Raw genomic sequence first — 57,671 nt, 5'->3', positions numbered from 1 at the left:
TGCGAGAAATGCTGATTATTTTCCTAATTTTAGCAATGACCTCAAACTTCATCTGTTGCAATTTGCTGATAAAACAACCCAAGAAATAATAAATAAGTCGGATAAAATTGAGCCCATTATAAATAATTGGGCAATTGCTGATCTATTTGGAAGTAAAAGAGTCTTTGGTGGGGGCATATCTACTAACTCAGCAGCATCAATAGGAATGTCAAGAAATTATGCGTTGACCGATAAAGTCACTAAAGACGCGAACACAGGTGGAAAGTTCAGACTTTCAGCTAGAGAAATAACCAGGTTAAAGGAGTTAATGAGAGTAAGAGCTAAGAATTACGGTGAGACATCCGTAACGATAACAGACCTAGAATTACAAGATGAAAACTAAAATTTACAATATATGAACAGTAGCTCATTATGGTGAGCAAAAAATAAACAAAATAAACTAGGCACCCATCCTAAATTTCATGAAAAACACTAATAGATTGAACCAAAATAGGAAGTCAGCTATGGTTTTTTATCAACAAAAACAAATAAAAAACGAGTTAATCTATAGGCTTGTTAGGTATACAAGGAAGTATTGAGTTTGGTGTTGATCCTTAAAGAAAAATTCAAAACTATTTTTGAGTCTACTTTCTTAATCGTTGTATTCTTACTTTGTGGGTTGGCAATTAGTGAGATCCTAATTCAGCCGTTTGCAAAACTCGTATTAATATCTATATTCTTTTTAGCATGGTTTATATTGCTAATTTATGGCTTAATTTACAAAGAGTCTTATATGTTTAAGTGTTCTGTAAAAAGTAGATTATTAATATACTTAGCTGAGCAGTTTATATATTGTTCTTTGATCATAATTACAGGTATTGTTCTCTTTCGAGCAGTGTATACCTAACAACACCTCTGAGGTGGACAGCAAGCTCTAAAGCTCACTTCCCACCGCAAGTTTTAACAGTGGTGATCTCTTACTTTTCAATGCCGCTAGGTAAGTTGATTCATCTTAGGGCGTATGTAGATTTAAACCCTATTTTACTTATTTAGTTCTTTTCTTATAATTTCAGCTCCAGCGCTCAAGGCATTTAATTTGCCGTTAGCTATATGGTGAGGTAGTGGAGCCATACCGCAGTTTGTACACGGGTAGAGTTTGTCGGCATCTACAAATTGCAGTGCTTTACGCAGCGTATTAGCTACTTCCTCTGGCGTTTCGATAGTGTGATTTGCTACATCAATTGCGCCTACCATTACTTTTTTACCGCGAATGAGTTCTAGTAAATCCATTGGTACATGCGAGTTATGGCACTCTAGTGAGATAATATCGATATTAGATTGCTGAAGCTTAGGAAATGCTTCTTCGTACTGTCGCCATTCAGATCCTAGTGTTTTTTTCCAATCTGTATTTGCTTTAATGCCGTAGCCATAGCAAATATGCACGGCGGTTTCGCATTTAAGCCCTTCAATTGCGCGCTCTAAACAGGCAATTCCCCAGTCGTTTACTTCATCAAAAAATACGTTAAACGCGGGCTCATCAAATTGGATGATATCAACGCCTGCAGCTTCTAACTCTTTTGCTTCTTGATTGAGAATTATGGCAAATTCCCACGCTAGTTTTTCGCGGCTTTTATAATGATCGTCGTAAAGCGTGTCAATCATGGTCATTGGGCCTGGTAATGCCCATTTTATTGGTTGCTTGGTTTGCTTGCGTAAAAATTTAGCGTCTTCAACAAACACTGACTTTTGGCGGCTCACAGGGCCAACAACAGTGGGTACGCTTGCATCGTATCGGTCACGAATTTTTACTGTTTTACGTTTTTCAAAGTCAACGCCATTTAGGTGCTCTATAAATGTAGTTACAAAGTGTTGCCTTGTTTGCTCACCATCGCTAACAATATCAATGCCTGCTTGTTGTTGGTCGAATAATGACAAGCGTAGGGCGTCGTGTTTGCCTTGAGTTAATTCATCACCTTGTAATTTCCAAGGTGACCAAAGTGTTTCTGGCTCTGCAAGCCATAAAGGCTTAGGTAAACTGCCAGCGGTAGATGTAGGTAGTAAGTTTTTCATAATAAATAATGCCGTATATTTTAGTTAATTATTAAACGTAGCGTTAAGCGCGTTATTACTGGTTGTTACTATTAGTTGTTATGACAGATAGCGAGTAGAGAATTGCTCAAGGACCGTTTGGTACGGCTTGATAAAATGCTCTTGCGCAAACTTGCCTTGCTCACTGGCTAACTTGCCGCGCTCTTCTCGGTCATACACAATTTGCGTTAGTGAGTGATCCAAGTTTTTTAAGTTTGGTTTATATGATTTACCCGCTGTTGCGTTGGCATTATAAATCTCTGGTCTGTAGATTTTTTGAAACGTTTCCATCGTACTAATGGTGCTTATAAGCTCAAGATTGCTGTAATCATTAAGTAAATCACCAAAGAAAAACAATGCTAAAGGCGCGGCACTATTTGGTGGCATAAAATAACGTACCTGTAAGCCCATTTTTTTGAAGTATTGCTCAGTTAAAGACGATTCATTTGGTTCGTATTCAACGCCAAGTACCGGGTGTTGGTTTTCAGTGCGGTTGTAGGTTTTGTTATCTGACACACTTAGGCATATAACAGGTGGTTTTTTAAAGTTTTGTTTGTATGTATCCGAATTTACGAATGACTGAAATAGTTTGCCATGTAAAACCCCAAAGTCATCAGGAATACTAAATTGAGGCTTGCCTTTATTGTGCTCTTGTAGGAGTACGCTAAAGTCGTAGTCACGCACATACGATGAAAAGTTGTTTCCTACAATGCCTTCAATGCGCTTATTAGTTTTATGATCAACAATATTTGTTTTTAATATTTCGATTGATGGGAAGCTTTCGCCGCCGTCTTCAATACCTATCTCAACAGAGACAATTTCAAGCTCTACAGCATAACGCTCACCTTTGGTGTTATCCCAGTGGGCTAGGGCATTAAAACGGTTGTTAATCATGTTTAAGGCGTTACGCAAGTTTGCTTTGCGGTATTCACCTCTGGCTAAATTAGCAAAGTTGGTTGTGATACGCGTATTAGTTGATGGATGATAATTTTCGTCGAGTGAAACGCTCTTAATATTAAATGTAAAATCTTTTTTCATCGTGTTTATATCCAATTTTATAATTTAAACCTAATTGATGCTCTGCGCTTTATTAGCCTTGCAACTTACTTAGCTGGTTTTGTTCAGCGGCTTTAAGTTGTTAGTAATAGTGTTTAGCACTAAGGGATGAGTAATTTATACGTGGATTGGCATATGAAGAAAAACGGTTTAATTTCACATAAAACATGAGTCATATTCATTACACATTATTGTTAGATGCGATTACGTAGTAATTGACGAAAAAAAGGCATATATCGATAAAAATAAAGTATGGATGTTTAGCCGTTTAGACTTCTTTGGTGTTGGTGTGTACTTTATTCATGTTGAACATGAGGAATATTCAAAGAGTTTTTTTGTAGCTATATCAGTATATTAGTTTGTTTTTAGCGTATTGCGTCGCTGTTTATAATAAATGTCATCACGGGTAAGTTCCAGCTAGCTATATAAGTAGATACCTTAGCTAATCTAATCTCAAAAGATAAAAAGACTTTTCTGAGTACGTATATAAATGCCTGTAAATTAATAAAAGGCTATAAATCATATTAATAGCCATGGCAGTACGTTAAGTAAGTTATACTCGTTTTTCATCACCTCACCTATTGAGTATTCGTGGATATCAAAGGCACTTGTATTGCATCAACTATTGATGAGCATGGCCCTGTTTATGTATATCAAACAAAAAAGAGTCTTATTCTCAGCTTTGACGGAAAAATTTATCAAAGCTGTATTAAATTAAATAATATTAATGGGTTAAGCTTAGCTTATACGCAAGCTATGATGGCTGCGCTTTTTTTTATTCCGCATTTAAAAACCGCGATGATAATGGGACTTGGGGCGGGCTCTATCGCAAAAAGTCTTTATCATGCGTTTCCCGCGCTGACTATACATACCGTTGAATATCGTAAAGCCGTTGCTGATATGGCTATAAAATATTTTGAAGTTCCCGTGTCAGAACGTTTGTTTATTCATATTGATGATGCGGCAAACTACATGAAAAACACGCAGATAAAAACGGATGTTATTTTTTCTGATTTATATAGCTCAGATGGGATGGAGTCAGATCAGGTGCAATCATCCTACTTACGCGATTGTAAAAATGCGCTCACTTTTGATGGTGTTTTAGTACTTAATATTTGCCATACCAAAATTGGGCAGAGGGAAGCGTTTGATCAACTACTTGAGAAAGAATTTGCAGGAAAGATTCTTAGTTTTATTATTGAAGGCGGTAATAAAATTGTGCTCGCTTTTAACAATAGAATGCCTGCACTTAGTGAGGATGAATTACTTGCTAAGGCTCACGCGTTACAAAAATTAATAAACGTACCAATGACGCGCTATGCCGGGCTTTTATTTAATTAAAATGGTTAGTTTGATGTACTGTTAAATGGGGCGTTTAAATCCATTCATCTATCTGTTGTTCATTTAAACTTGGTTAAACTAATCATACTCTGAATAAAAATAATAAAGTACGTACTCGTACGGAAACACTCATACATGGATTACTGTAAAAATATAATCGCTAAATTTATAAGCGCGATGCAAAAGCGGCCTGGATTATTGGCTGTGTTGGCGTTTTTGTCGGGCGTTGCTAGCTTTGTACTTGTAGATAGAAAAGAGTCTTTTTCGCAATTTATTGCAATATTTTTACTTATTAGTTGGTTGTGGCTAATTATTGATAATTGGCTGCGTGATAAAGTAGAAGAAAAGTTTGGTGTGGCTGTATCTCCTAATGTAATGCGTTTTGCGCTACAAATGGTGCAGCAAGAAAGCCTATTTTTTGCGTTGCCATTTTTTTTAGCTGTTACGCAGTGGGATCATCCTCAAGCAATTTTTACTTCCCTTATTGCTTTGTGTGCAGTTATATCGGTTATCGATCCCTTTTATTATAAAAAACTTGCTAGAAACCGCACGCTATTTAGCGTGTTTCATAACTTTGCTTTATTTGTTGTTTTGCTTGTTACGTTACCTATTTTGTTAAACCTTACAACGAGCCAAAGTTTAGGTGCCGCACTTGTAACTGCTGTAGTGGTTACTCTTCCGAGTTTAAACAATTTAATGCCTAATGCTCGCTGGTGGCGTTTTCCTATTCTTGTATTGATTTTATGCGCTTTAAGCACAGCAGTGTGGCAATTAAGAAGCTATGTGCCTCCTGCAGCGCTGCGATTAACCGATATTACATTAGCTCATGAAGTTGATTTACAGCATAAAAAGCCAGTAGGGAGTATTAAACAGTTAGATTCTTATACGCTGCACCATCAAGGTTTATATAGTTGGACTGCTGTTAAAGCACCGAGAGGCTTAAACGAAAAAATATTTCATGTGTGGCTTCATAATAAAAAAGAAGTTGATCGGATCACGTTAAATATAAACGGTGGGAGAGAACTAGGTTATAGAGCGTGGACACACAAAGTAAACTTTCCTAAAGACTCTGTTGGTAAGTGGCAAGTAAAAGTAGTCACCGAATCAGGTCAGTTAATAGGTTTAACGAAATTTACTGTTACACCTTAATGATAGTAATAAGTTTGTAATCGAATAAATATTTGATAGGCTATTTTTACAGTGTTTATTGGATGAACGTTATGAGTTTTGCATTTGATCTGTTTATTTGGTTAATGGTAGAGACTATTTTAGGTTTTTTAATTTACTCAACAGGTTGTACTATTTTAAAAATAGTTACCTTTGGTAAGTTTAAAAGCGATATTACCGATTACGTATCGTTTAAGGCGAATAAAACTAAAAATGTTTATTTAATTTGTGTGCTCGGGTTTAGCTTTTACGTGCTATTAATTGGCTTTGTTGCCTACATGAGTCATTAAATTATAATTACATGAATAACAATACGTTATTTACAGCAGGCATTTTAAGCTTTATAGCATCACTTTTACATGTAGCCTGTGTTTTTGGAGGGCCTGATTGGTATCGCCTTTTGGGTGCTGGTGAGCAAATGGCTCAAATGGCAGAGCAGGGCAGTATGTATCCTACTTATGTAACTTTAGCTATTTCAGTTATTATTGCTATTTGGGGCTTTTATGCGCTCTCTGGTGCAGGCGCCATTTTAAAACTGCCATTTTTAAAAACTGCACTCGTATTAATAACCGCAGTGTATTTAATACGAGGTATTGCGGGTTTAATCATTCCTTTTTTAACTTCAAGCCAAATCGTTCATCAGAATTCTATTCAATTTTGGATTATAAGCTCGATAATCTGCTGCATTTATGGGTCATTTTACTTATTTGGTACCCTTAAATTGTGGCGAATAAAAAATGTATGAATGCTAGATTTCCTGATCTTTTAAATTCAAATTATTAAATACTGATAGCTTATTTTTATATTGCGAAATACTATGTGCGACTATTTTTTACGCGCATATATTTTGGCTTTAGGTATCTATAAATGAATAAAACGTTATTGAGTACTTTGCTTGCAGCTCTTATTTGTGCATCTCTTTTAGCTAAAGTGCAGGCCCAAGACGTTCATGCACTTGAGCCTGAATTAGGTGTTGGCGGAAATATTAAGCTAGATGAGGCAAGTACAGCTTATGTTGATGACGGTTTTGATTTTCATGTGCATCCACTTTGGGAAAGCCGATATGTAAGTGAGGGCCGTGACAACTTAGCGGGTATAAGGTATTGCCTCAATCGCAACTGAATTCAATTATAATGAAATAGCTATTATTCCGTGGGTTGCAACGGGTGTTGATAGCGATTATACCGAGTTTAACTTAAATGCTATTTACGCAACTCAGTTATTTAATACCGTTGATATGTTTATTGGTTACAACCATTTAAGATCGCGTGAAAACACCTCTAATGCTCACGACAATGAGGTTAGCTTAGATTTTTCGTATTTTTACGATAATAAATTTCAGCTCACTAGCAGCGCATATTATTCGTTTGATTCTCAAGGCACATTTATAGAGCTTGCGATAAACAAAGGCTACGAGATAAATGAAGCTGTTAATATCGATTTTCAAACGGGGCTAGGGTTTAATGCAGGTTATGTAAGTGATGGCCATAATGGTATTAACAACCTTAAGCTTACAGCTAACGTGTCGTATCAAGTTATTAAGCAACTTGAAGTATACGCATATACTAGCTACACCATGGCAATTAATAAAAACGCTGAGCGTTTTGTGGGTGATCAAACCTTAAAAAACGTGTTTTGGAGTGGTATTGGTCTGAGCTATCTATATCGTTAAAAGTTAGCAGCACAATAAAATGGTTGTGCTGCTTATTAAGAGTTTATCAATAAAAATTAGCCCTAAATTTACATAGCTTTATTAAAGTTGGTTTTTAAATCACTCTTTTCTTTTTCGTGAGTGTGGCTTTTTATAGGGGCGGAAATTCCATTATCAATTTTTTGAATCGGCTGGCTTCGTACACACATTAAATCATCAGCCATATACTGGCAGCTGCCAATATATAAATCGTTATGGCCGCCTTCGTATTTACATGATTGAGATTTTACTTTATCTGCGCAAGCTTTAACTGCAACACCATTTAACGGCCCTGCATGAGCATTTAAAAATGTGGGTGCTGCAAGTAAAGCCATACCAAACACGCTTAAACAACTACTTTTTATAAACATAACAACTCCTTTTTAATGTTTTTCAAGATCATGGCCTGGCGGTGGACCGTTGTGATCACCTGGTGGCCCACCTGCAGGCCTAACTGATTCTCCATGTAGGCACCCTATAAACATATTTTCACTAGGACTGGCTGCGTGGTAGTGATAACCCCTTACTTCATCTGTATTACCTCGGCATTCATCAAGTGACTCTTCTTTACCGCTTGTATCACGCATTGCATAAATACCATAACCGTCTATTGCATAACCTATAAGAGGTGCATGTCCACCTTCTGTAGCAGCTGAGTCAGTACAACCAGTGGTAGAGTGATAGTGATAACCTTGGTGTAAATTTATATGGCCACCACAATCATCAAATGCCGCAATGGTATAGCTCTCTAAAATTGCATTAATTGGAGCAGGCCCTGATAGCTCAGTACCGTCTAGTGCTATACCTACTGTTCTTAATCGGCCAGTATCAGATGCTGGAATAGGTGTAACAGGAATTAAATACGTTAATGAAAAATTATCTTCTAAATACGAAAGTTCACACTCAATACAATTTTGTTTATATTGCTCTTCAACATCAGGGCGAGCTGCACCAGCGCAAGACTTTTTTGTAGCTGTATATCTAATTTCATTTGTTTTAGTGTCATAAAGTACCCACTTTTCATCGCCGTAGTATTCATCAAGCTTTAGGACAAATTGGCCTGTTAAATCAACTAAATCACCAGTACCTTCTTTACTAAACCAACTGCCAGTTACATCAGCGCCATCGGTCGATGTGCGCGGGCAAAATGGACCCGGCTCTCTACCTGCAGGTGCGCCTGATGTAATTAACTCATGACACTTAGTTTTAGTTCCTTGCGCCGTTTCGCAATCAACAATGTTAGGCTCAGATAAAAAGGCCCCTTTTTTAAACATAGATAAATTTATTGTTTGATTCGTTTTTTGTACTTCACTAAGAGAGCTACTGACTTGCTTAGTATTTTTATTAGTTGGTGAGTCGTCGCAGCCACTTAGAGTTAAAACTGTTGCGGTAACAATGATTGCAAACGCGCTGTAATTATTTGAGCCCATTACTTGTATCCTTTTCAGTATAGGTTTTGGTGTACTTATACTGTGGCATATTACTGGCTAAATGTGCAAAAAGTATGGAGAACGACAAAATAAGCACATGATAAAAAACCTTTAACAGTGTGTGGTTGCTAAAGCGCAGTTTTAAATTTAATTATTAGTGTTTTAAATTAATAAAAAACGGATATGTGTAATACACAATAGCTAAAAGTGTTAGTGTTTAGCTGTTATTCAATACATATGAGGGTTACATATGAAGTTTTTAGTGTTTTTAGGGACAGTGCGCAACAGCACGCCACCAAAACCTGCTCGCTTAGGTGAGAGAGTGTCTAAAGCCTGCATGGAGTGCTTAAACGAGCAATTCTCCGAACATGAGTTTGAGCTTATAGATGCACTTGATTACCCAAGTGAGCAAGTTTTTAAACCACATTTTGCCTATGCTCAAGGTAAGGCGCCTTCAATGCTAAATACTTTAGCTGATAAAATTAAAGCGGCTGATGGATATGTAATGGTTAGCCCTGAATATAATCACAGTATGAGCCCAGCTCTCGCTGACTTACTTAATCACTTTGGTAGCTCACTCTTTTCGTACAAACCCAGTGCTATTGTTACTTATTCTGCTGGGCAGTGGGGTGGACTCAGAGCGGCAATAAGTATGCGCTCGTTTTTATCAGAGCTTGGCTGCTTACCTGTATCAGCAATGATCCACGTACCAAAAGCACAAGAAGTATTTAATGATAATGGATCTGTGCAAGTTGGTGAAGAGCAGTCATCGTGGTTTAATTATTTTCACCGTACTTTTGGGCAATTGGTTTGGTGGGCGCAAGCGGCTAAAAATCAGAGTGGCGTTGAAGATCCTGAGCAGATGCTAAAAAGCTTTAAATCAAATCCATCGCAGCGAAATGCCCCATAACGAATACTTTTAAAATATAACTAATTTAGCCCTTAATTGGGCTAAATTTGTTTCTTTTATAGAAACTTAAAATATATAAATGTTACTATTAACATCTACTTATAAAAAAGGATGTTATATCTTAAAATACCTTACTCTTTTAAGTGTATTAACACTTAGTGCTTGCAGCTCTGTACAACACTTACCGGCGCTTGGCGAAGGCACTATTGCTAATATGAATTTAATAGCTCTTTCGGAGCAGAGCGCGCCAAAAGGTGTTAGCGGTACATTTCAGTTTTATATTAAAACTGCAGGCTCTCAGTACGGTGACGTATTTTTAAATACCGAAGCTGACTATCGTGATCGACGTGCTATTACAATTTCAATTGATTCAAAAGTAGCTGCTAAACTCACCGAAAAATACGGACAATCAGCCAACACATTTTTTAGAGGTAAAACAATTGAAGTAACAGGTGAAGCGAAGCGGGTAACTATCGATTTTTTAAGTAAAGGCAGAAAAACCAATAAATATTACTATCAAACACATGTTGCTGTTAACTCAATAAATCAACTTCGCATTGTTGAGTAACATCAGCCAGCTTGTTGAGGCATCGGATTAATTACTAAGATACTTATTGGCTAAGGGTATGTTTTACAGTGGCACTGTTTTTATATACAGTGCCACTGTAAATCTCAATGAATACTAAAATAATAAACTTACACTTAATCGAGCTGTTCGTGGCTCTATTGGATGAAAGTGGTTATCTTCAACGCCTTGTGCTGATTCGCCAGGTAAACGCGATGCATAATAGTAATCTATATCGTGGTCGGTGCTATTAAATAAGTTAAGAAATTCAAAGTTTACTTTCCAGTGAGTCTGCTCATAGCTAATTGCGCTATTTACTACTGTTAAAGGCTCCGAACGCTCGTCACCATCGCTAGTTAATGTACGTTTGCCAATATGGCGAACTCTAACTGATGACTGCCATTGCTCACTTAAGTGCCAATTTAAACCTGTACTTGCAACAACAGGAACAGCACCTTCTATATAATGATTATTGTCATTAATATCTAAACGTGAATGCGTGAACGAGGTTTCTGCGTCGATACTAAAGCTGTCGTTAATCCAATAATAAGCGCTTATTTCTAATCCGTAACGTTTAGATGCATCACTTGGTTCTGTGTTACCCGCATCGCCAACAAATAAAAGCTCTGAGTCGAGTGTTAGCCACCAAAGTGCAGCTGATAGATTAAACTTTTGCTCATCAGCAAATCGGACGCCTATTTCAGCGCCTTCACTTTTAACTAATAAGTCAACTTGCTCTGCTTGCTCACCGGTAACAGGGTCAATATTAATAGTAGATCCGCGCGCATCATTTGAATGAAAAGATTGTCCCCAATTAGCATATGCAGCTACTAAATTTGTAAAACGGTAATTTAAACTCCCTTTAAAACTTACTAAATCATCCTTTGCTTTTCCTGAATTTACGGCGGTAATACTAGTCACGTTTGTATCAAAATAGTCGTACCTAACGCCAACGGTTGCTTCAAGTTTTGGAGTAAGTAAAAGTTTAGACTCCCAAAAGCTTGAGTAGCTAGTTTGCTTTAGTTCATCTTGCCTAACCGTACTAAGTCGCTCTCTTGCTTGTGTGTTATAAAGCCCTACGTTATCTATGTCGTCGTGGCGAAGCTCAATACCTGCGGTATGTTGTATGTTTATATCTGATGTTTTGGTTTCAAACTGGTAGCTTATATCTGTTCCATAGATATTTCGACTATCTTGCTGATTAAACTGATCGCCATTAATAGGATCATTTAAAAAATAACTAAAGTTTGAATACAGGTTTAAATCGTAATTAATTACATAAGCGCTGGCTTTTATATGCTCGCCCTGCCAGTTACTCGATAAGCTATAACGGCTAGAGCTACCGCCAAGTGTGGTGTCAAGAGAGCCTAATTGAGTAATTAAATTTTGTGATATAGCGCGCTGTGGAATTTGATCTGCTGAATTCCATGTATTGTCGTATGCCATGGCACTTATTGATAAGTCACCATCAAAAGCTTTACCAACATAGCGCAGTAGGGCATTCTTTTTATTTACATCTTCGTTTATATTATCCCATGGGCCGTCATAGCCTTGCCATTCTGCCGCTGCAATGAGCTTACCTGTTGCAATGTTAGTAGATCCCAGTACAACAGCGCGTCTATAATTATCTTCTCCTATACTGAGTTCAACTTGGTGATGTTTTAGGTTATCAGCAAGTTGAAATTGAGCACTACCAGCGGTTGAAAAGTCACCTTGGGTTGCGCTATATGAGCCTTTTTGATAGTTAATAGTTGAAATAGACTCAGGGATTATAAAGTTTAGGTCGGTGTAACCTTGTCCGTGGCCATGGCTGCGCATATTAATTGGCATTCCATCTATGCTGGTGGCAAAGTCGGTGCCGTGATCTAAATTAAACCCCCTAATAAAGTACTGATTAGCTTTACCAGAGCCGCTATGTTGAGTGACCGCCATACCTGGGATTAACTCTAACATTTCGGCGCTTCTTAACATTGGGCGCTGCTGAATTTCACCTTGACCAATAATACCGCTAGATGCGCTGATTGACTCACCAATTAGCCCATCTCTGTGACCATAAACGGTTAACTTTTCTATGTTTGCATAGCTATAACCACTATACAAAGTGCCTAGCGCTAAAATTGCTAATGTTCTCATGACTAAAATCCCTATCTAATGTATTTGTTATTAATGCAGCTATGTTAAATACGGTTTAGATAATTTATTGGATGCAACATTTGTTGGTTATTTGTAATTATTTAGGGGTGAGTAAAGATGGGTAACTTAAAAACTACGCCGCACGCTATTGTAATCTTATTACATAAAACTAATAATCGAGTGCTTTAAATGACTACATAACACTAACAAAATAGAGAGCCCGTATTGAAAGCCAAAGAAATCCGCAATTTTTACATTAACGAAGAGCAATCTGTTTATTTGCTTTCGCACCGCGATGCTAAAAAGCACCGTCAGTGGCTTAATATTTGTATTAAGCAGTTAACAGTGTTGGGCTATAAAAACGTTGAAATGATTGGCTCGGGTGCTTTTGGCTTTGTGTTTGCAGGAGATGACGATAACGGCTTACCTTGGGTATTTAAGTTTTCGCGTATTACTCTTGCTCAAAGTGTGCGTGACCGCCTAGAAGACGAAGCGTATATGCTTTCGCAAATTAATAACCCCTTAGTGCCTACCTTTTATGCTTTTGAACGTATTAAAAAACAAGGGATTTTAATGATGGCACGCGCCATTGGAGAGGACCTTGAAAAAGTATCGCTTAAAACAGGGCGCTTTAGTGCCGCGCAAATAATGGCGCTCGCGGTTAGGCTTCGTAATGTACTGGTTGATTTACGCAGTCATAAAAATGGCATTAGCCCACAACCTATAGTGCATGGCGATATAAAGCCTTCAAACCTTGTATGGGATGCAAACACTGATGCGCTTTCGTTAGTGGATTGGGGCAGCTCTGTGTATGCACAGTTAGATAGTGATGGTAATCCTGTTGCGAGTAACTTTATGGATTTAATGTCGGGCGATTTAAGTACAACGAATGCGCGTATGGGCGATGTGTACTTTATTGGTGAAGCGCAAATGTCGGGGGAGCAATCATCCCCACGATTTGACGAGCAAGGTGTAGCCGCTACGTTGTATGCGCTAGCGTCGGCGCAGTCATGTCGCTTTGGTGCACAAGCTATCCCTGCAAGCAGCTTAGGGCTCCCCAAAGAACTGGCTAAGGTGATTGATGGCATGCTGTCAAAAAGTAAGGCCATACGTGACGGTGCTGGTGATTACTTTATGCGTAACATTACAACTATGGCGAAAGCGTATTTACCTGAGTTTGCTAAAAAACCAAAAAAAGCAGATATCCCTTTTTGGTATGGCAACGACGAGCAGCCCGACACGGTTGTTTATAGCTCACGAAAACAATTTTTACGCCAGGCTGATCAGAATCAACAATTACTAGATATAAACGACGCGCAACTTGACCGTTATTACAAAGAGTTTTTGTTTGATACAGGCGATACCGAAAAAGCATTTTTGGCATCAATAAGCCGATTAGCTAAGTACCCTGTAGTAGGTGGGCTTAGTTTTCATTGGAAGGATGAGTCAATGTTTGTTGAATCATCTTTAATTATGCATGACGAATCATTGGGTGATGCGTTTAGTGATGCGATTAATAACACAGTGATGCTTGCGCAAGCGATTAATCAAAAAGGGCTATTTAAGTGCTGTTTGTTTGATGCCCGTAAAACTATTCAACTAGAGCGAGATGGCACGGGGGCATTTAAGTTTGATAGCCTACCAGAGCTTGAATACGAAGTAGTAAGTATGAAAGCAAACGACATAACCCGCCCGCATTCATACTTTGAAGACGGTAAAGACCCTGACGAGCAACTACAGCTACCTAAAAAAGTTATTAAGTGCGTATTTGAGCTTAACCAAATTCATCATACCGGGTGTATTATTTTTGAAGCACTGCCGGACAGAATGAAAATTCACCATTACTACCGATTACTCGATTCGACCAAAGAAGTTGAGTTTAAACGTTTACTAAATAAACTTATGCAATATGCGGTAAATATTACTGATGTTGGTGTTGCGGGCTTTATGAAACTCCCATATAAAAACACCCGTGAGTTTAGTTTACGTGAGCAGCAACAAGAGCATTACTTTCCTAAAAATCCCAAGCTTGTATCTTTATAGAAAGAACCCTTAAATAAAGAGAGCTGCATAAAAAGACAAAGATAAAAAAAAGAGCACAAGTTTGTTCAAATTGTACTCTTTGCTACTTAATTATTTGGTAAGTATTACTAATTATTAAAACACCTTACTAAAGGGCGACGTTGGTGATAGCTCAAATTGATGAGTAAGTTTTTGCGTTTTATTAGTTGCTGTTATTTGATAATGCTGCTTGTGCTCATTGTTACTAAATAGCTTAACGTTAAAGTTAACTTTGGTTAGTTTACTTGGCAAAGAGTAGCGCCCAGTAATGGTTACTTGATCTATGTTGTTGCTTTTATGTTTATGTGACGCTTCTGGGTTTAGCAAAAGTCCGTCAATAGTAAATTTATACTGATGATCCGCTAAATAAACGTTTTTTTTAACTCGCTTAGTTATTAGTTTTTTATGAGTGTTAAACTCAATTATTGACACTTTGCCATCCTTGTTTTCATCAATCCCTTTAAAAGCCGACATAGGGATTGAAAGCACAATAAACACGTTATCATCAACAAAATTCAGCGTACCGTGATCTGCAACCATTAAATGCGCATTTGCTAATGTTGATGTGCTCAATAAGCCCAATGTTGGCACACTTAACAGATAATTTTTCATATAAGGCATAACTTACTCCTAATTAAACTTCGCCTTTAACGCAGCGTTGAAAAAACGGATAAGTGTCTGTTGCGTAGTAGTGGTATATCCCTTGAGGAAACTCAGGTGTTACGCCAACGCGGCCATTACATTCATCTAAATCACCAGAGCCTGCTACGTATTCCCAATCTTGTGCAAATGTACCTAATGGGTATATATCGGTAGAAGGGCGGTTTGCGCTTAAAGATGTTATGTGTTGGTAGCTACCGGTCATTACGGTTAGCGCTGAAGTTGCATCATTTGAGTCTGAATAGCCGTAACGTGCATAAATAGGAAAGCCGTCTGCTGCCCAGCCTATTAGAGTCATAGTGGAGCTATTGCCACCTCGCATTGCTACAAAGCCTTCTGGCATACCATGATAGTGATATGTGCCATCGGGTTGTACGTGTGCATTGTTGTCGTCTGTTCCAAAACTAAACGTGTCTTGGCTTAAAGCTTCTATATTCCAATTACCGCTGTTGTCGCCTAAATCACAATCGGTGCCTGAATCATCGCAACTTCCGCCTGTGCCGGCGTCTATTTTAATGCCGTTAAGTACAACACCTATCATTCCACGAGGGCCACCAAGCATGGTTGCTTGTGTTGTTTCTACAGGCTCAAGTGTGTAGCTTTCATTTACTGATTGTTCAGAAATAGTATTTGGGTTATCGGCATTAGGGAATGTACCTACTTCGTGATCAGGTATGCCATTAGCGACTAAGTCGCGTGTAGTTCCTGTGCATGACCAATCTGCCACGCTGGTGGCTTGTACTGATTCTGACTCGTTATAGTCACTGTAACTATATTCACAAAACACGCCTTGGGTTGAGCTACTCGTACCTGTACCGTTATCTGAGGTGGTTGATGATGAATCTGTAGTTGTTGAGGTATCAACTATGCCTTCTACACCTCCGCAAGCAACTAACGATAAAACAACTAGAGCCAAGGTGCTTAGTTTTATAGCATTTACCCTATTTCGATTATTATTAAGTGCGTGTAGTTTCATTGCTGCTTACCTGATCAATTAAGTTACTCAAACAATAATCAGCAATTGTGCAAATAATGTGTAAACAATGATGACAAATTAGCAATGATGTAAATAAACGAAGTATTAAAGCTAAGTTGAGATTTAACTTTATTGGATTGTGTTTTATTTTAAAATTTCAAAAGTTAAACTAATGCAAAAATAGCTAATATAAAAGGTTACCTTAATGGCTAAAACAAAACCTGTAGTGACGTTACAAAGTCACGGTATTTACTCTAAGTGGGATAGCGAAAGTAAAGCATTGCCACAAATAGAGCAATTTACAACAAATGTAATAGCTGAGGTAGATGTTGAGTTTGGCTTAATCGTAAATATTAAAAAGGGTAAAGGCGAAAAGCTTCACTATTGTATATACCATCCAGATATTCCAGACAGTGACGGTGATGTAATGGACCCCTTTGAAGGCGACGTATACGTTAAAAACAGTGATTGGAACTTTTATTTAGGCGACACGCTTTGGTTACCAATAGAGAATAAGTTGGGTGATTGGCGTATGACGATTGAGCTAAATGGAAAAATTATTGCTGATAAAACTTTTAAGGTGGCATTAGAGGTAGAGCGTACTGAAACAGATTTTTGGAAAAACCGAGGGTATTGATTTCTATTTGTTAGCTATATGGTGTGGATGTAATAAAAATTAATAAAAGAGAGTTGTAGAGCCATTTAAAATAGCTCTACAAAATTAAATTAGCGTGTTTAGTTACCCCAAGGGTTACTAGAATTAGAGCGTTGTTTACGATCGCGAGCACGTTGCTTTGATGCTTTTTTTTCCATAATACGTTTTGCATCACTAAAACTTAACTCACATGGCTCACCAGGTTTATGATCAGCTGGGATCACGCGATCACGTGGCGGTAATTCGTATTGCACATCATCAGGTCTAGGTAAGTTTTTTAGGCGATAAAGGTAAAAGTTATCTACTTTTTCTTGTGCCCATTGTGTTTTACGTAAAAATTTAACCGCTGACTTTATATCAGGATTGTTTTTAAAGCAGTTAAGTTGTAAATAAGCGTGTAGGAGCTCCCACCCGTATTGTTCAACCAGCTCTTCAACCACTTGTTCTAATTTAACGCCTTGCAGTGGATTATTACTGAAAAGTTCTTGGTTGCTCATCGGTGTTGCCTCGTTATTAAAATACAAATTGCATTATAAATTTAATAACGAGGCTTTAACAGAGTAAATAGCTTAACTTTGACAATTAACTACAACACGACCGCGAATTTTGCCTTGCATTAGTCGCTCTGCGTTATCAATTACGTGTTCTAGTGATATTTCTGTCGAAATTTTATCTAAGTAATCAGCGTTTACTAATTTTGCTAAACGATCCCACGCTTCAATTCTGTCGGCTTTAGGGCGCATTACGCTATCAATGCCTATTAGTGACACACCACGTAATATAAATGGGGCAACTGAGGCAGGTAAATCCATGCCTTGGGCAAGTCCGCAGGCGGTTACTACACCCCCATACTTTAATGATGCACAAATATTAGCAAGTGTATGGCTACCTACTGAATCTATTGCCGCTGCAAAGCGCTCTTTTTGCAAAGGCTTACCAGGATTTGAAAGCTCGTTTCTGTCAATTACCTGTTTAGCACCTAACTCTTTTAAATATTCACTTTGATCTAATCGACCCGTAGCTGCTGTTACGTTGTAGCCAAGCTGGTTTAATAAATAAATAGCAAAGCTGCCTACGCCACCATTGGCACCTGTTACAAGTATTTCGCCAGATTCAGGGTTTATTCCTTGTTTTTCAAGAGCTATAACACTTAGCATAGCGGTATAACCGGCTGTACCTATTTGCATCGCTTGTTTTGGAGAAATACCTGCAGGCAAGGGGATTAGCCAATCGCTATTAAGTGCCGCTTTTTGAGCAAGCCCGCCCCAATGTTTTTCGCCTACACCAAAGCCATTTAATATTACGTTATCGCCATTTTTAAATTCATCGCTGGTGGAATTTGTAACCGTACCCACTAAATCGATACCTGGCACCATAGGAAAACTGCGTACAACAGGGCCTTTACCCGTAATTGCTAAACCATCTTTATAGTTAAGTGTGCTGTATAGCACGTCGATAGAAACGTTTTCGTTTGGTAAATCACTGCTTTCGATAGTCGATAATGAGGCGCTGTAGTTATTATCTTCTTTATTAATAACAATGGCTTTAATTGGGTTATTCATAGGATATCCTTTTAGACCGATCGTCTTTTAATTGGTAAATAAAAACGCATTAGGTTAGTAATGCGCGTAAAAACATTTCTGTATATAAAGTAAGTGGGGTATTTGATTTTGTGAGCTTGGCGCGCATAACCGCACCTTCCCAGCCAATCCAAAAGTACTCACTCATCAATTTTGTATTTACATGGCTCGCAATAGTGCCTTGTTGCTTAGCTTGGTTTAAGCAAACCTCTACATGGTTTTGCCAAGCGGTGTAGCTTTGCATTAATCTGGTTTTAAACTCATCACTTAAATGATTAAGCTCTTGATTTAAGTTACCTACTAAACAGCCACGTTTGTAATCGTATTTTTTCATTCCTTTGATTGCGCTTTGGGTAAAATTAACGATTCGCTCAAGTGGGGGAACATCTTCTTGCTGTAGGTAATGGGTAAGCTTTGCAATAAAGTAACTGTCGTATGCATCAACTAGGGCAATGCCGTAGGCCTCTTTACTTTTAAAGTAATGATAAAAGGAGCCTTTAGGTACAGCCGCTTTTTTTAAAATAGTATCGAGCCCCGTGGCGCTAAAGCCAAATTCAGTTAAGGTTTCTAGGCCCGTGCGAATAAGTAACGCTTTGGTATCGGCGTTCTCTCTGGCTATTTTAGGTGGGCGACCACGGCGTATTGGTGTTGATGTATTTTTGTTCATGTACATATATTAGACCGATCGACTTTAAATAATCAAGCATAAATTTAAATTGTTTAAAAATACTTCAAGTTAGGGGCGGGCTACTAATTTAAGATTAATGAAATAAAAGTGTCACGATTACATTTTTGTTTGGAACTTAGTCAATATTAGTCGGTCACAAATAAAGCACATAAGTGCTTTTTAGCGATTATTGAGTCGCATTTTATTTAGCATAAAACCGGTCAAATTAAATGTTGTATGACCACTTACTTTTTTAAATGTTAATTCATTTTTGCATCAGCAGCTTAGTTAAAGTCAAACAATTTAATTGCTTTTACGATTTGAATTTTACATTTTTATTAACTATTCATTAAATGTAGATTTCACTAATGCTACACAATATACAAATAAAAAGGTGAGGATATTACCGATGAAGAGACAGAAAAGAGATCGTTTAGAAAGAGCTCATTCTCAAGGTTTTAAAGCAGGTTTAGCAGGTCGCTCAAAAGAGCTATGCCCTTATCAACAAGTAGATCCCAAATCAGAGTGGTTAGGAGGTTGGCGTGAAGCGATTGAAAACCGCAACATGTACAAAACCTAAAATCAATAATCGAATTTAAGCAAAAAGGCCTCCACGTTGGAGGCCTTTTTGTACGCATTTAAAAATTAAAACGCGCTAGTGTCTTGGAACAAGCCCACTTTTAAATCTTTTGCTTCGTAAATTACTCGGCCATCTACTTCTACAGTGCCATCTGCAACGCCCATGAACAATTTACGTTTAATTACGCGTTTCATTACAAGGCGGTAAGTTACTTTTTTATTAGTTGGTAAAATTTGGCCAGTAAATTTAACTTCACCCACACCTAGCGCACGGCCAAGACCAGGGCCACCAGACCAACCTAAGTAAAAACCAACTAGTTGCCACATAGCATCTAAGCCTAAACAACCTGGCATTACTGGGTCGCCTTTAAAATGACAATCGAAAAACCAAAGGCTAGGGTCAATATCAAGCTCAGCAACAATTTCGCCTTTCCCATGAATACCGCCATCAGCAGTAATAGAGGTAATGCGATCCATCATTAACATGTTGTCACTTGGTAAACGGCAGTTACCTTCACCAAACATTTCACCTTGACCACACAGGATCAACTCTTCTTTTGTATAGCTATTTTTAGGTTCCATAACACTTATCTTCGCTTAGAAATTGCCAAGTACTTTAGCGTACACTTGTACGCTAAACAACTCGGAGCAGTTAAAAAATCAAAATATTGCATATTAAATCATCAATCAATCAACGCGATTGGTTTTTGCACTATAAAACCGCGCAATTACAATCAGAAATCATTATAATTAACGCTGTCTTATAACCAGTCTAAAGGAAGTTTATGATCCTTTTTGTTAACTCACTAACTGTGATTGATTTTTCTTACTTATGTAACAAACGCGGCGCCGTTGGCGAGAGCTGGATTGTTGATTTAACTTTGCACGGTAAACTTAACGAAGAGTCTATGGTTTTAGACTTTGGTTTAGTTAAAAAGCAAATTAAAGGCATTATAGATGAGTGTATTGATCACCGTTTAGCAATTCCTACAGGGCTTAATGGTACTGTATCTGAATTTGACGAGCATAAAACACTCGACTGTACATTTGGTGAAAATAATCACTTAGCTATGAGCGCTCCTCATCAAGCTTATTGCATGATTAACGCAGATGAAGTAACTGTTGAATCGGTTACCGAATTTTTAATTGCGACTATTTTACCGAAGCTACCAGATAACATCGAAAAAATTGAGCTGTCTCTTAAGCCTGAACACAGCCAAAGTTTTTACTATCATTACAGCCATGGCCTTAAAAAGCATGACGGTAATTGCCAGCGTATTATTCATGGGCATCGTTCTCAAATTGGTATTAGCCTAGATGGTATTTCTATGCCGCGCTTGCAAAAAGAATGGTCTCAAAAGTGGGAAGATATTTACTTAGCCACCAGTGAAGATCAAATTAACGCTGCTGATTTAAAACACATAACAGCCAAAGCGGGTGATGTATGTTTTGCTTATACATCGGCACAAGGCTATTTTGAAATGGCTATAAGCGAGTCTCGTTGCGACATTTTACCAGTAGATACCACTGTAGAATGTATTGCTGAACATGTAGCTGGCCAAATTAAAGCCCAATACCCAGAAAAAGCAGTGAAAGTAACGGCTTATGAAGGTGTTGGAAAAGGATCGATTAGTTATGTTTAAAACACTTTTAGCAACAGCGCTTGTTGCCTCTGCTAGCTTTAGTGCTATGGCGCTTGAGTTAAAAGGACATTTAACACAAGGCGGTTTAGTTACTGGAAAGCTAGAAAACGCTAAATCAGTAAGCTTAGATGGCAAAAGCTTAAAACTTTCACCAAAGGGTGATTTTGTATTTGGTTTTGGTCGTGACGCTGAAACTACTCATACTTTAAAATGGGTAGATAACAATGGTAAATCGCATTCACAGCCAATAGCTATCACAAAGCGCGAATATAAAATTGATAAAATTACCGGTGTAGCTAAAAAATATGTCTCTCCGCCAAAAGAAGTTAGTGCGCGTATAAGCCGTGAAGCAGTTGCTGTGCGAAAAGCCAGAGAAGTAGACTCTGATTTATTGTACTTTTTAGACCCTGTGTTAAAGCCTGCAGAAGGGCGCATATCGGGTGTTTACGGTAGTCAGCGCTATTTTAATGGCGAGCCTCGTCGTCCGCACTTTGGCTTAGATATCGCGAATAAAACGGGCTCTCCTGTTTACGCGCCTATTAGTGGTACCGTGGTATTTGCTGAACCTGATTTATACTACTCTGGCGGAACATTAATTATTGATCATGGCCATGGTATTACCTCAACTTACATTCACTTAAGTAAGCTTGATGTAAAAGTGGGTGATAAAATTGAGCAAGGTAACAAAGTGGCTGAAATTGGTGCAACAGGGCGTGTAACGGGTCCTCACCTAGATTGGCGTTTTAACTGGAAAGGCGAACGCCTTGATCCTGCATTACTAATGCAAGATACATTAGCAAACAAAAAGTAGAGATTATGACTGACGTAAATCGCGATGCAATAATTGCTCAGCGTATTGAAGACTCAACCACATCGGTAACTAAAACCGTGTTTCCAGGGCGTACTAATCATCACAATACTTTATTTGGTGGTGATGCACTGGCGTGGATGGATGAAGTGGCATTTATAGCAGCGACTCGTTTTTGTCGTAAGCCTTTGGTAACTATATCTTCTGATAGAGTCGACTTTAAAGAAGCCATACCAGCAGGTACTTTTGCAGAGTTAATAGCTAAAGTAGTGCATGTAGGTAACACCAGCTTAAAAGTTGACGTAGATATATTATTAGAAACTATGCACAAAGACGATAAGCATTCAGCCATTAGTGGCAGCTTTACCTTTGTTGCAGTTGATGATAACCACAGACCGACTCCGGTAGTATGCGACAAAATGATTTATGGTTTTGATTGACTTAAAGCTTTGAATATGCGCTAAAGCAAATTTATATAAGCACCTTAATTGGTGCTTATATAAAACACCTAAAACACCTAAAAGAACACATCATACAAAATATTCATAAAGTATAACCTCAACAACAGGGTGTGTATTAACTAAAAAAGTAGTCAAACTGAAGGGAATTGATAGGGGTGAGAGTTGTTGGATTTGGATACTAAAAAGGTATGCTTTTAACATACCTTTTTGGTTATATTTAGCTTTTAATTACATTTATTAATACTTACATAAATACTTTTTAAAGTACCATTGCTGCAATCCAGCCAAATATCAGCAGCGGTATGTTAAAGTGAATAAACGTTGGAATAACAGAATCTCTAATGTGGTCGTGCTGGCCATCGGCATTTAAACCCGATGTTGGGCCAAGCGTTGAGTCTGAAGCAGGAGAGCCAGCATCACCTAAAGCGCCCGCAGTACCAACAAGCGCAGCGGTAGACATAACAGAAAACCCAAGATCTAAACACAAAGGAACAAACAAAGTTGCAATAATAGGCACTGTTGAAAACGAACTGCCAATTCCCATTGTAATTAATAACCCGACTAACAAAATAACACCGGCGGCCAAAGGTTTATTACCATCAAAAAGGGCGGCTGCGCTGTGTACTAAGCTTGCTACATCGCCAGTGGCTTGCATAACCGATGCAAAACCTTGTGCCGATATCATAATAAAGCCAATCATGGCCATCATCGCAACGCCTTTACTAAATACGTCGCCGTTTTCTTCCCACTTAACTACACCGAAAACACTAAATATCATTACACCTACTAAGCCACCTAAAATCATTGAGCCACTTAGGTTTTGTGCAACAAGTGAGGCAAGTACTGCAAAAAGCCCGACAATCATTACTTTTTTAGGGTTTTCTACTTCAGCTGATTTACTCACAGTTGTTAATGGGAGCTCGGTGTATTCGCGACGTTTTTTGTAAGTAATAAATACCGCAATAAGCAATCCAATAAACATACCTAATGCAGGAATTATCATCGCCACAGGGACTTGGGTATTTACAATGTCTAGGCCGTTATCAACTAGGTTTTTGTGCAAAATAGAATATAAGTAAATACCGCCAAAACCATAAGGAAGCACCATGTAAGACGTTGCTAATCCAAATGTTAAAATACACGCTATAGCACGCCTGTCTAATCTTAACTGATTAAAAACAACAAGTAACGGCGGGATCAAAATAGGAATAAACGCTATGTGTACAGGTACTAAGTTTTGCGAAGAAATTGCACAACCTAAAATAATTAATAAAATGAAGTAACTTAAAAATGTTTCATTACCGCTGCCTTTTGCATTTACTTTAGCAAGTAGCTTATCAGCGAGAATACGTGTTAAACCCGACTTAGAAATAGCAACGGCAAACGCGCCGAGCATAGCATAGCTTAGTGCAATTTCAGCCCCAGCTGAAAGGCCAGAATTAAACGCATCTACACTTTCTTTTATACCCAAGCCTGCAGTAAGACCTGCAACTAACGCGCTTATGATCATGGCAACAATGACGTTAACGCGAGCCAGAGATAGCCCGAGCATTAAAATAACGCCTATAACAACAGCATTCATAGTATTCTCTATTTGGAAATTTTAATTAATTTTATCAGATCTTTAGCCTGAGTTTTACGCTCTTTCGTAAAAGGTTTTTTACCATAGCGTACTTGGTTAAATAACTGCCTAAAAGTGTTTATAGATTGTGCAGAACGAGGAAGTTGATCAGCAAAAAAGTCTAACTGCTGACTCGGTGTTAAATTATCGGGTGTATTTATTTTTTGTTTTTTAGCCCATGCTTTTACTTCATAAAACTCTTTAACCATAGGCGCTAATTTAGACGGGCGTTTTGGCAAGTTTAAATAAATAAAATAACTTATAAAACAAAAACCAGCTGTTAGTAAAACTATTAATGGTACAAGCCAAATGTTTTTACTACCAAAAATCGATTTTAAAAAATCATTTTGTTTTTCTTCGTCAAAACCAAGTACCCAGCTAGACCATTGATAATCGAGGTTTTCAAGTTCCAACCTTAACCAATTAATAGCGGGGAAATTACTTAAACTCACTAAACCAAAATCAAGGTTACTTTTAAATTCGTCATTCAGCTCTTCGTTCTGCGAAAGTGAGCCATTTAAACGCTCTGGTGCAACAACGGCGGTTGCATCAAAAATAACCCAACCTTCGTTTTGTAAAAATACTTCTACCCATGCATGTGCGTCGTATTGGCGAACAGTGAGCGTATTATTATCTTGATTTAATTCACCACCTAAATAGCCACTTACTAGTCGAGCGGGTATACCTGCGGTTCTAAAAATGTACGCGGCGGCACTGGCATAGTGGCCACAAAAGCCACGTTGGTTTTCAAATAAAAATTGGTCAATTGTATTATCACCGCTCATAGGCGTGGGTGTTAACGTGTACGTAAATCCCGTACCTGCAAAGTACTGTAATAAGCTATTGTAAAAATCGCGGTCAGAGTGTGTATTTTGCTTTAAGTTTTTAGCAAGTAATGATGTTTTTATATTCTTTTTATAAGCGAGGTATTTGTAGCGTTTTTCTTCAAATTCGCCAAGCGGTAAAGCTGTGAAGTTAAAGCTATTTACATCGTATTGTAAGTTTTTAGCTTGGCGACTTTTTTTACGCAATAAACCTAGTGAATTACCTTCAACATTTGGTGAGTTACTACTGGAATACGCTAAACCATAGAGCCATTTTTGTGTCGCAGGCTCTGTAATAACTGAGTAGCTTGCAATAAGTTGCTCATCATTTTCGCTCTGCGTATTTGTTTTTACATTATTATATTTTAAAAAGTCAGACGTAAGCCACGCATTACCATTAAACTCATCATGGACTATTGCTCGCCAATAATAAGGCGCTACAGGTTTTTCTTCGTTAAATTTAGCTCTAAACACAAGTTCATCTGAGTTTGAAAGCTTTGCAATATCGAATGGATCGACTTGTTCAGAAAGCCCTGTTTTAGCAAGCTTAGGCCCAGGAAGCTGCCAAAAGGCGGGCATTTTTGGCAAAAAAAGCAGTAAAAATATAGCTAAAGGAAGCGCTAAAAGTAGCAGTTTACCGCTTTGTTTAGAGGCTATTTTTAAATTATGTTTGGACTCGAGTAAGCCAAGTACTGCAAAGTTTAATATGTATAAACCACTTACAGTTAAAGTTGTTAAAATGCTTTGGTTAAATAAATACACGGATGAGAGTGAAAAAAACGTAAGCGTTGTAATTACATGATAGTGTTTTTTGGTTTTAGCCTGTAGCAGTTTAAATAAACTAGCAAGTAGCAGCATGGCCACAAATAAAATAACCGTATCCGACATGCCTACTGTGTAGAGCATTAAACCCAGTGACACACCTGCGAGTATATTTGCCAGCCAAGCATTTGGCTTTGGTTTATTACTCAGCGTTATGTAAAAGTTCCATGCACAAATAAGTGAAAGTACACCTACAAAAACAAGCGGTAAATGTGATACAAAAAATACAATCAAACATGCATATATAAAAGACAGCGAATAATTTATTACTTTTTCGTTTTTAAGTATGTCCATTACACATCACCATTAAATGAGCATAATACTTCTAAGCATTGCTGCTTATGATGCTGTCCGGTATTTGTATTTATTGTTTTATTCGGTAGCTTTAACATAAAAGGGGTGTTTTTCTCGGTTGCTTCACACACTAAAAAGCATAACTGGCTTAACCGTTGTTCTGTATCTCCATTCATTAACGTAAAATCGAAGAGTGCATTTGCTGTTTTAAAGTCTACAAACTCTTTAACTAACAACTGCTGTGTTTTTGCGTAATGCTTCCACGACACTCTTTGCAAGCCCATCTCAGGTAAGTGTGGGATAAGAGACTCAAACTCTTCGCTACCAGATTGTGTAGAAATACCTTTATCGGCTTGCTCATAAAGCATAGAAACATGCGCGTCACAGTGAACCTGTTCAAGCGACGGGTATACAAATACATCTTGTTGTAATTGAATGTAGCTCCAAACAGTTATCAAACCAAAGGGATAGTTACTCGCTATTTTAATACGTTGCACTGAGTACTTACCGCGTGAGCTGTAGGGTAAGTTGAGTGTAAGTAACTGAGGTTTACTATCAACTTGGCCGGTATGTTTGTGAGTTTGCTCACTACCTTGATATGTTAAATTAATAGATTGGGTAACAGAAGGGCTTTGTAATTCAAATATAATACTCGGTTTTTGAGGAGCGTAGCTGTTAAATGCATCTTTAAATTTAACTGTTAAGCCTTTAGCGTTACTGTAGCCCATTAATACAGCAATAATCATTACCACAAACATAAGATAAGACATTATTAAAATTAAATTATTTTGATAATTAATGCCCATCACAAAGTTTAAAATAGCTACAACTATAAAGTACCAACCAAGGGATGATGGCAATACATAAATTGTTCTGTGTTCAAGTGTAATTGAGTTTTTTAAATGTTTATTTTTTAATAACTTATTAAATACACTTTGCTTAAATGACTTAAATAAAGAAGGGCGCTTAGCTATTTTTTTTGGCATAAAAGTTTATACCGGAACTAATACGTTTTTTAAAATATCATTTACTTGCGCTTCACCTGACTCGTTATGCAAACCTAATCGATGCTGACACACACTTGCAAATACGGCTTGAACATCTTCTGGCATTACAAAATCACGACCATTAATAAAGGCCCACGACCTAGCTGCTTTAGCTAGAGCCATACTAGCACGAGGTGATAATGATGATGCAAAAGCGTTGCTTGTGCGTGTGTAATTAACAAGCTCTATAATGTAGTCAATAACCGGGCTACTTAAAGAAATTTGGCTTATCTGAGTTTGAATTGCCGCTAACTCTTGTTGGTTAATACGCTTAGGTAATTGGCTGTAATCTCGTTTTTGCATATTCAAAATTAAGCGTTTTTCGGCTTCTTTAGGTGGAAAACCTAAGCTAATGCGCATTAAAAATCGGTCTAATTGCGACTCAGGTAACGGGTAGGTACCTGATTGGTAAAGCGGGTTTTGTGTTGCAATCACAAAAAATGGATTTGGCAGCGTATATTTTTTTCCATCAACTGTTACTTGTTGCTCTTCCATTGCTTCAAGCAACGCACTTTGTGTTTTGGGCCCTGCGCGGTTTATTTCATCAGCTAAAACAACTTGGCTAAAAATAGGGCCTTTATGAAACGTAAAACTGTGCTCGGTAGAGTTAAATACATTAGTACCCAGAATATCAGCAGGGAGAAGATCACTGGTAAACTGTATACGCTGATACGATAAACCTAACACAGCTGACAATGCATGAGAAAGAGTGGTCTTTCCCATGCCAGGCAAATCTTCAATGAGTAAATGCCCTTCGCTAAATAAGCATGTAAGTGCCAGTTTTATTTGTTGTTGTTTACCAAATATAACACTCGAAAGATCTTCTATAATCGCAGTAACAGTACTATGCATGCTAACCTTATTATTATTCTATTATTTCTAGACGCTTCATTACAGTGTCTACTTTTTTTGTATTAAAAGGTTTTGCAATAAAACCTTTAGCGCCCATTTCCCACGTGTTTTGTACGTTTTCGAGACTATTGTGGCCCGAACACATAACAACATGAGTGTGCGGGTAAGCACTATTAATGTATTCCAATATCTCTGCACCATTAGAGTCTGGTAAATCTACATCTACAAATATAACGCCTGGCGGTTTATTGTCCATAATAGGTTTGGCAGAGCTAAAATCAGCACTTTCTAATATATCTTCAAACCCTAAGTCAGTTAAAATTTGGTTTAGATAATCACGAATTTCCTTAACGTCATCAATAATGAGGATGGGCTCTAGCGGGCGAACAAATTCCATATGTAGGTTGCTTCTATTTTGAATACATCTAAGTGCTTTAATACTAAGCTAACCCCATCATAAGCTCAAGAACGTTACTTAAAAAACACCAATAAATAAACTGTTTATAGGTTTGCCCAACAACGTATTTTTAAAGGATTATCTGCTCTCATATCTTCTACTAACTTATATTTTCATTAATTGTAATGAACAATAATGACGTATTCATAAGAAATTCCTTAATCCAATACAACATTCCATCAAAACTTGATGTAACAAATTTGCTACTTAACTTATTGATTCAAAAATATTTACATATGAATTCGATTTTTTGTAAACGTTTTGTAATAAAAAATCGTTGACCTTCTAAATTCATTCTGTGATTATGCTCAGCAGATGGGCTTATGCTCACAAGTGCAGTTTCATTAACCACTTAATGTTTTGCTCAGTCAGCCTCATCTATACACACTGAATTAATACCAATTTCATTAAATGAAAATGCAATTTAATAAAGTTGGCATCACACACCACACTAAATAAAGAGCTTATTATGTTGAATAATAAAAAGACTAAATTTGCAATTTCTCTCATAGCGGCAGCTATGGCTACATCGGCTCCAGCACAGGCTGATATTTCTGAATATTTAGATCGCGTTGACGTAGACTTTTTACTAATGCAAAACTTTCAGTCAATTCAGGCTAAAGATGGTGCATTTCGTCCAGAAGATGAAGAACAAGAATCAGGATTTGGCCGTATTAGAGCTAATCTAATGCTTAAATTTCATATTAACGAGTTCATCACTGCCGATATAGATATTGCAGAAGAGCCTAATGACTTTGGTGGCGAAGATCGTGACTTTTCATTTCACAACGATTTTGCAGGTGTTGAATTTGACTTACTAGGTCTATATGGCACACCAAAAGAAAACGCAAATTTAACACTGCGTTTGGGTAATATTGGTGGCTCACCATTTCAATTTAAAGGCTTTCAAGACGGCGCAGATAACCAAAGTAATGCACTTATTGGTAATGGTATTACCGATTACGCAACCGCAGAAAACGGCGCACAGCTAAGTTACAGCGAAACTTTCGATAGTGGTGTAGTACGTGCTTATAATGTTACAGGTCACATTACGACTTCAAGTTTCGGTGAAGCATTTCAAGAAGACAGAGGTTATAACTACCGACTTCAAGGTACTCTAGAATTTGAAGGTGGCTTTAAAGCAGGCTTAAACTTATTAAAAGCGAATCAAGGCGACCAGTTACGTTTTGAAAATGGCGTAGCAAGTCTCGATGGTGTAACCACAACAAACTATCGCTTTGGCGATGGTGAAAACTATAATTTCTCAGCGTCACCTTCAAACGAGCGTGACACTCACGTTGGCGCAATGCCAGGGCTTGAGCAATCAATCATCCAGCTTAACTTAGCTTATCAACCATCTGACGAAACTAGCTTAATTTTTATGGTTGGTAAATCGTCTGATGATTACACATTTGCAGATGCCGCTGGTAATGCAGTTGCCGGTATTACCTACTTTGGTACAAACGGCATAGCTGATGAAAATGGCACTACTTTTGATTCAAACAGTGTAATAGAAGGCGACTCATCGGTTGAGTACTTCGTGTTTGAAGCACAACAATATCTAATCCCTAAAAAGCTATATGTAGCGGCTCGTTATGCAGAAGCCGATAACACTTCCGACTTAATTGAACAAACAGACAACACAGTAGAGCGTATTCAAGTAGCCGCAGGTTACTGGTTTAACGATAAAACGCTTTTAAAAGTTGAGTATGTTAACCAAGAAGAAGGTGTTAATTCGGGCGGCCAAATCGGTAAAGGATTTGACGGCTTCACTTCTGAAATATCTGTTAAATTTTAAATCATTATCCAACTAGTCTAACTATTTAAACAAAGGACCTAAAAAGGCACTTTGCGGGCAGTTTTATGCGTTAAAACTGCCATAAATAGAATTGGTAATAGATTGAAATTTAATAGCACTTGTTAAAACATAACGTGTATGGGGAATACCCGATGAAAAATAAATTAATTATGCTCGCGTGTGGCTTTATAAGCATGGGCGCTGCGGCAAAAGAAACAATCACAATAGCGACTGTTAACAATGGTGACATGATCACCATGAAAGAATTAAGCAGTGACTTTACCAGCCAAAACCCGGATATAGATCTAAAATGGGTTACTCTAGAGGAAAACATTCTTCGCCAACGTGTCACAACCGATGTTGCAACAAAGGGCGGCCAATACGATGTTATGACCATAGGTACTTATGAAGTACCAATTTGGGGCAAGCAAAATTGGCTAAAAGAGCTGGATAATTTAGGTGAAAACTACGATTTAGACGATTTAATTCCGGCAATTCGAAGCGGTTTAACGATTAACGACAAGCTTTATGCTGCGCCATTTTATGGCGAAAGCTCAATGGTTATGTACCGCACTGACTTAATGGAAAAAGCAGGGCTGACAATGCCTAAAGCCCCAACATGGGACTTTATACGCAAAGCTGCTAAAGCGATGACAGATAAAAAAGAAGGTGTTTATGGCCTTTGTCTACGTGGTAAAGCAGGTTGGGGCGAAAACGTTGCGCTTATTACATCCATGGCAAATTCGTTTGGTGCGCGTTGGTTTGATGAAAATTGGAAACCTCAGTTTAATACCCCAGAGTGGGAAAATACCCTTCAGTATTATGTCGATGTGATGAAAGAATCTGGTCCTGCTGGTTCATCTGCAAACGGTTTTAATGAAAACCTTGCACTTTTTCAAACCGGAAAATGTGGTATTTGGATTGATGCAACCGTTGCAGGCGCATTTGTTACTAACAAAAAAGATTCAGAAGTTGCCGATAAAGTAGGGTTTGCACTTGCGCCAGATAACGGTCTAGGTAAACGCGGTAACTGGTTATGGTCTTGGACTTTAGCCGTACCGGCAAGCAGCAAAAAACCAGATGCCGCAATGAAATTTATTAGCTGGGCAACATCTAAAGAATACACACAACTTGTAGCCGATAAAAAAGGTTGGGCAAAAGTACCGCCAGGTACACGTAAATCACTTTACAGTAATCAAAAGTACATGGACGCAGCACCGTTTGCGCAAATTACTTTAGATTCTATTCAATCTGCAGATCCTAAAAATCCGACAGTTAAACCAGTGCCTTATGTAGGTATTCAGTTTGTTGCTATTCCTGAGTTTCAAGGAATTGGTACAGCTGTTGGGCAACAATTTTCAGCAGCATTAACTGGCCAAATGACCGTTAAGCAAGCGCTTAGTACGTCTCAGCACCTCGTTGAGCGAACAATGCGTAAAGCTCGCTATCCTAAATAGCATGTAATGGGCGGGTAAGTACTCAAACTTACCCAATATTTTATGTCAATTCTATTTACTTGTTAGTTATAAACACTATCAAGGGTTTCTGATTTTCACTTGATAGTTAACAAGTAAATAGAATTGGCTTTTTTAAGGTCACCTTTATGGCAACAACTAACTCGCGCACGCTTGCTCGGTTTATGCTTCTTCCTAGTGTAATTTTATTACTTGCTTGGATGATAGTTCCGCTGTGTATGACACTGTATTTCTCATTTATTGATTACAACTTACTCGTTCCAGGGGATAAAGAGTTTGTAGGCTTTTTAAACTATGAATTTTTCCTAACTGATCCGGCTTTTTTTGAATCATTTTTTAACACGCTTTACCTAGTAACTGGGGTTTTACTTATCACTATTTGTGGTGGTATTGGCTTAGCTATTTTACTAGACCAAGCAATATGGGGACGAAATTACGTTCGCATTATGGTACTAGCCCCATTTTTTGTAATGCCAACTGTGTCGGCATTAGTATGGAAAAACATGCTAATGAACCCAGTTAATGGCTTATTTGCACATTTCGCGATTTGGCTTGGCTTTGAACCTATCGACTTTTTTGCTCAAATGCCGCTATTTTCAATCATCATAATTGTGTCTTGGCAGTGGTTACCATTTGCAGCATTAATACTGCTAACAGCAATACAATCATTAGACCGTGAACAATTAGAAGCGGCTGATTTAGACGGAGCTGGGCCATTTAGTAAGTTTTTTTACATCGTTTTGCCGCACTTATCGCGCGCTGTAACCGCTGTTATTTTAATCGAAACTATATTTTTACTGTCAATTTTTGCCGAAATATTAGTTACAACAAGTGGTGGTCCTGGTTATTCGTCTACCAATATAACGTACTTAATTTACACGCAATCACTACTTCAATTTGATGTAGGTGGCGGTTCGGCAGGGGGCATAGTTGCAGTAATAATTGCAAATATTGTCGCTATATTTTTAATGCGCTTAATTGGCAAAAACTTGGAGGGTTAATTATGACTATAAAAGATAGCCGTCGTTCCAAACTAATTTATACCATTGCTGCATGGACAATAAGCGGCATGATTTTCTTTCCAATTTTATGGACGTTAATCACCAGCTTTAAAACGGAAGCTGAAGCAATTTCAGCAAGCCCAAGCTTATATGCGTTTGATTGGACACTCGAAAATTACCGAGATGTACTGTCGCGTTCGCCATACTTTAACCATTTTTGGAACTCTGTAGTTATATCGCTAGGTTCAAGTTTACTGGGGTTATTAATTGCTGTACCTGCAGCTTGGTCTATGGCGTTTGTACAAACTAAAAAAACTAAGCATTTATTAATGTGGATGCTTTCTACCAAAATGTTACCGCCAGTAGGGGTACTTATTCCGATTTATTTATTGTTTCGAGACTTTGCGCTACTCGATACAAAATTAGGTTTAGTAATTGTAATGACACTCATTAACTTACCAATAATGGTATGGATGCTGTACACCTACTTTAGAGAAATACCAAACGAAATACTTGAAGCTTCACGTATGGATGGCGCAACAATTGGTGAAGAAATATTCCATGTTTTATTACCAATAGCCTTACCGGGTATAGCCTCAACGCTATTGTTAAATATAATTTTGTCGTGGAACGAAGCTTTTTGGACACTTATTTTAACCGCTGCAAATGCTGCACCTTTAACGGCATTTATTGCCAGTTACTCAAGCCCTGAGGGGTTATTTTACGCTAAGTTATCGGCAGCATCTGCCATGGCCATTGTGCCAATTTTAATACTTGGTTGGTTTAGTCAAAAACAATTAGTGCGTGGATTAAGTTTCGGCGCAGTAAAATAGGAGAATACACATGGGCAGCATCACACTAAAACAAGTCACTAAAAACTTTGATGAAGTTAACGTAATTAAACCGCTCGACTTAGAAATTAAAGACGGTGAGTTTATCGTATTTGTTGGGCCATCGGGCTGTGGTAAATCTACATTACTTCGTATGATCGCAGGTCTTGAAGATACAACCAGTGGTAATATAGAAATTGACGGCATTGACGCTACAAAAACACCGCCTGCAAAAAGAGGCTTAGCAATGGTGTTTCAATCCTATGCGTTATATCCGCATATGACAGTGCGTAACAATATTGCTTTTCCTTTAAAAAGAGCCAAGGTAAGCCCTGCAGAAATTGAGAGTAAAATTGCTAACGCTGCTAAAATTCTTAATTTGACCGATTATTTAGATCGAAAGCCAGGGCAATTGTCGGGCGGTCAGCGCCAGCGAGTAGCGATAGGGCGCGCAATTGTACGCCAACCTTCGGCATTTTTATTTGACGAACCACTTTCAAATCTTGATGCGTCATTACGTGTAAATATGCGTTTAGAAATATCTGAATTACATAAAAGCTTAGCTACAACAATGGTTTATGTTACGCATGATCAGGTTGAAGCCATGACAATGGCAGATAGAATCGCGGTATTTAATGCCGGTATTATTGAACAAGTAGGTACACCTTTAGAGCTTTATAAAAACCCTGTAAACAAATTTGTAGCTGGTTTTATAGGTTCGCCAAAAATGAATTTTATAGATGCTCCACAAAATGAAGATGCGAATGTTAGCTGTATTGGTATTCGACCAGAGCATATAACACTCTCTACTGAGCAAGGTACTTGGGCTGGAACTGTAGGTGTAATTGAGCATTTAGGTTCGGAGAGCTTTTTACATATAAATATTGAAGGCAAAGGGACCGTAACAGTAAAAGCAGATGGTGATTGCCCATTAAAATATGGCGACAGTATTTACCTAAGCGCACCGGCTGATAAAGTATTAAAGTTTGATAATAACGGTTTAACAATTCGCTAAAGCCAATCTTTAATTACCTTAAATAGCACCTTTATAAGGGTGCTATTAACTAAATTCTAATTACATAATCCTATGAAACCTAGGTATTTTTTATTAAGGAATGGTATATTTACAATTATAAATAACAAAAACGTTATTGATAAATAGATGCTCCAAAATTAATAAAATAATTTATATAGCAGCACATATAATTAAAATTATGTAATAAAAATAAGGACTTAGTTTTCCTTCTATTTTAAGAGGTTTACGTGGTAAAGCTATCAAATACAGAAATTAGAAAGCTAGATGATGCAGCCAGAGCAGGGTGGTTATATTATGTTGGCGGTAACACACAAGATGAAATTGCCAAAAAGCTAAATATATCTCGTCAATCTGCACAAAGAATGGTCGCATTATCTGTGAGCCAAGGATTAATTAAAGTTAGACTTGACCACCCGATTGCTAAATGTATGGATTTGGCCGAAAAATTAAAAAGCCGTTTTGGGTTAGATTCGTGTGAAGTTGTACCGAGCGATCCATCTGAACCTTCATCTACATTAGGTTTGGCTCAAGCTGGCGCGGCAGAAATAGAACGTCATTTAAAATCAGAACAACCCAAAGTACTTGCTATGGGAACCGGTCGAGTTTTACGTTCATGTGTGGATGAGCTAAGAACCGTTGATTGTCCGCAACATAAAATTGTAGCCATGCTAGGTAATATGGCTTTGGATGGATCGGCTTCACCTTATGATGTTGTAGTAAGAATGGCCGAACACACCAATGCAAAACATTATCCAATGCCATTGCCAGTTTTACCAAGAAGCATTGAAGAAAAAGAACAGTTGCACGCACAACAAAATATTACCGGTAATTTAAAACTCGCTAAAGATGCCGATGTAACATTTGTGGGTATTGGTAGCTTAGGTGAAAAGTCGCCATTACATATAGATGGTTTTATTGATTCGCAAGAACTTAAAGAGTTACAAGATCTGGGTGCTGTTGGTGAAATGATTAGTTGGGTGTTTGATAAAAACGGTAAGCTTTTAGATTGCACAGTTAATCAGCGTGTAGCAAGTACGCCATTAAAAACAAATGCTAACAAACAGATTTATGCGATAGCTGCTGGTGAAGAAAAAGTGTTAGCCATTTTGGGCGCAGTAAGGTCAAACATGATCAGTGGATTAATTACTAACGAATATACAGCTGAGCGTTTACTTAGTATTGATTAAACAAATTGATAAATAAAGTATCTGTATTAGTAATACTAGTTATTGTAATAAAAACACTTAATGTCCGATACCGTCTAGTATTGGACATAGTAAGGGCGCATTTAGGCGCTCTTTCTATATGTACATTAACTACCTATAATTTATATTATGTTAAATAGCATAAATAAATACATAACCAAGTTACTCACCTTCATTAATTAACGTATAAACGCGATATTTTGACTATTTAATAAGCATTAACCTACTTATCTTAATAGTTAATGTTTTTCCCATTTACGCTATTAGCTTCTTGAACATATAAAAATACCGCTTGGTTATTAATATATCCAAGCGGTATTAACAATAACTTCCTAGTAGATATTTCATCCAGTCAAATTCAAGATGTTGAATTTAATGGCTTTTTAACTATCCTACTGATGTACTTGCTGAGACTTTAGAATTTTTTATCATTCATAAATTCACTAATAAGCTCAGATACTTTATCTGGATGTTCATCAACAACCCAATGAGCGGCTCTATCTATCCAAATCAATGATGAATTTGGAATTGCTTCTTCTAACATTGGTGCATATTTTGGTTTTTGAAACTTGTCTTCTTTACCCCAAATTATGAGTGTTTCATGAGGTAAGCTTTTAAGATCGCCTGCAATAGCTTGTGTATATTCTTTATTGAGTCTGCGCATGTTACTAAATAAAGCGGCTTTTCCTTGCTCGTTGCTCCATGGTTTTAAGTATATTTCCATTAACTCTTCAGTCATTACGCTAGAATCGTATACACCTTTAGGCATGAAATCTCTTAATGTATCAACAAATTCAGCTACACTTGTCTTTTCTTCTACACCAGGTTCTAGCAAAGGTTCAAATTCTGGTATTGGCCAAGAATCAAAACATACACTATCTATTAAAACTAATCCGTTTACTTTATCAGGATGATTTACCGCCATTAATTGAGCAACACCACCACCAATATCATGTGCAGCAATATTAACTTTAGAAATACCGAGTTCTTCCATAAACTTACACATTATTCTACATTGCGCATTTATAGATACATCGGTGTTAATTGGCATATCTGATTCACCAAAGTTTAGTAAATCAGGCGCTATTACTCGATGTTCTGATGCGAGTTTGGGCATCACATTTCGCCATAAAAATTTGTAAGTTGGTATGCCATGTATTAATAATAAAGGTGTGCCTTGTCCCATTTCTTGAAAAGCAATTTGATGACCTTCTACTGTAACGTACTGTGTTTTGCTCATAATTTTGCCTCGTTAACTTTAAAAATTATAATGTTTCGTGAACTATAAAATTGGAATATAACCTTATAAAGCAAATTCCATCCCAAGATGAGTATTTTTTAGTTATTCAAAAATTATAATAATTTAAAGTCAAACCCAAACCCAAACCCTTGTAATACTTGGGCTCTAGGCTAAGTAAGTTTATTTGTTTTTTATTATTATAGAGTTTGATAATTGTGATTGTTAAACCACTTTATGAAGTGTGAAGCGTTTGCTCTTAAATATGCAACAATTACAAAAGCGAAGTTGCTACTAATTTGAAGAAATTATTCTTATTAAATAGTTTTTAGTAAGTAATAAGTAATAAACAGCGAACCGCCCTACTATTGCTATTAATCACTTTAAGAAAGATCTAATATTTTCAATTAATACACCTTGCTTAACTGGCTTTAATAACAAACCATTAAACCCAAGCTTTATATATTTATTATTACTATTTTCGTTTTCACTAAATGTATGCGCAATAATTTTCGTTGCTGATGCATCAGCGTGCTTTCTTATTTTTAGCATTGCGTCGGTGCCCGTAAACTGTGGCATGACTATGTCCATTAAAATAATATCGTAAATATTTTGAGAAACCATTAATAGCGCCTCTATTGCACTGGATGCAAAATCTATTAATATGTTTTCTTCTTTAAGCATTTTTCTTATTACAATTTCTATTAGTAAATCATCATCGACTAAAAGCAGTCGTGTAGTTTTATTTATAGGTTTTACTGTATTAAATCCGATAACTTCCATCGTATCTTCAATCGTTTTTTTCATTTTTTACCTCGAATATATTACGCTATATGTAACACCAACCGGCATTAATATTTTATCGTTACATAAAATCCACATTAAGGCGGTTGGTATAGCGGCCTATCTTTTTAAAATACGTGCTATTTGGTTTATTAATATGCCTTGTTTTACAGGTTTTAATAGCATGTCATCAAAGCCCTGGTTTACATATTTAGATTCTGGATCGGGTGTCGATGTATGTGCAATTATTTTAGTTTTAGAATTATCACTGTGTTTTTTAATTTTTAACATAGCGTCAGTTCCCGACAATTCTGGCATTACTATATCCATTAGAATAATGTCGTAACTATTTTGCGAAACCATCAACATAGCCTCTATCGCACTGCATGCGTAATCTATTATGATATTCTGATCTTTTAGCATTGCCCTAATCACAATTTCTACAAGTGGATCGTCATCAACAAGTAGTAGCGTGTTTTGGTGATTTTTAGTCACTAAACTCGCTTTTACTAAATCAGTATTTAATGAGCTACTTGGTACTTTTTGCACATTGTCTTTATCTTGCTTCGTTACTTTGTTTACCAGCATAGAAAGCGTTATCGTTGATTTATTCGCGTTACTACTTACAGTTATCGCTTTACCACCTAACATTTTAAATATTGAGATAAAAAACTTTAACTCTAATGAAACGTCTTTATCATCTATGAGACGTGCTATATCATCACCCGATATACTTTTAAGCTCAGTTATAAAGTAACTACTGTCGATTAAATTGCTTAATGAAAAGTCTAGGTGTAAGTAATTACGGTTACTTTCATTTTTAATCTGAGCGTTAATAGATAGCGTTGTATTATTTGACGAATCCAAAACCTCTGTCACTAACTGAATAACCAATTGAGAAATTAACTTTTCATCGCTTACCACGGTTAACCCAGGCGTAATATTATTTTTAAGAACTATTTTTTTGTTTTCAGCTTCTTTAGTTAAAATCGAAATATTATTATTGATCATATGATTCAGGTTAACGTTTTTGGCCTGCAGTTTTAACTTACCTATTTCCGATTTATTTATATTTACGAGTTGTTGAATTACACTTTCGAGCTGGTCGCATGCATCAGAAATATTCCCCACATTGTTTTTAAATTCGTTAAAGCTTATTGGATCTTTAGATATTTCAACTAATGACTTTAAAGATGATAAAGGCGTTTTTAATTGACGGCTAAGCCTTGTAACAAATTTTTCTTTTAATTGATTTGTCTGTTTTGATTTTTCAAGAACATCAGCGAGTAAACATTCTTTTTGATGTGCCTCTGTATCATCTCTAAAGTAGCAAACGAAACCATTAAAATCTGTATGTCTTTGTAATACAGTTATCCACTTCCCGTCTGTAAAACCTATATCTATTAATTGGTTACGATCATCATCAAGCTTATGATGTTCATGGTAGTGATTTATAATATTATTCTGCTGCGCAATACTTACCAGCTGGCTATACGATAGCTGACAATTTTGTTTATTCACTTGTGCAAATAAAAGGTTAAATGCATTGTTGGTGATCACAGGAAATTCGTGGCTATTAAAAATAGCAAACCCATGCGGCAGTGCATCAAGAGAACTTGAAAAGAGCTCTTCTCTATTGAGTATTAACTGATTTTTTTGTTTTATTTCGTTGTGTAAACGTCTTGGCAAACGTAAAAAATAATACACAAAGGCAAATACACAAAAAGAGATTAACCCTAATCTAATTAAACTATATTTAGTTATTTGTGGGCGTACTATTTTATTCATAGGTTGCACATGTAAGCGCCATGTAGGTGGAAAACGACTACTTAAAGCGCTAATACTATTTTTAATTATACTCGGGCTAACTTCTCCTTGTTTTCCTAAAGTAAACTGTGGTGTTGCTATAAAAACGTTATAATTTTCAGTGTTTAATTTGCCAATAACGGCTTTTAAAAACTTACTTAAATCAAATGCTGTAAGTGTATAAATAGAGCCTTGTTTAATTTTTATTTCAGAAATTAAGAAGGCCGTATCTGCAACAGTAAATACTTCTACTGCTTGTTTATTCGCTCTATTATTGAATTTTTCTAACCAGTTTTTAAATCCATACGCGGCTAAATCAAAATTATTTTTTGACCAAAGTGCAAGTTGGTTATACTCAGAATCAAACACAATATACCCTTTATAAGTTAAGCTTTGTGAAACCTGACTCTGTACTAAATCATTAAGCTGCTCTTTTGTATAGCTATTTTGGCTTTGTAAAAAGCCTGCGATAACTAAATCTTTTTGCGATATATATAATCCTTGATTATCAAATCGCTCTAGAGCATTAAATAATGTTTTACGTAATTGCTGAGTTTGTTCATTGTAATTACTTTGCAGCTCCTTTTTTTCAATAGTATAAAGTAGTAATGCAGTGAATGAGCATAATACTAATGCAATTAAGAATGCCACGGGCGCTAAACTAAATACATGAATATACTTTTCCCCATAATTTTTTTTCACAGGATTAGTAACTTGATTACTTACTGAATCTGAATTTTTATTTAACTGTGTCTGCAATAATTGAGCAAATGAAATAAACTGATTTTTTTGTGAACCTATTAATGTTTTAGGTGCTAAATCAGCCATCAGCACTACGCCAATTAATTTATTAGTGACACTATAAATTGGATATTGTGCATAAAAGCGAATTAATTTGTGCGTGTTGTTTGATACATCATCAAAAAAAGTATCTTCAAATAAATATAGTTTTTCTTGTGTGCAGCGTAGTTGATAGCTTAATAACTCATTTTCGACACTTTCTTTATCGTTGCAGGTTATTAACTGCTCTGAATAAACCTCTCTAAAATCGATAAATTTAACAATTGGAACATCATAAAACTGTTTTAGTAGCGTTAGCGTTTCTTTAATTTCTGTTGATATTTCATCAGTTGGTGTATCTGCTAAATTAGCATGTGAGGTAAATATATTTGAGGCGTTCATTGACGTTCTCCTTCCCCTTTTGGGGGAGTATGTATCCACGTTGTCCTGTTTTGGCCGCTATGTACTGGCAGTAAAACTTTAAATGGTGGCGTTAAACTACTAAGAGCAGGTTCGCCTGTGGTGATATTAATTACTTGTTCTGCATTAACTAAATTAAGTGATGTTTTGCAATATGTAATACCTGGCTCAATCCCTATTAAGCTCAGTGTTTCACTAATGATAAGGTTATTTACTAAATCGATACCGACCAGCTCAAATGTGGTTTGTAAAATAGTGAAAACAAGTGTTTCTACAATGTTTTCATCATCTTCTAAGCGTGTACCTTCTGGGCAGCATATTGTGCCAAGCTCTATATCAACGTTTGTGCCTATACCTACTAATGAAAGCGCATTAAGGGCTGTATTTAAAAGCGGTTCTACCTGAGGTAAATATAAATCAAGTATGTCACCTTGCGATTCGTACCCTGTTTGGCATGTATCACACGATTGTGATAAACCTTGATCGCTTGTACCTAAAAGTGGATTTCCTAAAGCTGTTACTCCAACTAAACAACTGCTGTCGGCTGGTTGCTTATCTATTTCAAAGCTTTCACAAGGTGAGCCTGTTACTACTTTTTGGGATACATAACGAGATAGAATTTGTTCACTATTAGCAGGGCATTGTTGTGGCGTGCTTCTTAATAACTGACCAATAACGCTGTTACCTAACTGCCCTATTGCGTAATTTGGACCTTGCTGCAACGCATTTATATAACTTACATTACCGGTATTATTTAACTTGCTGACACTTTGGCTGTCTGTTGCTTCGTCGCTTAAGCCCTTTAAACACGTGTTACCTTGGCAATTTGGAGCATCGTAATAAACAGCTTCTCGCGAGGTAAACCTATCATCTCTTATGCCTATTAATGCCCTGTACGTGTTGTTTGCTCCACGATCTGTATAAAAAATAAGTGGTGCTTGATGCTCATCAAAACTTACTGCAATACCGAGTGGTCTATTGTTAGCATCAACTACAGTAATTTGATTATCTACCTTAGTTTGATGGCGCTTAATAAGGGCATCCCTTACTAAAATCACCCCACCAATTGAGCCAATAATTAAAATAGTTATAATTAATATAAGCTCAATAGTAAGTATGTACCCTTGTTGATAATGCTTTTTCATATCAGGCTCCTATAACACTTCTACAAGCATTTTAAGTACGTTCATTACTTGTAATGCTGCGGGAAAAAACACCAATACTAAAAACATCGGAAAACAAATTAAGATAATGGGAAAGGTTGTGTGCATCGCTTTTTTGTTTACCTTTTTAGCGAGTAAAATGTTCTTTTTTAAAGCTAGGCCTTCAAGTTGAGCCTCTACTGCTTGGATAAGTGGCGTACCAAGTTTTGACCCTATTAACATTAAGTTTGCGAGTTTTTTAATTCCTAATACGCCGGTTCTTTCAAAAAGTGAATTAAATGCAAATTCACGATCTTTACCTGCACTTAGTTCGAATAAAAATAACTTTAGCTCTTTGTATAATGGGTGTTTTTGACTCAATCCATGATCAACCGCCAGTGCAAATGAACGTTCTAACGAAAACCCGGCGCGCATGTAAACCAGTAACACCCGTAAAAAAAACTCTAAGCTGTTATTTATAGTGGTTTGACGTTGATTTTTACGTAATAAAAACCAGCATTCGGGTGCAAAAAAACACATAAAACACAATAATAATTTAATCGATTGGCTCAGCTCATACCCTGTTAGCTCTATAACCGTAAATGCACTAAAAGTAGCAGCCACTTTAAAGCAGTACAGGCTTATTAATATTTTATTAATTTGAATCCCTGCTTGTCTTAGTTGACGTTTAGAGATGATAATTAGCGGATACCAGTTAATGTTTTTAGTATCGGGTTTATCTAATTCGACTTTAAGAGATTGCCTATGAATATGGATAAACGAGCCCATACTTACTAAAAGTCCGATAAGTAAAAGTATATCAATCATAATGTTACCCTTAAGCTAAGGCGTAGCCATAAAAAGCCAAATAGCTGACAAAGAAGCGCAACCGTTATAAATGCAATCCCATTAGGATCGTTTAATAAAGGTTCAAACCAGGTTGGATCGGTATAGCTAAATAAAGGAATTAGTGCGTAAGGTAAAAAACCACTAAATACAGCAGCGTACTTAGTACCCGAAAGCTTTGCTTTTAGCTGTTGGCGGTCGAGGGTTCTTAGCGACATCATGTTGCATACGCTTTTTAGCATGTCAGTTAAATCGCACTGGCTTTGTGTATGTGTGATGATGCTATGAGCAAATAATCTTACGGTCTCGCAGTTGTATCTTTCAATTAACGGAGCAAACGACGTTTCGGCGTCACTACCCATGCTCATGCGTTGTAATAGCAAAGAGCTTTGTTTTTTTATATATGAGTCAGCATGTTCATCAGCAAACTGCATTGATTGTTGTAGCGACAGCCCCGTACTTAAACACGATTGTACGGTTTCAATAAATTCTAAAAAGTGATGCTCAAATTTTGCTAATTTATAATGAGCCAAGTCAATAACAGTTATAAAACAGGTTACAAAGACCACGATTGAAATAATAAACGCGCTGGTTGATGCCTCAGGGTAATATAATTTAGCTAAAAACCATGAACTACTAGAGAGCGAGCACGCCATGCTTATAAACCAAGCGTTACTTATGTTTAAGCCTAGTACTCGTAGTGACAAAGTAAGGACGTCTTTTTCTTCTAAAATATCTACTTTTTTAGCGCTCTGGTTACTTTTATTTTTAGCATACAAAGAAACCAACACACTAGCTGCAAGTACAAAAGTAATAACCGCAGCAATAGCTAATAAATAATCAAGTTTAGTCATTGTTAGCCTCCGGGTTATTGCGCAGTAATGCTTTTAATTCTTTTGCATTTGCGCCTTGGCCTTTCATAAACTCAATAACACTTGAGTTATCTATTAACTCACTTTGTACAGGCTCTGCTTCGTTAATACTATAAAGGGGGCTGAAATGTGCGCCGCCATTAACACGCTTAATTTCACCAATACTTTTTAGAGTTCGGGTACCATTAGTTGAGCGAGAAACATGCACTATAAGTTGAATACTCGACGCGATTAGCGAACTTGTATGGGTATCGCTCAGTTGTGCGTTGTGTAACTGCACTAAGGTAGATAAACGAATAACGGCATCATTTGCACTGTTAGCATGTATGGTCGTCATCGAACCTTGGTGGCCACAGTTCATTGCTTGGAGCATATCGATTACTTCGCCTGAGCGTACCTCACCTACAAGTATTCTATCTGCGCGCATTCTAAGGGCTGCTTTTACTAAATCTCTTAGGCTTACAGCACCTTTACCATCGCTGTTTGTGTCGTGGGCTTCTAATTGCACAACGTGGTTGTGATGCAAATTAAGCTCAGCACTTTCTTCAATGGTTACAACACGTTCATTTGGGTTAATTGAGTTAGCAAGTACGTTTAATAATGAGGTTTTACCTGCACCTGCATTGCCACACACTAAAATATTAACGCCTGTTTTAACTGCGCTTTTTAAAAATGATAAGATGTTTTTATCTAAAAAATGATTATTAACTAAAAAGTCATCGTTTATTTTTTTATGATTAAACTTACGAATCGATACAATCGCGGCGCTGGTACACGCAGGCGGTACAATAATATGAACTCGGCTACCGTCTTTTAGTTTGCCATCAACAATTGGCATAAGCGCATTTACCTGGCGACCACAGCCATCAAGTAAGCGATCAACAAATCGGCGTAAATGGCGTTCGTTATCAAACTTACTGGCTGTGCAAAGTAGTTTGCCTTGCTTATCAATCCAAATATCTTGCGTGTCGTTTATTAAAATATCACTTACCTGATCGTCCAGCATAAACTGTGCAATAGGACCCAGACCCTGAATTTCATCAAATACAGCCTGAACAACCTGCTCTTTTTGATGCTGATTAAATGAAGATTGATTGAATTGCTGAATTTCACTGCACAGTGCAGAGATTTTTTCGAGAACATTATTTGATAAAAGCGCGGTCGGTTCTTGTTCGTACTCTTCGATAACGGCATCATGCAATAGCTTTTTAAGCTCTTCAAAGGTACTTAAACTGGTTTGAACTTCTTCATGTTTGCTTGATAAATTAAACATAAAAACTCACTTAGCTACATATACAGCTTCATTTTTAACGCCTTTAACCAATTCAATTGTGCGACTGGTTTGTAAGCGTGAAAAGTTTTGCAAACGACCTTGTTCAATGTCATAAGCGCTATGCACAATAATTGAAACTTTGTCAGCGTTATCTATACCCGCCAACGAATAAACATCTTTTGGAAGTACCGCGAGGACTAATGAAACACCGCCCGCAGCAGAATTAGACTCTTTAGCTAAATTATCCATTACGCCACTTTTAGCGGCTTGCGATTTAGGACCTTTTGAAACACCAATAAGCTGTACATCACGGGCAACGGTTCTTACTAAGCGATTAGTTTTAGCGACTATGTCGAGTCGGTCACCTTTGTGTATGCGCGAAAGCGGAATATCCAAGGTGTTTAGTTTTAAAGTATATAAAACACGCCCTGCCGGTATGGCTTCTGATAAATTTTGGCTTTTCGCTCTGATAAAATCTGTTTCAAATAATGGTTGTTCAACCATTTTATTAGTTGCTAATTTTTGACCGATTAATGCACGCGGATTTTGAACGCTCAGTGCAATATTTGAATAGTTACTTGGATCTATACTCTTTTGCTCAACATCGTGAACTGTTACTGTTTGACCGGCCGACATATTTTTGTTTACTACCCAAGCTGTTACGCTATTTTCATCGTTTACCTGTCTAATACCCAAAGCCGAAGCTAACATGCCAGAGGTGATGAGTAATGTGAGAGCCGCTGTGGTTGCGCCTTTGTTACTTTTACTTTTCATAATATTCCTCCGGAGTAACTTTCACTGCCACAATTTTGTGGCAGTGAGCCTTAAGCTTGGTATTCAAACCTGGTTACCTTGCGTTAGTTACCTTGTGAACCGCCTGCTGCTGTAAGTGTTGCAGCATCGCCGCTTGGTGTAGCATTAACAAGTGCGGCACTTTCACTAAAGTCTGATGCAACAAAAGTGAATGAACTACCATCGCCTGCGTACACGTCAACTGAATCTACAAACCCAGAGCCAGACACTTCAGCTGTGCCTTCGGCGTTAATCATCCCGTCAAATACATAGCTTTGGTCAAGTGAGCCAATTGCTTCAGCTACATCTTCAAGCTCGCTGGTTACAGAGTCACGTAATGTAGATAAACCAATTACAAGTGCTGCTACCATTGATGTAGAAAGAATGATTAGCTCTGACGTTAGTACAAAACCTTTTTGCTTTTTGCCATTTAAGTTATGTTTAATAGTTTTCATAATCGTAGCCTTTAAATTAAAAGAGCTTATGCTCACTTTATATATAGCGAGGACCATGCCAATTGAAAAATGCTATTAAATACAGGTGGTTATAGTTTTTATGTGTGTGTTTTTTAGCTTTTTTTATTTTTGATTTGCAAAATGCAAATCAATATTAAAATGAGACTTGTGAGATTACGTATAAAACGTAGGATGAGCGAAAGCTTTACTCCTATTTTTAATAAATAATAAAGTGGTTTTGGCTCCTTAATAATGCCAAATTGTAGGCATAAAAAAGGCCCTGAGGCCTTAAGAGTAGCAATTACCTAAAACGGAGAGTTTTCCGCGCCTAGCAAGTGCTTTTTGATGCGTGGGTTCTGCACGTAAAACTTGCTCATAGTAGCCACAGGCCAATAAATTATTAGCATTCGCTTCTTCAATTAACCCTTTATGGTAAAAATAGGCGGTGCTATTTAAACCAAACTTAACCGAAAGCTCTAAGTAATTTGAAGCTATAACGTAACTGCCCTGAGCATAATGTATAGAGGCCATTTGTAGGTATGGTGAAGCATGTGTACCAAAAACATCAACGCCGTATTGGGCAATGCTTTTTGCTTTAGCTAAATTACCTTGCTCTATTGCTAACGTAACCCCTAAAGTAATTGCGTTTAACGGCGGGTTAGCTTTATTAAGCAAAGTGTTTATAACCTGTTGAGACTGATTAGCACGGCCACTTTTATAAAGTACATATGCCGATATTGAAAGTATTGCCGTGTTATCGGGGTGTTCAAGCATTAACTGATTCACCTCATGCACAAGGTTCAAACAGTCACTTGCATTAATACCTTCGCACATTAACGGTAGGGCATTTAATTGGTATTTTTTTACTATGTCACCCAATGCGTTGTAAGGATTTACTGTTGGCTTGTAATCAATATGAGCGCAACCCGATAAAGTAAGCAGTAAAATAATATAAAATATTTTCATAGCCCTTGCTCCTGTATGTAGCTAAGTACCTGGGTGTCTATATTTGCGTGTTCCCACGAACGTAATGTGTTAATTGGTTCACGCACCAGATTTGGAGTTACAACAATTATCAGCTCACGGTTGTTTTCACTTTTGCTGGTTGTTTCACTTAACTTTCCAAGCATACTATTGCCGTTGCCATCAGGTACAAAGTCGTGGCTTGCATTGTTATCAGTGCTAATTAAGCCACCAATGATAAGAGGCTGCCCATCTTTTAAACGCGTTGACGTTTGCATGCTGCGTGTATTAAATGCACTACTGTTTAAACTGCTGCCTGTGCTTTGTGCAATTTCGGCTGTTAACGTGGTATCGGGTAGTGAAATTACTGGGTTTAGATCAAGTGTTATTCTGTCTTTGTCGTCAACCATAGCGCGTACATTTAATTCAACTCCGAATGATTTAAATTCCGTACCGCTAAACACCGACCCACTACTACCTTGCTGACCGCTTGTAATGCCAGATGGGCTATAACTTGTAGGTACAGGTACTTCACCACCGACTTTAAACACGGCACTTTCACCGGCTAAAACCGTGATTGTAGGGCGAGAAAGCGTTCGCGAAATACCTTCTTGTTCAAGTAATGAAAACAACATATCAATGGCAAACTGTGAGGTAGAAAGCTGTAAGTTATTAGTTAATTGACCGCCAATTAATTGCAGCGCATTTTCTATTGTTGCAGAGCCAGATTCGCGATTAGTCATACCGTCACGGCCAAACAAGCCCGCTTCTTTTTCATACCCATTAGAGAGCACGCTAATATCTGGGCGCCATTGCTTTAACCTACGTTGATTTACTTCGTATAATTGTACCGACACACGAACTTGCGGTAAATCTTCAACTTCAATGCTCGACAAAACTTTACCGCCAGCCACTGAAAGAAGCGTTGCTCTTGCAATATTAGAACTCACATTACTTAAGTTTAATCCTGATGTAGCATCGTTTATTAACCCACCCGACTCGTTGGCAAGCACTTCAATACCTGCGCTTTTATCCTGCGTTGCGCCGCCCATTAAATTATTAGGATCAAGAGGAGATCCCTGAGTTTGTAATGCTTGCTCTGGTTCGAATAATTTATTAATTGTATTTAATAAGCGCACTAGCTTTATTTGATTTTTTACAGAGCCTGACAGTAAAAATACATCGCTATCATCATTTGATAGCTCATCAACCGAGATGCGTTTAATAGTTACTTTATCTGCACCCATTGATTTAATTACTTCGCTAATACGTTCTTCTTTTGGCTTGGGTGCTTGAGTTACTTTTATTAAATTAATAATAGCGACTTTGCTCGAGTTTTGAGAGGTACCACCGTTTGCGTTACCCAATCCTTGCAAGCGTTGAGCGAGAGAATTAAACATTCCTTGGTTAGGGTTTGAGGTAATAACGGGTTGTGATGCTTGTGAGCTACTGGCGTATAGATAGTTTTTTGCAGCTTCATAAGCGGCATGACGATAATTTATAGTAGGTACTTCACCGCGTAATACAACAGCATGGCGATCAGGTGCTATGGTTAGCTGCACGTCAGGATGAATATCGTTGAGGGCATTTTCAAGCACGCTGTAATCTTCGGTTACGCCAAGTAAAAATGTTTCCGAGCTTTTATCGTCGTACCACACCATCATAGATGTACGGCCCAACTTTTTAGCTAAAATTAGTAGCTCACGGCCATTAACCACGTTCACATCAAGTGTTGTTTCGTGGCCAAGTGCAATGCGAGAAATATCACGGGTAAACACAAAGCGAGTATGTGTCCATTTAACTAAGTGTGATACTTTTTGTACCCGCTCACCATTTGCATTTTCTATATAATCTAAATGACTTTCACTGCCTACGGCGCTAAAAGATATTAGTAATAGTATAAAAGTAAATTTTAACATAAGCCTTTCCCTAAATTTGCTTAATGTATAGGTAGCAAGTATGAGACCAAACGCTTTTGTATTTATTATCAATGCATTAAGATGTGTGAAAGTGTGTTTTATTATTTTGATTCGCAAATTGCAAATCAATAATTCATGAAGGGTTTAACCAAGAAATGAGAGTAGAGGCAGGTGGCGCAAAGCGAATAAAATAGGCTCTGCGCTAATTTTAGTTAATGCAAAGCAGCTGTAAATGGGATGCTTTCACAGATTTTAGCTTCTGCTGTAAGTAACTCTTCTAGGCGAGTATCAACTTCTTCTTTATCAAAGTATTCGTAAGCAAGCTCTACAAAAAGATTTTTATGTTTTTCTTCTGACTTGGCAATCGCAACATAAAAGTCTTTTTCTTTACCCTCGGGAAGTGCTTGTGCTACTAAAGAAAAACGCTCGTGACCACGTGCTTCAATTACACCGCCAACCAGTAATCGGTCCATTAAAAAACCATCACGACCGTGTCTAAATAGTGCACGTATTTGTTTTATGTACGGGTCTTTTTTGTCGTCACCTAAGTTTACATCGCGCTCTAAAAGCAATTTAAGTACTTGTTTAAAGTGTATTAATTCTTCTAGCGCTAAATCGGTCATAGCTTTTACTAATTTACGTTTGTCTGGATAATGCGAAAGCATAGACATAGCCATACCCGATGCTTTTTTTTCAGCAGCGGCATGATCTTGTAAAAAAGTATTAAAGTCAGCAAGGACAACTTCGGTCCATTCAAATGGGGTGTGGTATTTTAATTCAAACATGTTCTGTACAACTTAAATAATAATGCGGGGATTTTAACGTATTTGATTTAAAAAATCTTGTAAGGCAGTAATTTATCTATGCGCCCTTTAGCCGTAGACTCAACTTTTAACGGGTGTTTAATATCGTTCCATGCGGTGACTTTTCCGCCCATATTCATTTTTTCAAAATCAGTTTTATCACTTTCTAATCTTAAAAAATTACACAACTTTTTGTAACTATCAGGCTTTGCTATATCAATGGATAAAAAATCGTCGTCACGGTTATTAAAGTACGTTTGAGCATCATTAAAATGTGTTTCATAACAGTCTGCTAAGTAACTATCGTCGCTAATATTATCAAGCGAAAGCTCACTAAACGTATTTAAATAACAGCGTTTTATATGAATATTAAAGCCCCCGTCGCCGCGCGTTAAATTAGTGTGCATACGCGTTAAAAGCTGCTTTATTGAAGGTAGCCATGCACTCAGTTCGCGTTCTAAATAAATAAACTTAGAGTCTGGATAATGAATATCAAGTGCTTTAAAGTCATTAAATATGGGAGTGTCGGCAATCGCGTTAGCATTTTCAAAACAAGCATTAGTATACGCGGTATGCGCCGTTGTAATGCCGAGCTCTAAAAATGCGTGGCACATACTCGTTGTGCCGGTACGTGGTAAACCTATTATAAATATTTTGCTCATTAACTTTTCTATAATTAGCCGCGTGTTACTAGTAATACAAAGGCGCTGATAATCATGACTAAAAATGTAGTAATAGTACCAATTTGGCGATATTTAAGGCTTTTTTCTACTATGCCTAAATTTTGAAACACACGCCCTACTAATAACGCACCACCTAATATATGGCAGTAATGGCTAGCAAGCCCTTGGTACTCTGCTAAAAAAAGCAAAATTAAAGCAAATGGCACGTATTCCATAAAATTTGCGTGGGCACGCACAGCACGTTGCAGCGTTGCATTACCGTTATCACCAAGTGATATTTGCTCCGCACGGCGCACTTTTATTACGTTAAAGCTTAAATAAATGTAAAAGAATGCGAGTAATGCAGCATAAGTTGAAATGATCACGGCGTTTTCCTGTTATTTTTATCGCATAAACATGCGCTCTATTATTGTGGGCGTGATAATAACACATAAATTTGAGCAGCATTATCAGAAGTTTAATAATTGCCTATGCTAAGCTAGAGGTATTAAGTTAGTAGAAAATACATAAGGATTTTATGTTTGTACCTCGCAAAGTAGCCGACAGTTACCGTGAAATGATTAACAGTATTGGCTTTTACCCTTCGATGCTTTCAGTGGGCTTTTTGGTATTTGCCATTATTACAATGTCGGTTGAATATTTAGCCCCTGTTGAGCAGCTCAAGTCATTTATATCGGTTGTACTTGTAGATAGCGCAGAAAACGCGCGGACTATTTTAAGCACTTTAGCGGGGAGTATTATTTCGCTTACCGTGTTTAGTTTTTCGATGGTGATGGTGGTTTTAAATTCGGCCAGTGCTAGTTTATCGCCCCGCGTTGTGCCAGGGCTTATTACGCGTAAATCACACCAAATGGTTTTGGGCTTTTATTTAGGCAGCATAATTTACTCTATTATTATGCTTATAAATATTAATAAGCTTGATGGTGGCAGTACGGCAATTCCTTCAATTGGTGTGTTGTTTGCACTTATTTTTGGATTGATTTCATTAGGTTTGTTTGTATTTTTTATACACTCAATCTCACGTGCTATTCAAGTTGATAACGTGTTAAATGGCTTGTTTAGCCAAACTAAAAACGAAATTAAAACAATAATACAAAGACAACAAGAGAACCCAGTTGAAGACTTTCCAGACTTTAGCAAGTGGCATTCGGTAAGCAGTAAAACAGAAGGATATTATAAAGGCGTACATACCGATAAGCTGTGTGCCATTTTGGCTGAGCAAGATATAAAGGTGTATATATCTGTAAACCAAGGCTATTTTACAGTTAAAGGTTATCCGTTTTTAAAATGCAATAAAGATATAGCAAACGATGAAGAGCTGATTAATAAAATTCTCGACTGCTTTATTTTTTATATAGAAGAGTACATTAGCGATCATTACCGTTATGGATTAACGCAAATATCAGAAATTGCGGTTAAGGCAATGAGTCCAGGCATAAACGATCCCGGTACTGCGGTTAAATCAATTGATATGCTGAGCATTTTACTTATTCAACGGCTTTCGATTAACGATATTAACTACTCGTTTAAGCACAGTGATAATGCCCCGTTGTTGTACCTTCATGAAACAAGCTTTGATGAGTTATTACACGACAACTTTACACCGCTGCGTAATTACGCCAAAGGCGATGCATACGTAATGACAAACGTGCTTGAGGCATTTAAAAATATTTTGTTTGTAGCCCATAAAGATACCGATGCACGCAACAGTTTATTTAATTATTTAAATGCAATTGTTGATGACATAAACGAGCATGTAACTAATGAATACGACAGACGCGAAGTGACTAATATGCTTAACTCTATAGCGCGTATCAGCCAAGAGCAAGGTGAGAAGTTGGTGGCACGTTTTGAGCACCACCAAAAATAAAAACTTAAAACATAGTTTAATCTATGTAGTACACAGCGTAGCTTGACGCTGTTACTTTAATCTCTCCAGCATGGTAGGCATCAGGTACATAGTTACTTGGTGCGCTATCAGCCATCATTACTTTTTCTGCGCGCATATAAGGCTGCGACTGCACATTGAGTGGACTTAGTGACGCGCTGTATAATCCTTTTAAATCAACGTCATAATCTTCACTAAACTCTTTTGCAGCATCCCGTGCGTCTTTAATTGCTAACTTTTGCGCTTTTTTATGCAGCTCGTTGTAGTTGCTTGCTAAAAATTGCGTTTGATTAATTTCGTTAATACCGTTGTTAACTAAGCTTTGTAGTAACTCAGGGTATTTATTTATATCGCTGAGTTTTACTGTTAACGTACGAGAAACCTTAAAGCCTTTAAATTCTTGATTACCGGTAGTGCGGTTGTATTGGCTATCACGGTTTATTGAAATTTGCCCTGCGTTTATATCTCCCTCTTTAACACCAATCTCTTTTACGAGCTTAATTGCCTTGGCGATAGTTAAGTCGGTTTTATTTTTAGCAGCAATTAAGTCTTTATCAACTTCGGTAATACCTACACTAAGCTGTACGTAATCTGGCATTGTAGTAAGAGTCGCTTCGCCCTTAACATAAATATGAGGAGCATCGGGAGTCGCTGCCGCAAGTGCATCAAAGCTAAGTACGTTTAAAGCCAGTGCACTACCTAAAACAAGAGTCAGTGTTTTCATTAAGTCGATCCTTTAATTATGTAAAAGCAAGTAAACACCGTACGTGGTTAATTAAATATGAACAAGCACAAAAAAACAGGCAATTGCCTGTTTTTTGTTAAGCGTTGTAACTAATGCTATTACGCCATTTACTTTTAATTACTTATAAACCTAATTAAACACTACAACGTTTATAGTTACGGTATTTTGGTAACCAGTAATTTTTGTCGATTGCTGCCCATAATGCGTCATCCGTAATCTCAAGAGCAACGCCCTCTTCGATTGCCTTTTTAGCGATGGCAAATGCAATACGTTTACTTAGCGTTTCAATTTCCGTAAGGGCTGGTAATAAACTACCTTTACCTGTGTTTGCACGCGGCGACGACTCTGCAAGCATTTCGCTAGATACACTTAACATTGCATCTGTAATGCGTGTCGCTTTAGCGGCAATAACCCCTAAACCAATACCCGGGAAAATATAACTGTTGTTACATTGTGGGATTGGGAACGTCTCGCCATTGTACTCAACAGGATCAAATGGGCTACCTGTGGCAACAAGTGCTTTACCGTCAGTCCACTTAATCACATCAGCAGGATGCGCTTCTACTTGCTTAGATGGATTACTTAATGGGAAAATAATTGGCTGTTCACAACCGGCATGCATAGCGCGTATTACTTGTTCTGTAAATAAGCCAGGTTGACCAGAAACACCAATCAAAATGTCAGGCTCAGCACAGTGCATAACATCAAGCAGTGATGCGTACTCGCCGCTGTACGTCCAATCACTTAACGAGCCTGTAGGTTGTGCAAGTGCTTGTTGGAAATCGCGTAAGCCTTCCATACCCTCACTAAGCAAACCAAAACGGTCAACCATAAATACTTGGCTACGCGCTTGAGCTTCTGAAATACCTTCAAAAACCATTTGGCTAATAATTTGCTCAGCAATACCACAACCAGCAGAGCCTGCACCCACAAAAACTACTTTTTGCTGGCTTAGGGTTGAATTTTTAACACGACACGCAGCAAGTAAAGAACCGACCGTTACAGCCGCAGTACCTTGAATGTCATCGTTAAAGCTACAAATTTCATTGCGGTAGCGCTTAAGTAATGGCATTGCATTTGGCTGTGCAAAATCTTCAAACTGAAGTAATACATTTGGCCAGCGACGTTTAACCGCTTTAATGAATAAATCTAAAAACTCATCGTATTCGTCTTGAGCAATTCGCTTATGGCGTGCGCCCATGTACATAGGATCGTTTAAAAGCTTTTCGTTATTAGTACCCACATCAAGCATTACAGGCAATGTGTATGCTGGGCTTATACCACCACACGCTGTGTAAAGTGACAATTTACCAATTGGAATACCCATGCCACCAATACCCTGATCGCCAAGGCCTAAAATACGCTCGCCATCGGTTACAACAATAACTTTTACTTTACCTTTGGTAGCGTTGCGTAAAATGTCGTCAATTTGGTAGCGATCTTCATACGAAATAAATAAACCACGTGCGCTGCGATAAATGTCAGAGAATTTTTCACAAGCATCGCCCACTGTCGGTGTGTAAATGATTGGCATCATTTCTTCAAGGTGGTCACGCACTAAACGGTAGTAAAGTGTTTCGTTGTTATCTTGAATCGCACGTAAGTAAATATGCTTATTAAGGTTGTCGGTAAAGCTAGAATACTGCTGATAACAACGCTCAACTTGCTCTTCTATTGTTTCAAAGCGAGGAGGAAGTAAACCAGCAAGATTGAAATTTTCGCGTTCTTTTTTACTAAAGGCGCTGCCTTTATTTAATAGCGGTGTTTCAATTAGGCCAGGGCCAGAATGATGAATATATAAGTAGTTAGGATCAGTATTAGTTGTCATATTTCCAGGCTTTAACGGAGTCTTAAGTTATGATCTGTCATTATCAGTGTTAGAGGTTTAATTGCAACGACAATTAAGCTAGTCAGACCATTGAGAGAAAATACATGCGGGCTTCACTGCCCGCATGCATATTATACATAATTTAAAATTTGATAGTGGCGTTATTATCAGTTAAATCAGATAACGCAACACCTTCACGGCGTGGATCAGCTCCGCCGTAAAGTTTGTCATTTTTAACTTCAACTGCGTGTAAGCCCGAGTTTAAGTCAATAATACGTACATTGTGGCCACGTTTAGTAAGCGCAGGCGCAATGGCTTCAATAGCTGTGCCTTTTTCAAGGCTGGTGTAATCGTTACGATTTGTTGTACGCGGTAAGTTAATAGCGTCTTGCGCTGATAAATTCCAGTCAATAACACCCACAACAACTTGTGCAACGTAATCTATGATACGACTACCGCCAGGTGAGCCTACAATTAAACGTAAGCTGCCATCTTTATTAAATACCATTACCGGTGACATAGAGCTACGCGGGCGTTTACCAGCCTCTACACGGTTTGCTACAAGCTTGCCGTTTTTACGTGGCGATAACGAAAAGTCAGTTAGTTGGTTATTTAAAATAAAGCCATTAACCATAACCGTAGAGCCAAACGCCATTTCAATTGAACTAGTCATCGAAACTGCATTACCTTTACTATCTACAATAGAGACATGAGAAGTAGAAGGTAACTCGTATGAATCATCCATTGCATAACTTAGGTACCCTACTGGATTACCGGCTACGGCTTTTTGGTCTGTTTCGGTAATTAATTTAGCGCGTGAGGCAATGTAATCTTTGTTTAATAGCTCTTTTGTAGGTACTTGAGTAAAATCGGGATCGCCCATGTACATATCGCGATCGGCAAATGCAATACGCGAAGCTTGGCTAAAGTAATGAATCGCCTTTTCGCCATTTGGTTTAAGTGCGCTCATATCTTTATGCTCAAGTAGGCCAAGCATTTGTAGCACAGCTACACCGCCACTACTTGGTGGCGCCATAGAACACACGTTATAAGCACGGTATTGTATACATACCGCATCGCGTTCCTTACTTTTGTAATCTGCTAAATCTTGCACACTTAATTTACCAGGGGCTATTTTAGAGTGCTGTACAGCATTAACCATTTGTTTAGCGTTTTCGCCTTTGTAAAATGCATCAATGCCCTGCTTTGCAATGTCTTTGTATAAATCAGCAAGCGGTTGATTCTTTTTAACACTACCTACTTCAATTAACTTACCATTTGGGTAAAAGTATTCGTTAATAATCGGCATACTCAATACACCAGGGTTTAATTGGCGTGCTAATAAGCCATGTAAACGCGGCGAAATTACAAAGCCTTGCTCTGCAAGTTCAATAGCCGGTTTAAAAAGCGCTTCCCATGGCAATGTACCGTATTGTTTATGCGCGCTTGCAAAGGCGTGTAAAATACCAGGCACACCAACAGAGCGTCCGCCTACTACAGCTTCAATCCATTTAACGGCTTTACCGTGCTTATCTAAAAACAGCGTTTCGTCTGCATTTGCAGGTGCTGTTTCGCGGCCATCAAAACTAGTCAATTTATTGTTTGCTTTGTTGTAGTACATCATAAATGTACCACCGCCAATACCTGAGGATTGCGGTTCAACTAAAGTAAGCACTAGTTGAGTAGCAATCGCAGCATCTACGGCACTGCCGCCTTGGGCTAAAATTTGTTGACCGGCTTTTGAGGCATATGGATTTGCCGCAGCTACCATGTATTTATCACCTTGCACTACTTTTTTATGGATTAATCCGGTAGCAGCTTCAGGTTCGCGAGTTTCAATTTGAGTTGCTTGCTGTGCAAATGAAGGCAGTGATACTGCGCACAGTCCAATGGCAAATAATGAGTTAAGTTTAAAATGCATAAAAATACTAAAAACACTTAATTACGTAGTTGTATTTGGCATCTTAAAGTTAAACGGGCACAATATGCAAAAATTTTGACTAAAAAAATATAATAAAATGCTTAATTTACCTATTCAACCTCGTTATATATTACCGCCTATTATTTTGCTGCTTTTTAGTACCATTTTTGCTGCATTTGATTTAAATAGTTTACTTGAATTTAACCGAAGCCTAATTGATGATGGCGAACTGTGGCGAATCTTTTCTAGCCAATTTGTTCATGCTAATTGGGCTCATTTGGGACTAAATGCCAGTGGTGTTTTACTAATATGGTTACTACATGGCGAATACACATCACCTACTCGTTACGCCGTTAATATAAGTGCGCTGGCACTGTGGTGTGGACTTGGCGTGTATTGGTTTTGCCCAAGCATACATATTTATACCGGATTAAGTGCTCTGCTGCATGGCGTAATTATTTGGGGGGCAGTTAAAGATATAACTGTAGGGCTTAAGTCGGGGTATTTATTATTTATAGGCGTATGGATTAAAATAGCGTTTGAGCAATTTAGCGGCCCTAATGCTGATATAGGAAAGCTTATTAACTCCACTGTGGCTATTGATGCACATTTAATTGGTGTAATTGGCGGGACTCTGCTTGCCATACCACTGGTTATAGAGCTCTTTAAAAAGAAAAAATAAAGTTAGATTTTGTTCAACCCAATAAAAACGCCGCATTAGTTAACTAAACCAATGCGGCGTTTTTGTTTTTATAATTAAAGCTTAAAGCGTTTCTTTAAATAATTTATGAATACGGCGGTATTC

At 37.6% G+C, this 57,671-nt stretch carries 57 protein-coding genes (2 of these 57 only partly in view); 23 read left to right on the top strand and 34 right to left on the bottom strand.

Annotated elements, in window-relative coordinates; translation table 11 throughout:
- Positions 1-382, top strand: partial view of a DUF547 domain-containing protein gene (locus H5126_RS09980; RefSeq protein WP_182715454.1) — the 3' portion only. Its footprint begins 776 nt before the window's first position; the window shows 382 of its 1,158 coding nt (coding positions 777-1,158); the start codon falls outside the window, past its left edge; it ends in the stop codon at positions 380-382.
- Positions 383-1,020: 638 nt separating this feature from the next.
- Here H5126_RS09980 and H5126_RS09975 read toward each other — a convergent pair.
- Complete coding sequence (locus tag H5126_RS09975; protein WP_182675838.1) at positions 1,021-2,049, bottom strand: methionine synthase; 1,029 nt, start codon at positions 2,047-2,049, stop codon at positions 1,021-1,023.
- Positions 2,050-2,127: 78 nt separating this feature from the next.
- The gene (locus tag H5126_RS09970) at positions 2,128-3,105 is read right to left on the bottom strand and encodes a DUF1852 domain-containing protein (protein WP_182675839.1); all 978 of its coding nucleotides are present in this window, start codon (positions 3,103-3,105) and stop codon (positions 2,128-2,130) included.
- Positions 3,106-3,714: 609 nt separating this feature from the next.
- Between H5126_RS09970 and H5126_RS09965 the strand changes: the two genes are divergently transcribed.
- The 6 genes from H5126_RS09965 to H5126_RS09940 all read left to right on the top strand — a co-directional run bounded on the left by H5126_RS09965 (position 3,715) and on the right by H5126_RS09940 (position 7,303).
- Positions 3,715-4,464 (top strand): spermidine synthase, encoded by a 750-nt coding sequence (locus tag H5126_RS09965; protein WP_182721196.1) that lies wholly within the window; start codon positions 3,715-3,717, stop codon positions 4,462-4,464.
- Positions 4,465-4,599: 135 nt separating this feature from the next.
- Complete coding sequence (locus H5126_RS09960; RefSeq protein ID WP_182715458.1) at positions 4,600-5,613, top strand: DUF5924 family protein; 1,014 nt, start codon at positions 4,600-4,602, stop codon at positions 5,611-5,613.
- Positions 5,614-5,684: 71 nt separating this feature from the next.
- Positions 5,685-5,921 (top strand): hypothetical protein, encoded by a 237-nt coding sequence (locus tag H5126_RS09955; RefSeq protein WP_182721195.1) that lies wholly within the window; start codon positions 5,685-5,687, stop codon positions 5,919-5,921.
- 11 nt (positions 5,922-5,932) lie between these two features.
- Entirely contained in the window at positions 5,933-6,376 is a 444-nt protein-coding gene (locus H5126_RS09950) for a hypothetical protein (protein ID WP_182721194.1), read from the top strand.
- A gap of 122 nt (positions 6,377-6,498) precedes the next feature.
- On the top strand, positions 6,499-6,753 hold the full coding sequence (locus H5126_RS09945) for a hypothetical protein (RefSeq protein WP_182721193.1): 255 nt from the start codon (positions 6,499-6,501) through the stop codon (positions 6,751-6,753).
- A 115-nt stretch (positions 6,754-6,868) separates the two neighbouring features.
- Positions 6,869-7,303, top strand: a complete 435-nt coding sequence (locus H5126_RS09940) for a hypothetical protein (RefSeq protein ID WP_182721192.1) — start codon at positions 6,869-6,871, stop codon at positions 7,301-7,303.
- A gap of 68 nt (positions 7,304-7,371) precedes the next feature.
- On the opposite strand, the gene H5126_RS09935 is transcribed toward H5126_RS09940, so the two are convergent.
- Both H5126_RS09935 and H5126_RS09930 read right to left on the bottom strand, forming a co-directional pair.
- A complete protein-coding gene (locus tag H5126_RS09935; protein WP_182721191.1) occupies positions 7,372-7,692 on the bottom strand; it encodes a hypothetical protein in 321 nt (106 codons plus the stop codon).
- Between the two features lie 12 nt (positions 7,693-7,704).
- On the bottom strand, positions 7,705-8,751 hold the full coding sequence (locus H5126_RS09930; RefSeq protein WP_182721190.1) for a YHYH protein: 1,047 nt from the start codon (positions 8,749-8,751) through the stop codon (positions 7,705-7,707).
- A gap of 250 nt (positions 8,752-9,001) precedes the next feature.
- Between H5126_RS09930 and H5126_RS09925 the strand changes: the two genes are divergently transcribed.
- Complete coding sequence (locus H5126_RS09925) at positions 9,002-9,661, top strand: NADPH-dependent FMN reductase (RefSeq protein WP_024599084.1); 660 nt, start codon at positions 9,002-9,004, stop codon at positions 9,659-9,661.
- Between the two features lie 79 nt (positions 9,662-9,740).
- Positions 9,741-10,229: a hypothetical protein gene (locus H5126_RS09920; protein ID WP_182721189.1), complete on the top strand. Its 489-nt coding sequence runs from the start codon at positions 9,741-9,743 to the stop codon at positions 10,227-10,229.
- 114 nt (positions 10,230-10,343) lie between these two features.
- On the opposite strand, the gene H5126_RS09915 is transcribed toward H5126_RS09920, so the two are convergent.
- On the bottom strand, positions 10,344-12,359 hold the full coding sequence (locus tag H5126_RS09915) for a TonB-dependent receptor (protein ID WP_182721188.1): 2,016 nt from the start codon (positions 12,357-12,359) through the stop codon (positions 10,344-10,346).
- Between the two features lie 225 nt (positions 12,360-12,584).
- On the opposite strand from H5126_RS09915, the gene H5126_RS09910 reads away from it, so the two are divergent.
- Positions 12,585-14,402 carry a protein kinase domain-containing protein gene (locus H5126_RS09910; protein WP_182721187.1) on the top strand — a complete coding sequence of 606 codons (1,818 nt, stop codon included), beginning with the start codon at positions 12,585-12,587 and terminating at the stop codon, positions 14,400-14,402.
- 114 nt (positions 14,403-14,516) lie between these two features.
- Here the strand turns inward: H5126_RS09910 and H5126_RS09905 are convergent, their stop codons facing one another.
- Entirely contained in the window at positions 14,517-15,041 is a 525-nt protein-coding gene (locus H5126_RS09905) for a hypothetical protein (protein ID WP_182721186.1), read from the bottom strand.
- 13 nt (positions 15,042-15,054) lie between these two features.
- The gene (locus H5126_RS09900) at positions 15,055-16,056 is read right to left on the bottom strand and encodes a YHYH protein (RefSeq protein WP_182721185.1); all 1,002 of its coding nucleotides are present in this window, start codon (positions 16,054-16,056) and stop codon (positions 15,055-15,057) included.
- Positions 16,057-16,261: 205 nt separating this feature from the next.
- Here H5126_RS09900 and H5126_RS09895 point away from each other — a divergent pair, with 205 nt between their 5' ends.
- The gene (locus H5126_RS09895) at positions 16,262-16,693 is read left to right on the top strand and encodes a DUF3859 domain-containing protein (protein WP_138489047.1); all 432 of its coding nucleotides are present in this window, start codon (positions 16,262-16,264) and stop codon (positions 16,691-16,693) included.
- Positions 16,694-16,791: 98 nt separating this feature from the next.
- Here H5126_RS09895 and H5126_RS09890 read toward each other — a convergent pair whose 3' ends face one another.
- The 3 genes from H5126_RS09890 to H5126_RS09880 all read right to left on the bottom strand — a co-directional run bounded on the left by H5126_RS09890 (position 16,792) and on the right by H5126_RS09880 (position 18,958).
- The gene (locus H5126_RS09890) at positions 16,792-17,208 is read right to left on the bottom strand and encodes a VF530 family DNA-binding protein (RefSeq protein WP_002960902.1); all 417 of its coding nucleotides are present in this window, start codon (positions 17,206-17,208) and stop codon (positions 16,792-16,794) included.
- Between the two features lie 72 nt (positions 17,209-17,280).
- Entirely contained in the window at positions 17,281-18,273 is a 993-nt protein-coding gene (locus tag H5126_RS09885) for an MDR family oxidoreductase (RefSeq protein WP_182721184.1), read from the bottom strand.
- A gap of 49 nt (positions 18,274-18,322) precedes the next feature.
- Positions 18,323-18,958, bottom strand: coding sequence for a TetR/AcrR family transcriptional regulator (locus tag H5126_RS09880; protein ID WP_007582758.1), 636 nt, complete (start codon positions 18,956-18,958; stop codon positions 18,323-18,325).
- 409 nt (positions 18,959-19,367) lie between these two features.
- On the opposite strand from H5126_RS09880, the gene rmf reads away from it, so the two are divergent.
- Entirely contained in the window at positions 19,368-19,538 is a 171-nt protein-coding gene (rmf, locus tag H5126_RS09875; RefSeq protein WP_002960897.1) for a ribosome modulation factor, read from the top strand.
- Positions 19,539-19,603: 65 nt separating this feature from the next.
- On the opposite strand, the gene fabA is transcribed toward rmf, so the two are convergent.
- Positions 19,604-20,119 (bottom strand): bifunctional 3-hydroxydecanoyl-ACP dehydratase/trans-2-decenoyl-ACP isomerase, encoded by a 516-nt coding sequence (gene fabA / locus H5126_RS09870; protein WP_002960896.1) that lies wholly within the window; start codon positions 20,117-20,119, stop codon positions 19,604-19,606.
- A 203-nt stretch (positions 20,120-20,322) separates the two neighbouring features.
- Between fabA and H5126_RS09865 the strand changes: the two genes are divergently transcribed.
- The 3 genes from H5126_RS09865 to H5126_RS09855 are packed head-to-tail and all read left to right on the top strand — an operon-like array spanning position 20,323 to position 22,428.
- A complete protein-coding gene (locus H5126_RS09865) occupies positions 20,323-21,180 on the top strand; it encodes a 6-carboxytetrahydropterin synthase (RefSeq protein ID WP_024595367.1) in 858 nt (285 codons plus the stop codon).
- Positions 21,173-21,991: a M23 family metallopeptidase gene (locus H5126_RS09860; protein ID WP_182693902.1), complete on the top strand. Its 819-nt coding sequence runs from the start codon at positions 21,173-21,175 to the stop codon at positions 21,989-21,991. The genes H5126_RS09865 and H5126_RS09860 overlap by 8 nt, the downstream gene beginning before the upstream one ends.
- Before the next feature lie 5 nt (positions 21,992-21,996).
- Positions 21,997-22,428: an acyl-CoA thioesterase gene (locus tag H5126_RS09855; RefSeq protein WP_002960891.1), complete on the top strand. Its 432-nt coding sequence runs from the start codon at positions 21,997-21,999 to the stop codon at positions 22,426-22,428.
- A gap of 280 nt (positions 22,429-22,708) precedes the next feature.
- Here the strand turns inward: H5126_RS09855 and H5126_RS09850 are convergent, their stop codons facing one another.
- The 5 genes from H5126_RS09850 to H5126_RS09830 are packed head-to-tail and all read right to left on the bottom strand — an operon-like array spanning position 22,709 to position 28,305.
- The gene (locus H5126_RS09850; protein ID WP_182721183.1) at positions 22,709-24,031 is read right to left on the bottom strand and encodes a Na+/H+ antiporter family protein; all 1,323 of its coding nucleotides are present in this window, start codon (positions 24,029-24,031) and stop codon (positions 22,709-22,711) included.
- Between the two features lie 8 nt (positions 24,032-24,039).
- Positions 24,040-26,010, bottom strand: a complete 1,971-nt coding sequence (locus tag H5126_RS09845) for a DUF3488 and transglutaminase-like domain-containing protein (protein ID WP_182721182.1) — start codon at positions 26,008-26,010, stop codon at positions 24,040-24,042.
- Positions 26,010-26,996 carry a DUF58 domain-containing protein gene (locus H5126_RS09840; protein ID WP_182758525.1) on the bottom strand — a complete coding sequence of 329 codons (987 nt, stop codon included), beginning with the start codon at positions 26,994-26,996 and terminating at the stop codon, positions 26,010-26,012. The genes H5126_RS09845 and H5126_RS09840 overlap by 1 nt, the downstream gene beginning before the upstream one ends.
- Before the next feature lie 6 nt (positions 26,997-27,002).
- The gene (locus tag H5126_RS09835; RefSeq protein ID WP_182721350.1) at positions 27,003-27,908 is read right to left on the bottom strand and encodes a MoxR family ATPase; all 906 of its coding nucleotides are present in this window, start codon (positions 27,906-27,908) and stop codon (positions 27,003-27,005) included.
- A gap of 13 nt (positions 27,909-27,921) precedes the next feature.
- Positions 27,922-28,305: a response regulator gene (locus tag H5126_RS09830; protein WP_002960883.1), complete on the bottom strand. Its 384-nt coding sequence runs from the start codon at positions 28,303-28,305 to the stop codon at positions 27,922-27,924.
- A 529-nt stretch (positions 28,306-28,834) separates the two neighbouring features.
- Here H5126_RS09830 and H5126_RS09825 point away from each other — a divergent pair.
- The 6 genes from H5126_RS09825 (at position 28,835) to H5126_RS09800 (ending at position 35,692) form a co-directional block, all read left to right on the top strand.
- Positions 28,835-30,163, top strand: a complete 1,329-nt coding sequence (locus H5126_RS09825) for a hypothetical protein (RefSeq protein WP_165723449.1) — start codon at positions 28,835-28,837, stop codon at positions 30,161-30,163.
- A 152-nt stretch (positions 30,164-30,315) separates the two neighbouring features.
- Positions 30,316-31,620 (top strand): sugar ABC transporter substrate-binding protein, encoded by a 1,305-nt coding sequence (locus H5126_RS09820; RefSeq protein WP_007377152.1) that lies wholly within the window; start codon positions 30,316-30,318, stop codon positions 31,618-31,620.
- Between the two features lie 146 nt (positions 31,621-31,766).
- A complete protein-coding gene (locus H5126_RS09815; protein ID WP_002960879.1) occupies positions 31,767-32,639 on the top strand; it encodes a carbohydrate ABC transporter permease in 873 nt (290 codons plus the stop codon).
- Positions 32,640-32,641: 2 nt separating this feature from the next.
- Complete coding sequence (locus H5126_RS09810; RefSeq protein WP_182693431.1) at positions 32,642-33,472, top strand: carbohydrate ABC transporter permease; 831 nt, start codon at positions 32,642-32,644, stop codon at positions 33,470-33,472.
- 10 nt (positions 33,473-33,482) lie between these two features.
- Positions 33,483-34,484: an ABC transporter ATP-binding protein gene (locus tag H5126_RS09805; protein ID WP_182721349.1), complete on the top strand. Its 1,002-nt coding sequence runs from the start codon at positions 33,483-33,485 to the stop codon at positions 34,482-34,484.
- Between the two features lie 248 nt (positions 34,485-34,732).
- Positions 34,733-35,692, top strand: a complete 960-nt coding sequence (locus H5126_RS09800; RefSeq protein WP_182721348.1) for a sugar-binding transcriptional regulator — start codon at positions 34,733-34,735, stop codon at positions 35,690-35,692.
- A 433-nt stretch (positions 35,693-36,125) separates the two neighbouring features.
- Here H5126_RS09800 and H5126_RS09795 read toward each other — a convergent pair whose 3' ends face one another.
- From H5126_RS09795 to H5126_RS09730, 14 genes are all read right to left on the bottom strand, one after another.
- Positions 36,126-36,950 carry an alpha/beta fold hydrolase gene (locus tag H5126_RS09795; protein ID WP_182721347.1) on the bottom strand — a complete coding sequence of 275 codons (825 nt, stop codon included), beginning with the start codon at positions 36,948-36,950 and terminating at the stop codon, positions 36,126-36,128.
- 375 nt (positions 36,951-37,325) lie between these two features.
- Positions 37,326-37,754, bottom strand: a complete 429-nt coding sequence (locus H5126_RS09790; protein WP_024604388.1) for a response regulator — start codon at positions 37,752-37,754, stop codon at positions 37,326-37,328.
- Positions 37,755-37,850: 96 nt separating this feature from the next.
- On the bottom strand, positions 37,851-40,718 hold the full coding sequence (locus H5126_RS09785; protein ID WP_182721346.1) for a hybrid sensor histidine kinase/response regulator: 2,868 nt from the start codon (positions 40,716-40,718) through the stop codon (positions 37,851-37,853).
- Complete coding sequence (locus H5126_RS09780; protein ID WP_182721345.1) at positions 40,715-41,881, bottom strand: hypothetical protein; 1,167 nt, start codon at positions 41,879-41,881, stop codon at positions 40,715-40,717. Before H5126_RS09780 ends, H5126_RS09785 begins: the two co-directional genes overlap by 4 nt.
- 9 nt (positions 41,882-41,890) lie before the next feature.
- A complete protein-coding gene (locus H5126_RS09775) occupies positions 41,891-42,706 on the bottom strand; it encodes a type II secretion system F family protein (protein WP_169043649.1) in 816 nt (271 codons plus the stop codon).
- Positions 42,703-43,578: a type II secretion system F family protein gene (locus H5126_RS09770; protein ID WP_154903115.1), complete on the bottom strand. Its 876-nt coding sequence runs from the start codon at positions 43,576-43,578 to the stop codon at positions 42,703-42,705. The genes H5126_RS09775 and H5126_RS09770 overlap by 4 nt, the downstream gene beginning before the upstream one ends.
- Positions 43,571-44,869, bottom strand: a complete 1,299-nt coding sequence (locus tag H5126_RS09765) for a CpaF family protein (protein ID WP_182721344.1) — start codon at positions 44,867-44,869, stop codon at positions 43,571-43,573. Before H5126_RS09765 ends, H5126_RS09770 begins: the two co-directional genes overlap by 8 nt.
- A gap of 6 nt (positions 44,870-44,875) precedes the next feature.
- Positions 44,876-45,643 carry a hypothetical protein gene (locus H5126_RS09760; RefSeq protein ID WP_182721343.1) on the bottom strand — a complete coding sequence of 256 codons (768 nt, stop codon included), beginning with the start codon at positions 45,641-45,643 and terminating at the stop codon, positions 44,876-44,878.
- 83 nt (positions 45,644-45,726) lie between these two features.
- Entirely contained in the window at positions 45,727-46,116 is a 390-nt protein-coding gene (locus tag H5126_RS09755) for a hypothetical protein (RefSeq protein ID WP_182758523.1), read from the bottom strand.
- A gap of 288 nt (positions 46,117-46,404) precedes the next feature.
- Positions 46,405-47,082 carry a lipopolysaccharide assembly protein LapB gene (locus H5126_RS09750; protein WP_182693153.1) on the bottom strand — a complete coding sequence of 226 codons (678 nt, stop codon included), beginning with the start codon at positions 47,080-47,082 and terminating at the stop codon, positions 46,405-46,407.
- Positions 47,079-48,998, bottom strand: coding sequence for a pilus assembly protein N-terminal domain-containing protein (locus H5126_RS09745; protein WP_182715483.1), 1,920 nt, complete (start codon positions 48,996-48,998; stop codon positions 47,079-47,081). The genes H5126_RS09750 and H5126_RS09745 overlap by 4 nt, the downstream gene beginning before the upstream one ends.
- A gap of 212 nt (positions 48,999-49,210) precedes the next feature.
- Positions 49,211-49,783: a tRNA-(ms[2]io[6]A)-hydroxylase gene (locus tag H5126_RS09740; protein ID WP_165743839.1), complete on the bottom strand. Its 573-nt coding sequence runs from the start codon at positions 49,781-49,783 to the stop codon at positions 49,211-49,213.
- A gap of 47 nt (positions 49,784-49,830) precedes the next feature.
- Positions 49,831-50,463 carry a sulfotransferase gene (locus H5126_RS09735; protein WP_182719862.1) on the bottom strand — a complete coding sequence of 211 codons (633 nt, stop codon included), beginning with the start codon at positions 50,461-50,463 and terminating at the stop codon, positions 49,831-49,833.
- Positions 50,464-50,477: 14 nt separating this feature from the next.
- Positions 50,478-50,849, bottom strand: a complete 372-nt coding sequence (locus H5126_RS09730) for an MAPEG family protein (protein ID WP_002962524.1) — start codon at positions 50,847-50,849, stop codon at positions 50,478-50,480.
- A gap of 152 nt (positions 50,850-51,001) precedes the next feature.
- Between H5126_RS09730 and H5126_RS09725 the strand changes: the two genes are divergently transcribed.
- Positions 51,002-52,354: a DUF2254 domain-containing protein gene (locus tag H5126_RS09725; protein ID WP_182719861.1), complete on the top strand. Its 1,353-nt coding sequence runs from the start codon at positions 51,002-51,004 to the stop codon at positions 52,352-52,354.
- Positions 52,355-52,370: 16 nt separating this feature from the next.
- Here H5126_RS09725 and H5126_RS09720 read toward each other — a convergent pair whose 3' ends face one another.
- From H5126_RS09720 to ggt, 3 genes are all read right to left on the bottom strand, one after another.
- Complete coding sequence (locus tag H5126_RS09720) at positions 52,371-53,096, bottom strand: SIMPL domain-containing protein (protein ID WP_024596616.1); 726 nt, start codon at positions 53,094-53,096, stop codon at positions 52,371-52,373.
- Between the two features lie 154 nt (positions 53,097-53,250).
- The gene (locus tag H5126_RS09715) at positions 53,251-54,945 is read right to left on the bottom strand and encodes an NAD-dependent malic enzyme (protein WP_002962527.1); all 1,695 of its coding nucleotides are present in this window, start codon (positions 54,943-54,945) and stop codon (positions 53,251-53,253) included.
- Positions 54,946-55,087: 142 nt separating this feature from the next.
- Entirely contained in the window at positions 55,088-56,866 is a 1,779-nt protein-coding gene (gene ggt / locus H5126_RS09710) for a gamma-glutamyltransferase (RefSeq protein WP_182719860.1), read from the bottom strand.
- 97 nt (positions 56,867-56,963) lie between these two features.
- Here ggt and rrtA point away from each other — a divergent pair, with 97 nt between their 5' ends.
- Positions 56,964-57,548, top strand: a complete 585-nt coding sequence (gene rrtA / locus H5126_RS09705; protein WP_182194594.1) for a rhombosortase — start codon at positions 56,964-56,966, stop codon at positions 57,546-57,548.
- Between the two features lie 81 nt (positions 57,549-57,629).
- Here rrtA and H5126_RS09700 read toward each other — a convergent pair whose 3' ends face one another.
- Positions 57,630-57,671, bottom strand: partial view of a prolyl oligopeptidase family serine peptidase gene (locus H5126_RS09700; RefSeq protein ID WP_182695940.1) — the end only. Its footprint extends 2,463 nt past the window's final position; the window shows 42 of its 2,505 coding nt (coding positions 2,464-2,505); its start codon lies beyond the right edge, outside the window; it ends in the stop codon at positions 57,630-57,632.

This window comes from Pseudoalteromonas sp. SG45-3 (assembly GCF_014164075.1).
Classification (GTDB): Bacteria; Pseudomonadota; Gammaproteobacteria; order Enterobacterales; family Alteromonadaceae; genus Pseudoalteromonas; species Pseudoalteromonas distincta.
This window is presented reverse-complemented; position numbering and strand designations above follow the sequence as displayed.

Coding starts and splice junctions, on each gene's coding strand:
- H5126_RS09975 (WP_182675838.1), bottom strand. CDS start 2,049: ATGAAAAACTTACTACCTACATCTACCGCTGGCAGTTTACCTAAGCCT.
- H5126_RS09970 (WP_182675839.1), bottom strand. CDS start 3,105: ATGAAAAAAGATTTTACATTTAATATTAAGAGCGTTTCACTCGACGAA.
- H5126_RS09960 (WP_182715458.1), top strand. CDS start 4,600: ATGGATTACTGTAAAAATATAATCGCTAAATTTATAAGCGCGATGCAA.
- H5126_RS09955 (WP_182721195.1), top strand. CDS start 5,685: ATGAGTTTTGCATTTGATCTGTTTATTTGGTTAATGGTAGAGACTATT.
- H5126_RS09950 (WP_182721194.1), top strand. CDS start 5,933: ATGAATAACAATACGTTATTTACAGCAGGCATTTTAAGCTTTATAGCA.
- H5126_RS09945 (WP_182721193.1), top strand. CDS start 6,499: ATGAATAAAACGTTATTGAGTACTTTGCTTGCAGCTCTTATTTGTGCA.
- H5126_RS09940 (WP_182721192.1), top strand. CDS start 6,869: ATGTTTATTGGTTACAACCATTTAAGATCGCGTGAAAACACCTCTAAT.
- H5126_RS09935 (WP_182721191.1), bottom strand. CDS start 7,692: ATGTTTATAAAAAGTAGTTGTTTAAGCGTGTTTGGTATGGCTTTACTT.
- H5126_RS09930 (WP_182721190.1), bottom strand. CDS start 8,751: ATGGGCTCAAATAATTACAGCGCGTTTGCAATCATTGTTACCGCAACA.
- H5126_RS09925 (WP_024599084.1), top strand. CDS start 9,002: ATGAAGTTTTTAGTGTTTTTAGGGACAGTGCGCAACAGCACGCCACCA.
- H5126_RS09920 (WP_182721189.1), top strand. CDS start 9,741: ATGTTACTATTAACATCTACTTATAAAAAAGGATGTTATATCTTAAAA.
- H5126_RS09915 (WP_182721188.1), bottom strand. CDS start 12,359: ATGAGAACATTAGCAATTTTAGCGCTAGGCACTTTGTATAGTGGTTAT.
- H5126_RS09905 (WP_182721186.1), bottom strand. CDS start 15,041: ATGCCTTATATGAAAAATTATCTGTTAAGTGTGCCAACATTGGGCTTA.
- H5126_RS09900 (WP_182721185.1), bottom strand. CDS start 16,056: ATGAAACTACACGCACTTAATAATAATCGAAATAGGGTAAATGCTATA.
- H5126_RS09895 (WP_138489047.1), top strand. CDS start 16,262: ATGGCTAAAACAAAACCTGTAGTGACGTTACAAAGTCACGGTATTTAC.
- H5126_RS09890 (WP_002960902.1), bottom strand. CDS start 17,208: ATGAGCAACCAAGAACTTTTCAGTAATAATCCACTGCAAGGCGTTAAA.
- H5126_RS09885 (WP_182721184.1), bottom strand. CDS start 18,273: ATGAATAACCCAATTAAAGCCATTGTTATTAATAAAGAAGATAATAAC.
- H5126_RS09880 (WP_007582758.1), bottom strand. CDS start 18,958: ATGAACAAAAATACATCAACACCAATACGCCGTGGTCGCCCACCTAAA.
- rmf (WP_002960897.1), top strand. CDS start 19,368: ATGAAGAGACAGAAAAGAGATCGTTTAGAAAGAGCTCATTCTCAAGGT.
- fabA (WP_002960896.1), bottom strand. CDS start 20,119: ATGGAACCTAAAAATAGCTATACAAAAGAAGAGTTGATCCTGTGTGGT.
- H5126_RS09865 (WP_024595367.1), top strand. CDS start 20,323: ATGATCCTTTTTGTTAACTCACTAACTGTGATTGATTTTTCTTACTTA.
- H5126_RS09860 (WP_182693902.1), top strand. CDS start 21,173: ATGTTTAAAACACTTTTAGCAACAGCGCTTGTTGCCTCTGCTAGCTTT.
- H5126_RS09855 (WP_002960891.1), top strand. CDS start 21,997: ATGACTGACGTAAATCGCGATGCAATAATTGCTCAGCGTATTGAAGAC.
- H5126_RS09850 (WP_182721183.1), bottom strand. CDS start 24,031: ATGAATGCTGTTGTTATAGGCGTTATTTTAATGCTCGGGCTATCTCTG.
- H5126_RS09845 (WP_182721182.1), bottom strand. CDS start 26,010: ATGGACATACTTAAAAACGAAAAAGTAATAAATTATTCGCTGTCTTTT.
- H5126_RS09840 (WP_182758525.1), bottom strand. CDS start 26,996: ATGCCAAAAAAAATAGCTAAGCGCCCTTCTTTATTTAAGTCATTTAAG.
- H5126_RS09835 (WP_182721350.1), bottom strand. CDS start 27,908: ATGCATAGTACTGTTACTGCGATTATAGAAGATCTTTCGAGTGTTATA.
- H5126_RS09830 (WP_002960883.1), bottom strand. CDS start 28,305: ATGGAATTTGTTCGCCCGCTAGAGCCCATCCTCATTATTGATGACGTT.
- H5126_RS09825 (WP_165723449.1), top strand. CDS start 28,835: ATGTTGAATAATAAAAAGACTAAATTTGCAATTTCTCTCATAGCGGCA.
- H5126_RS09820 (WP_007377152.1), top strand. CDS start 30,316: ATGAAAAATAAATTAATTATGCTCGCGTGTGGCTTTATAAGCATGGGC.
- H5126_RS09815 (WP_002960879.1), top strand. CDS start 31,767: ATGGCAACAACTAACTCGCGCACGCTTGCTCGGTTTATGCTTCTTCCT.
- H5126_RS09810 (WP_182693431.1), top strand. CDS start 32,642: ATGACTATAAAAGATAGCCGTCGTTCCAAACTAATTTATACCATTGCT.
- H5126_RS09805 (WP_182721349.1), top strand. CDS start 33,483: ATGGGCAGCATCACACTAAAACAAGTCACTAAAAACTTTGATGAAGTT.
- H5126_RS09795 (WP_182721347.1), bottom strand. CDS start 36,950: ATGAGCAAAACACAGTACGTTACAGTAGAAGGTCATCAAATTGCTTTT.
- H5126_RS09790 (WP_024604388.1), bottom strand. CDS start 37,754: ATGAAAAAAACGATTGAAGATACGATGGAAGTTATCGGATTTAATACA.
- H5126_RS09785 (WP_182721346.1), bottom strand. CDS start 40,718: ATGAACGCCTCAAATATATTTACCTCACATGCTAATTTAGCAGATACA.
- H5126_RS09780 (WP_182721345.1), bottom strand. CDS start 41,881: ATGAAAAAGCATTATCAACAAGGGTACATACTTACTATTGAGCTTATA.
- H5126_RS09775 (WP_169043649.1), bottom strand. CDS start 42,706: ATGATTGATATACTTTTACTTATCGGACTTTTAGTAAGTATGGGCTCG.
- H5126_RS09770 (WP_154903115.1), bottom strand. CDS start 43,578: ATGACTAAACTTGATTATTTATTAGCTATTGCTGCGGTTATTACTTTT.
- H5126_RS09765 (WP_182721344.1), bottom strand. CDS start 44,869: ATGTTTAATTTATCAAGCAAACATGAAGAAGTTCAAACCAGTTTAAGT.
- H5126_RS09760 (WP_182721343.1), bottom strand. CDS start 45,643: ATGAAAAGTAAAAGTAACAAAGGCGCAACCACAGCGGCTCTCACATTA.
- H5126_RS09755 (WP_182758523.1), bottom strand. CDS start 46,116: ATGAAAACTATTAAACATAACTTAAATGGCAAAAAGCAAAAAGGTTTT.
- H5126_RS09750 (WP_182693153.1), bottom strand. CDS start 47,082: ATGAAAATATTTTATATTATTTTACTGCTTACTTTATCGGGTTGCGCT.
- H5126_RS09745 (WP_182715483.1), bottom strand. CDS start 48,998: ATGTTAAAATTTACTTTTATACTATTACTAATATCTTTTAGCGCCGTA.
- H5126_RS09740 (WP_165743839.1), bottom strand. CDS start 49,783: ATGTTTGAATTAAAATACCACACCCCATTTGAATGGACCGAAGTTGTC.
- H5126_RS09735 (WP_182719862.1), bottom strand. CDS start 50,463: ATGAGCAAAATATTTATAATAGGTTTACCACGTACCGGCACAACGAGT.
- H5126_RS09725 (WP_182719861.1), top strand. CDS start 51,002: ATGTTTGTACCTCGCAAAGTAGCCGACAGTTACCGTGAAATGATTAAC.
- H5126_RS09720 (WP_024596616.1), bottom strand. CDS start 53,096: ATGAAAACACTGACTCTTGTTTTAGGTAGTGCACTGGCTTTAAACGTA.
- H5126_RS09715 (WP_002962527.1), bottom strand. CDS start 54,945: ATGACAACTAATACTGATCCTAACTACTTATATATTCATCATTCTGGC.
- ggt (WP_182719860.1), bottom strand. CDS start 56,866: ATGCATTTTAAACTTAACTCATTATTTGCCATTGGACTGTGCGCAGTA.
- rrtA (WP_182194594.1), top strand. CDS start 56,964: ATGCTTAATTTACCTATTCAACCTCGTTATATATTACCGCCTATTATT.